This is a genomic window from Amycolatopsis sp. NPDC058278, from assembly GCF_042881395.1.
Classification (GTDB): Bacteria; Actinomycetota; Actinomycetes; order Mycobacteriales; family Pseudonocardiaceae; genus Amycolatopsis.
Genome location: NZ_JBHVXZ010000042.1, coordinates 1 through 54,452 on the forward strand (window position 1 = coordinate 1; position 54,452 = coordinate 54,452).

Below are 54,452 nucleotides of genomic sequence, written 5' to 3' on the forward strand. Positions count from 1 at the left end.
CGTTTCGACGAGCCGGCGCAGGACCGGCCGCCGCTCCGGCACCGGCAGCTCGGCCAGCCGCGCGGCCGACGAACGGCGGCCGCGGGTGAGCGTCACCTCGCCCGCGGCCCGCACGTTCGCCACCCAGGCCGCCTTCGGATAGGCCTGGACGATGTAGCGGGCACCGTCGAGGGGGATGACCGCGATGGGGAACGTGCGGGGGACGCCGGTGCGCCGCCCGGGCACGGTGAGCAGGTGCATCGGGCCGAAGGCGACGCCGAGCCGCTGCAGGCCCACGACGATCTTGTTGCCGGCGTTGACCATCCGGCGGTAGCTCTGCGCTGTTGTCATACCCCTACGGTACACGAAGTCATACGAAACTCATATAATCTGACCGTCGTAGCTACTCGCGGTCGGGGCCGGGCTTCGGTGCCGGCGGCAGCGGGTCCGGGACGGGTACCCCGCCGGGCTCCGGCAGCGGCCGGTCCGGGCCGGGCACCCCGGGCTCCGGGACGGCGGGCTCGGGCTGGACAGGCTCGGGTGACACGGGAGGTGCGGTCGACATCGGGCTTCCCTCCGCCTCGCTGCGCCGCCCGCGATTCGGACGGCGATCACCCGTGGGCTACCCGGGACGGCGGGTCGCGGAAACCCGTTGACCCTGACACCGTGTCAGGCGCTATCCCGGACCCATGACGCCTTTCCGCACCGCGATCGAGGTGGCCGCCGGGATCCGCCGCGGCGAGCTCTCGGCGCGCGACCTGACCGAACAGCTCTTCGCCCGCATCGACGCCTCGACCGTCAACGCCGTGATCGCGACCTGCCGCGGCTTCGCGCTGGAGGCCGCTTCGGAGGCGGACCGGGCCGTGGCGCACGGCGACGACGCCGGCCCGCTGCACGGCGTCCCGATGACGGTCAAGGACGCCTTCGCCGTGAAAGGCCTGCCGACGACCTGGGGCGAGCCGGCGTTCGCGGACTGCGTCGCGGACGAGGACGCGGCGGTCGTCGCCCGGCTGCGGGCCGCGGGCGCGCTCGTCGTGGGCAAGTCGAACGTGCACCACCTGCTGGCGGACTTCGGCCGGACCGAGAACCCGCTCCACGGGCGGACGCTCAACCCGCGCGACCACACCCGGACACCGGGCGGCTCGAGCGGTGGCGCCGCGGCCGCGCTCGCCGATGGCCTGACCTTCCTCGAATACGGCTCCGACCTGGCCGGGTCGATCCGCATCCCGGCCGCCTACTGCGGCGTGTACGGCCTCAAGCCCACCGCCGGCACGGTGTCCCTGCGCGGGTTCCAGCCGCCGGGACCGCCCGCCCCGCTCGCCCGGGAATTCCCTGCGGCGGTCGGTCCGCTGGCCCGGTCGGCGGCCGACCTGCGGCTCGCCCTGGAAGTCACCGGCGGCCCGCTGCGGCCCGCACGGCGGTCCCGGCTCGAGGACTTCCACGTCGGCGTCGTGCTCGACGACCCGGCCTGCCCGGTGACCGGCGAGGTCGGCGCGAAGCTGTCGGACGCCGTCGACGCACTGGCCCGCGCCGGGGTGCGGATCCGCGAAGGCTGGCCGGCGGACGTCGACCCGATCGCTCAGGCCGAGGCGTTCGGCTTCCAGGTGGAGCTGTTCTTCGCGAGCCAAGAAGGACGTGCACCGGCCGGGACCGCCGAGCAGGAGCGGCGGCGGGCGGCCTCGACCGCCGCGTGGGGCCGGTACTTCGCCGACGTCGACGGGTTTCTCTGCCCGACGGTGTTCACCACGGCGTTGGCCCACGACGACCGGCACCGCTACGAAGACCAGGTGTTCTGGATCGCGCAGGCGTCACTGCCCGGGCTGCCGGCGGTCAGCGCGCCGGTGGGCGGGGCGCGGCCGGCCGGGCTGCAGGTCGTCGGGCCCGCGCACGAAGACGACACCGCGATCACGTTCGCGGAACTCGCCGCGGACGTCCTCGGCGGGTTCGTCCCGCCTGGGGAAGGATCGAGCCGTGTTCTCGATCGGTGATTTCGCCCGCCACGGCCGGGTTTCGGTCCGGATGCTGCGCCACTACGACGCGCTCGGCCTGCTGCGCCCGGCGCGCGTCGACCCCGCGACCGGCTACCGCAGCTACACCGCGGGCCAGCTCGCGCGGCTCAACCGGATCGTCGCGCTGAAGGACCTCGGGTTCACCCTGGAGCAGGTGGCCACGCTGCTGGCGGAGGAGGTCACGGTCGAGCAGGTGCGCGGCATGCTGGCGCTGCGGCGCGCGGAGCTGGAAGCCGCGCTGGCCGAGGGCGCGGCCCGGCTGGCCCAGGTCGAAGCGCGGCTGCGGACCATCGAGGCGGAAGGCCGGCCGCCGGCCCACGACGTCGTCGTCAAGGAGCTGCCCGGCATGCGGGTGGTGGAGCTGACGGGCGTCGCGGCGGGGTTCGCGCCGGAGGCCATCGGGCCGGTCGTCCACCCGCTGTGCGCGGAGCTCGGCCGCCGCCTCCCCCAGGCGGACGTCACCCCGGCCGGACGGCTGACCTGCTACTACGAGCAGCGCGCGGAGGACGAGGTCATCGTGCACGCCGCGGTCCCGGCGTCGGTCGGCGGCGGCGACCTCAACGGCTTGACGGTGGCGGACCTGCCGCCCACCCGCGCGGCGACGCTCGTCCACCGCGGCGCGATGGACGGCGTCCTGCCCGGCTGGCAGGCGGTGGTGCGCTGGATCGACGACCACGGCCACCGGTCGGCCGGGCCGCAGCGGGAGGCGTACCTGGACTGCCCGGAGGATCCGGCGGGCTGGGTGACGGAGCTGCAGGAACCGATCAGCTAGGCCGCGGGTGGTGGGCGTGGTCGCCCGAGGGGAGTTCGCGGTCCACGTGCTCCGCGTGGTGCAGGGCCTGGGCCAGCAGGCCGCGCACGTGGTTGTCGGCCGCCGAGTAGTACACGAACGTTCCTTCGCGGCGGCCCTTCACCAGGCCCGCCAGACGCAGTTTGGCCAGGTGCTGGCTGACCGCCGTCGGGGCGGCGCCGGCCAGCTCGGCCAGGCAGGCCACCGATGATTCGCCCTGCAGCAGCGCCCAGAGCACCTTGATGCGGGTCGGGTCGGCGAGCAGCCGGAAGGACTCCGCGGCCAGGTGGACCTGCTCTTCGGTGGGCATGTCGAACTCCGGCAGCGACGCGTGCATGGCCGTAACCTTACTACTTGCGTATCTGCGTGCATGCGCAGATAGACTGGTCGCCATGACCGGACACGGACACGGCCACCGCCATTCGAGGTGGCGGCCGCACAGCCACGACAGCGCCGACCGCGTCGACCACGCCCTCGAAACCAGCCGGCGCGGGGTGCGCGCGCTCGTGTGGTCGTTCGCCGCGCTGTCCTTGACCGCCGTCGCGCAGCTGGTGCTCGTGCTGGTCACCGGATCGGTGGCGCTGCTGGGCGACACCATCCACAACTTCGCCGACGCGCTGACCGCCGTCCCGCTCGGCGTCGCGTTCCTGCTCGGCCGCCGCGCCGCGACCCGCCGCTACACCTACGGTCTCGGGCGCGCGGAAGACCTGGCCGGGGTGGTCGTCGTGCTCGTAGTGGCGGCTTCGGCCGCGATCGCCGGCTACGAATCGGTGGTGCGGCTGCTCGATCCGCAGCCGGTCGCGCACCCGTGGGCGGTCGCCGTGGCCGGAGCGATCGGCTTCGCCGGCAACGAACTCGTGGCGCGGTACCGGATCGGCGTCGGCCGCGAGATCGGCTCGGCCGCCCTGGTCGCCGACGGGCTGCACGCCCGCACAGACGGCTTCACGTCACTGGCCGTCGTCGCCGGCGCGGCCGGCGTCGCCTTCGGCTTCCCCGCGGCGGACCCGATCGTCGGGCTCGTCATCACCGTCGCGATCCTGTTCGTCCTGCGCGACGCGGCGAAGGAGGTGTTCCGGCGCCTGCTGGACGCCGTCGACCCGGCGTCGGTCGAGCTGGCCGAGCGGACGGCCCGGGACGTCGATGGCGTGCTCGGTGCCCGGGACGTGCGGATGCGCTGGATCGGGCACCACCTGCGGGCCGAGCTGGCCGTGACGGTGGCGGCGGACCTGACCGTCGAGGCCGCCCACGCGCTGGCCCACGAGGTCGAACACCGGCTGCTGCACACGATTCCGCGCCTGACGGCGGTGGTGATCCACACCGAGCCGGCCACCGGGGCCGAGCACGCGCACGAGACCGTCGCCCACCACCGCCGGCTGATCAGCTGACGGGCTGCTTCGCCGGTTCCGGCTTCGGGCTCAGCACCCCGGCGAACACCGCCGCCAGCACGCACAGCACCACCGGCACCCCGAACGTCACGTTCAACGGCATCCACCGCGTCAGCCCGCCGATCAGCGCCGGGCCGGCCAGCAGGCCGACGTACCCGAGCCCGACCACCCTGGCCATCAACGCGCCCGACGCCCGCGTGTCCAGGTTGCCCGCCGCCGTGAACAGCTGCGGGACGCCACCCGAGAGGCCCAGGCCGAACAGTGCCCAGCCCACCAGGGACACCGGTACCCATGGGGCCGCCGCGGCCGTCGTCAGGCCGACCGCCGCCATCGCCGCTCCGTACCGGACGATCGCCGCCGGCCCCGCCCAGGCCGCGACGCGGTCGGTCAGGAAGCGGCCGGTCGTCATCGCCACCGCGAACGCGCCGTACGCCAGCGCCGCCGTGGACGCCGAGGTGCCGAGCACCTTTTCCATGTGCAGCGCGGCCCAGTCGTTCGCGACGCCCTCCGAGAGCATCAGCGCGAGCGCCAGCAGGCCGAGCAGCCAGACCGTGCGGCCCGGCGTCCGACGCGGGACCTCCGGCTCGGCAGGGCCGGACGAGGCGGACGAGGCGGACGAGGCGGGGGCGGGCGCCTCGGCCGGCTCCATCAGGAACCGCGCCGACAGCACGGAAAGCAGCACGCACAGCAGGCCGGTGGCGGTGAGGGTGACGCCGGTGGGGACGCCCGCGCCGAGCGTCGCCGCGCCGATGACCGCGGCGATCGCGCCGCCGATCGACCACATCGCGTGGAAGGCCGCCATGATCGGGCGCGGGTAGGCCCGCTCGACGATGACCGCGTGGGAGTTCATCCCGACGTCGATCGCGCCGTTGCCGAAGCCGAAGAAGATCAGCGACAGGCCCAAGGCCCACCACGAGTTCGCGAACCCCGGCCCGCACACCGCGAGGCCGAGCAGGACCCCGGCGGCGGGCACGAGCCGCCGGTGCCCGAGCCGGTCGACGAGCGGGCCCGCCACCTGCATGCCGGCGAACGCGGCGCCGCCGAGCACCAGCAGCAGCGCGCCCAGCGTGCTGTGCGAGATGCCCGTCGCGCGCTCGATGTTCGGGATGTGCACCACCCACATGCCCATCGCGAACCCGTTGAGGCCGAAGAACATGAAGGTCGCGAACCGGGCGGCGCGCGGGCGGGGCGGGACGGTCATCGGCTCTCCAAAGGGACGGCGACGTGCACGAGCACGCCGCGCTCGGCCAGCGCGGCACGCTGGTCTGCGGGTGCTCCGGGGTCGGTGATCACGACGTCGGCGCGGTCGGCGGGACAGATGCAGGCGAGCGCGGCCCGGCCCCACTTGGCGCCGTCGGCGAGCACGATCGCCCGCCCCGCGACGTCGAGCGCGGCCTGCTTGACCTCGGCGTCGCCCAGGTCGAAGGCGGTGAGCCCGGAGTCGAGGCCGAACGCGCAGGGGCTGAGCACGGCGACGTCGAACCGCAGAGCCCGCAGCGACGCCAGCGTCAGCGGGCCCACCAGGGCCTGCTCCCCCGGCCGCGGTTCGCCGCCGGGCAGCAGCAGCCGGACGTCCGGGTCGTCGGCCAGCTCACGGACCGCGTGCAGGGACAGCGGCATCACGGTGATCGGGCGCCCGCGCAGCAGCCGCGCCAGCTCCAGCGCCGTCGTGCCGCTGTCGAGGACGACCGTCTCGCCGTCGCGGATCAGCTCCGCCGCCGCGGCGGCGATGGCCCGCTTCGCCGCGATCGCGGCCGTCGCGCGGGCCGCGAACGGGGGTTCGACCCCCGTTCGCGCCGCCGGGACCGCGCCGCCGTGCACCCGGCGCAGCACGCCCCGGGACGCCAGGTGGTCGAGGTCGCGGCGGACGGTCATCTCCGACGCGCCGGTCGCCGCGGCCAGCTCGGCGACGCCCACCTGGTCGGTGTCCCGCAGCCGCTCCACGATCACCCGTTGCCGTTCCGCGCTCTTCACGCCGTGATGCTCGCAAGCCGCCCGCGTTCGCACAACCGGTTTGTTCATTCGCTCACGCCGCTTGTGCGAACGATCGCTGCGGCATGATGGTCCCGTGCACGCCGCCGAGACCACCGCGACCCCGTGACCGGGGGCTACCTGAAGGGCCGGATCCGCCGTGAAGACATCATCACGGCGGCGGCCGCGGCGTACGGCGAACTCGGCTACCACGGCTCGTCGCTGCGCGAGATCGCCAAGCGCGTCGGGATTTCCCACGCCGGCCTCCTCTACTACTTCCCCACGAAGGAAGCCCTGCTCGCCGCCGTGCTCGAACGCCGCGACGCCGAGGACTCCGAGCGCGAGCAGCTGACCGTGCCGCCCGGGCTGGCGGTCCTGCGCCACTTCGTCGCGCTCGCCGAGCACAACGTCCGCCACCCCGGGATCGTCGACCTCTACTCCCGGCTCGCCGCCGAAGCGGTCGCCGCCGACCACCCGGCGCACGCGTACTTCGTGCGCCACTACCGGGCCGCGCGCGACGGCGTGCACGAGTCGTTCGAAGCCCTCGCGGCCCGCGGCGAACTGCGGGAGGGCGTCGAGCCCGCGATGGCGGCGCTGACGTTCATCGCGCTGATGGACGGCCTGCAGGTGCAGTGGCTGACCGTGCCCGGCGACGTCGATCTGGTCGGCTCGCTGCGCTTCTACCTGCAGAACCTGCTCACCGTCCCGCTCTAAAGGGTCTTCGCGTACGGGTCCCACCCCGCCGGCAGCAACGGCGGGACGTCGACGGTGCTCGCGACCTCCACGCTCTGCCCGCGCGTCATGGATTCGTCGATGGCCAGCATCGCGTCGAGCACGTGGTAGGCCAGCTCGCCGGACGCGCGTTCCGGCACACCGGCCCGGATCGCCCGGGCCAGCTCCAGCGCGCCGGTGCCGCGCGAAGCCGCGTGTCCTTGCGGCGCCAGCTCTTCCGGCTCGTCGAGGTCGAGCAAGTGCAGCCGGGTCGGCTCGTCGAACCGGTTGGGGTCCGGCAGCACGGCGGCGCCGAGCGTGCCGGTCAGCTCGAGCAGCGCGGGCCGCTTGAGCGCCGAGTCGAAGCTCAGGACCAGCTGCGCCGAGGCGCGTTCGAATTCCACGAGCGCGGTGACCGTCGTCGTCACCGACACCGGGAACTCCGTGCCCGCCCGCGGCCCGGTCCCGACGACCCGGGTGTCGCGGGCCCGCCCACCGGCCCCGGTGACACGCCGGATCGGGCCGAGCAGGTGCACCAGTGCCGTCAGGTAGTACGGGCCCATGTCGAGCAGCGGCCCGCCGCCGGGCTGGAAGTAGAACTCCGGCGCCGGGTGCCACCGCTCCGGCCCCGGCACCTGGAACAGCGCCAGCGCGGTCAGAGGGCGGCCGATCCGGCCCGCGTCGACGGCCTGCCGCGCGGTCTGCAGCGCGGCGCCGAGCACGGTGTCGGGCGCGCTCGCCAAGCGCAGGTCCTTCCCGCGGGCGCGGTCGAGGAGCTTGCGGCCGGTCTCGCGGTCGAGCGCGAGGGGCTTCTCCGTCCACACGTGCTTGCCCGCTTCGAGCGCGGCGAGCCCGACCTCCGCGTGCGCGGCCGGGACGGTCAGGTTGACGACCAGCTCGACGTCCGGGTCGGTCAGCAGCTCGGCCACGGTGCCCGAACGCGGCACGCCGTGCTCGGCCGCGCGGGCCGCCGCGCGCCCGGTGTCGAGGTCGGCGACCCGCACCACGCGGACGTCCGGGAAGGCGGTGAGGTTCTCGAGGTAGGTGCCGCTGATGACGCCGGTGCCGATGATGCCGACGCCGACCGGGCCGCCGGTCACCGGTCCGCGCCGGTCAGGAAGGCGTGAGTGGCGGCGATGGCCTCGAAGAGGTCGCCGTCAAAGGCGTCGAACTCGACCACGCGCAGCGCGTCCGGCGCGGCGGCGAGCACCTCGGCCACCGGCACCCGGCCCTGACCGGCCGGGACCTGGCCGGTGGCGTCGGTGGCGAGCCCGCCGTCCTTGACGTGGATGGCCCGCACCCGGTCGCCGAGCCGCCGCAGCAGGGCGGGCGCGTCCTCGCCGCCCGCGGTGGCCCAGTACGTGTCGACTTCCAGGGCGACCGCCGGGTCGAGCTGCTCGGCGAACACCTCGAAGGCGCTGCGGCCGTCGATCCGGGACTGCAGTTCCCACCAGTGGTTGTGGTAGCCGACACGGACGCCGTGCTCGGCCGCGAGCTTCGCGGCGGCGTTCAGCCCGTCCGCGGTGGCCGCTATGTCGGCCGGCTGCTGCCACCGCTCGGGCGGCACGTACGGGTCGATCACCAGGCCGATGCCCAGCTCGGCCGCGGCCGCGAACACGGCGTGCCGGTCGGCGCCCAGCAGCTGCGCGTGCGCGGTCGGGGCGGTCAGGCCGTTGGCGGGCAGCCCGGCCCGTAGTGCTTCGGCGTTTTCGAGGACGCCGTACGGCTCGACCTGCGTGAAGCCGATCGCGGCGAGCCGCCGCAGGGTGTCGGCGGGATCGGCCGCGAAGGCGTCGCGGACCGAATACAGCTGCACGGAAGGCACGCTCATCACCGGCTCCTCCACTTCCCCGTGGCGGCCGTCCGCCGCGACTCCTCAATTTCTACCATCTGGTCAAAATTGTGACCAGGGATTTCTTCGGACTCGGGGTGCCCGGGTTCACCCGAACGGGGTTTTGGTTACCGCCTGATGGGGCAGTAACGCCAAGAGCAGGAAGCCAGGCCGATCCGGGAGGTGCCGGCAGTGGACAGGGCAGGGAACGAAAGGGACACGGGGGCCGCCGCCGGGCACCCGGCTTCCCGGCGCGACCTGACGGACCTGTCCGAGGCCGCGCGCGACCTCGACCGGCGGATCGAGCAGCACCTCGAGCGGCTGCGCCGCGAACGCGACCGGCGCGCCGCCGACATCCCCGGCCAGCGGCTCCGCCCCGGCGGCTGAAGCCCCCGCAGCTGCCCGAGTCCACCTCCGCTTCACCGCGCGGACGCGACCTACTACTCTGGGTGGCCCAACGCCGCCCGCCGAAGTCCTGCGAGGTCGCCATGTCCGGCACGCCGTCCGCGCCGTCCCCGAGCCAGACGCCGGTGGGGGTCGACCCCGCCCGGCCGAGCATCGCGCGGATCTACGACGGGTTCCTCGGCGGCCACAACTTCTACGAAGTCGACCGCGTGGTGATGGACAAGATCCGCACCGCCGTCCCGGAAGCGGTGGACATCGCCCGCGGCAACCGCGGGTTCCACAACCGCGCGCTGCGGATGCTGGCCAACCAGACCGGAATCCACCAGTACCTCGACTGCGGGTCCGGGCTGCCGACGGCCGAGAACACCCACCAGATCGTGCAGCGCATCGACAAGGACAACACGGTCGTCTACATCGACAACGACCCGGTGGTCCTCGCCCACGGGCGCGCGCTGCTCGTCGAGAACGACTTCACGCACATGGTCGAGGCGGACATCTTCAAGCCGCAGGACGTCCTGGGCCACCGGGATGTCCTGGCGCACGTCGACTTCTCCGAGCCGGTCGCGCTGCTGCAGGTGGGCACGATGCACCACTTCGAGGGCGACGGCGTCGTCGACCTCATGCGCGAGTACATCGACGCGCTGCCGTCGGGCTCGTACGTGGTGCTGTCGCACTTCTTCGACCCCGAAGTGCCGGAGCTGACCGCGATCGCCAAGCGCATCGAGCAGATCCTGGTCTCCGGCCCGCTCGGCGCCGGCCGCTTCCGCACCCGCGCGGAGATCGAAGCCATGATGGCCGGCCTGGAACTGGTCCAGCCGAACGCGACGTCCGGCCCGGGCATGGCGGTCTGCGACGAGTGGTGGCCGGACGGCCCCCGGCTCACGCCGCTCAGCGACTCGGCCAAGTGCGTCGCCGGGATCGTCGGCTACAAGCCCTAGCGCCTCACCCTTCCGGTTCTTCGGTCGCTTCCTCGGCCGGCGACGCGCCGTCGCGCAGCCACTTCAGCTTGACCTCGAACTGGCCCTGCAGCCCGGTGCGCGCGATCACGGCCCCCGCCTGGGCGTCGAGCTTGACGCCGAACTTGAGCTCGACCTCGTCCGGGCCGAGGTCACGGAACTGGGCCAGCGCGGCGGACGCGGCCGCGCGGACCTCGCTCAGGGCGTGCTCGAAGGTCGTGGTCGCCTTGCGGAGCACCCCCGAAGGCACCGACGCCTGTTCCAGGCCCGGTTCCCCTTCGACCTCGACGACCACCGAACCGCCGTCGGCCAGCGGGAAACGCACGAACTCCTGCACCGGATCTCCTTTCACACGGGTTCAGCACGGCAGGGTGAGCCACTGGTCCGGCTCGATGCCCCGGCGCACCGCCTCCAGCTCCCCGAGCAGGGTGTCCAGCCGGTCGGGGTGGGCCAGGTACTCCAGCACCGCCTGGTAGAACGCACTGGTCATCGCCGAGGGCATCAGGTCCGACGCGTCGAAGCAGAGGCCGGTGCCGTCGGCCAGGGTCGTCGCGATCCGCCGGGTCACGTCGCTGCCGTAGACGCCTTGGCGGACGAGACGCTGGTGCACCGAGAACGTCGTCCCGCCGGACGGCCAGATCCGCTGCCCCCGCTCCCCGGCCAGGTAGACCATGAGCCGGCGCGCGGCCGGGGTGTCGTGGAACATCCCGGCGAGGTCGGCCGCCACCTCCGACCGCGCGGTTTTCCCGGTGCCCGGGAACGGGAAGAACCGGAAGTCCCGGTCGGGCACGGGCGGGCCGGCCGGCCGCGGGACCGCCAGGTAGCCGCCGATCGCGAACGAGCCGAGGTGCTCCAGCAGGCAGCGGGGCGGATCGGCGAACAGGCCCCGGCCGGCGTCGGCGAACGAGGTGAGCAGGGCCGCGGTGCTGCCACCGCGGACCGCGCCCGGCGCCAGGACCAGCGTGCCCCACCGCTGCCACGCGTCGCGCACGATCTCGTCGGTCCAGGCCAGCTCGCCGGCCGCCCACTTGGCGTACTTGTCCGGAGCCAGGTGCAGCAGGATGTCCTCGAGCCAGTCGGTGCCCGGGAACCCCGAGTTCGGCGGCGCCCCCATGCCGAGGCACCACGGCTGCTGCCCGGCGGCGGAAAGCCGCCGGGAGGTCGCCACGAGCGCGTCCCAGGTGTCCGGCGGGTCCTCCCGGAACCTGTCCGGGTCGTACCAGACGATGCTCTTCAGGTCCGCCTTCACCACGACCGTGTACATCGTGTTCCCGCCGAGCTGCTGCAATTTCCGCCACGGCGAGCTGTACGCGGCGGTCGCGTCCGCGTCGAGGACGCCGTCGAGGGGTTTCAGCTGCCCGGAATGCGCGTAACCGGCCAGCTCGGCCGGGTTGGACAGCACCGCCACGTCGGGCGGGGTGCCCTGCTGCAGGTCCCCGCGCAGCACCTGGTTCTGCGCGCGGGTGCCCTGGTAGCGCGTCTGAATCCCGGTTTCGCGGGTGAACCCGTCGAGGACCCGCAGGAACGCCGTCTGCTCGTCGCCGGTCCACGACCCCAGCACGGTCAGCGGCTCCGCGCCGGTCCCGGCGGCACACCCGGAGATCAGGAGCACGAGGGCCAGTACCGAACCGGCGCAGCGCCTCATCACGGCTCTCTCCTCCCGCGGAACCGGTATTCGTCGACCCGGGGTTGCAGGCCGCCCACCGACAGGACGCCGATTCCGGCGGCCAGCAGCGGAATCCCGTAGCCGAGCACCCCGGTCCAGCCCGGTTCGGTGAGTCCCGGGCCCAGCAGCGCCGCTTCGTCGACGGCGCCCGGCGGCGCGTCCGGGACGGCGGGCGGGACGGGTGTCCCGGCGGCGAACGCGGTCACCGTGTCACCGCACGCGGCCACTCCCTCGATCCCGCACTGGGCGGTCAGCACGTGGGCGAGGGTCCACCGGGCGTGGCCGGCGGCAGCCGAGGTGGCCGCGGACCGCGCGTCGACGGTCTGCTCCAGCGCGGCGCCGCCGTCCCGGGCGTCGGATTGGATGCCGAGCAGCAGCGCCGTTCCCGCGCCCAGCAGCACGCACGCCACCGTGGCGGCCAGCAGCGCGGTGTTCACCGTGCGCCGGAACCGCCGGGCGAGGAACCGCTGCGCCCAGACGAGCGCGGCGAGCAGCAGGACCAGCGGCACCGCCCACAGCGCCGTGATCGCGGGACCCAGCCAGTTCGCCCCGAGCTGCCGGTCGAGGGCGGCGCGCTGGGCGGCCTCGAGCGCGTCGAGGCGGGCGAGGATCCCGTTCGACGGCGCGGTCAGCAGGTCCGACGCGGACTGCAGGTTGCTCGCGGCGAGCGGGCCGCCCGAGTCCTCCCGGAAGTGGGCGTCGGCGCGCCCGATGAAGCCGTTGTACGACGGCAGCAGCCCTTCGATCAACAGCAGCGTCTGGCTGCCCGCCTCGCCCGCCGCGTTGTGCTCGGCGACCTGGGCCAGCTGCTGGCTCGTCCGGGCGATTTCGTCCTCGTACTGCTCGCTGGGGCCGGTCAGGCGCGCTTGCCGGGCCTCGAACGCGGTCACCGCGGCGCGGTGCGCGGCCACGATCGCCTCCTTGGCCAGCGACACCTCGAGCACCGCGGGCGCGGTCCGCTCCCGCACCTCGGCGATGCTGGCCCGCACGCCGAGGAACGTCGCCAGTGCCGTCCCCAGCACCAGCACGCTGCCGGCCACGAGCCCGAGCCGCAGCCACCACAGGGTCTGCCGGGTGGTGCTGGTCGCGGTCACGACGGCGTTCCCGCCTCGAACGGCGCCTCGCCGCAGTGCCCGCACCGCTTCGCCGTCGGCCGCGCTTTATGTCCACAGTGGACGCACTCGCGCGGTGGGCCGCCGGGTTCGAGCGGGGCGGCGACAGCGGCGGGTTCCGCCGGACCGGCGAAGCTGGAGATGGTCGAACCGAGCACCAGGGAGAAGCCGTCCCGGGGGCGGACGCTGTCCTTGATCGCGACCGTGCCGTCGTCGTGCACGTCGATCAGCCGGCCGAGGCGCTTGAGGATCTCCGCGTTGCCCAGCCCGGTCGCCAGCCGGACCGCGGTGCCCCATTCGCGCGCCGCCGCCACCCGGTCGTCGCGCTGGAAGGCGTCCCAGCCGGCCCGGACCGCGCGGCCCAGTTCGGCCTGCCCGGTGACGCGGGCGACGTTGTCGTCCGGCACGCTGGAGAGCGCCAGGTCGTCGGTCAGGTAGCCGACGACGGCCTGCTGTTCGCCGACCGGTTCGTCGGCCCCCGCGAAGAGCGTGACGGTGCCCAGCAACCGGTTCTCGTACCGCGTCAGCTCCCCCGCTTCGACGTCGAGGCAGAGGTGGTACTCGCGCAGCTCGTCGCCCCACGCCCCGGTGGGCAGCTCGAGCACGCGGCCTTCGGCACGGACCTGCGAGGTGAGTTCGACCTCGGTCGGGAAGACCTGCTTGACGAACCGCAGCCGGCTGTAGGGCATCGTGGTCACCCGCAGCCGCAGGTCCGGCACGGTCCGGCCCATCGCCCGCTCGACCAGGCGCCGGAAGTCCCCGGCGAGCTCCGCGTCCTCCAGGACGGCGTCCGCGCTGCCGCGCAGGGCAGCCGCGATCCGCTGCAGGTCCCGCGGATCCCAGTCGTCGCCGATTCCCCGCGCGTCGCAGGCGAACCGGCCCCGGCAGCGGTCGAGCGCGGCGTCCAGCGCCCCCCGGTGGTCGGACTCGTTCTTGCCGTCGGTGAGCAGCACCGCGTGCCGGATGACGGCCGGGGTCGTCTCGAACAGGTCCCGGGCCAGGTCCAGCCACGTGCTCATCGCCGTGCCGCCCCCGGCGATCAGCCCGGCGGCCGCGGCCTTGGCCTCGTGGCGGGTCCGCTCGCCGGCCACCGCCAGCGGCGGCTCGGCCGGGTACACGAGCCGGGCCCGGCTGGTGCATTCGACCACGCCGAACAGCACGCCGTCCCGCAGCGAGGCGATGGCCGCCCGGCAGGCGTGCCGGGCGGCTTCGATCTTCGTCGGCGGCCAGTCCATCGAGCTGGAGCAGTCCACCAGCAGCAGCTCGGCGGTCGGCGGCAGCCCGGCCGCCGGCACCCCGGCGTCGCCCACCCGCACGGTGAGCACGACGTCCATCCGGTCGTCCGAGGGCGCCAGGTACTTGTTCTGGTCGAGCTGCAGGGTGAACAACGGGCGGTCCCGGTCGGGCATCCGATCACCTTCTCGTCTTCGGCCGGACGGAGTTCGCGAGGTCGACCAGCACGCCGTGGGAGTTCCGGTCGGGCGCCCGCTCGGCGAGCCGGCGCAGGGACACCTCCAGCAGCGACCGCAGGCCGCGTTCGGTGACGCGCTCGCCGAGGAGCGCGCCGCCGTCCCAGTCTTCGAGGCCGCGGAACCCGGCCAGTACGGGCAGGCCGGCGAGCGCGGCCTCGCGGACCAGCGCCTCGAGCCGGTCCTGGGCCTCCCGGTCGAGGTAGAGCTCGGGCAGCCGGCGCGCCGCGTCGGCGAAGTCGTCGCGGCCGGGCGGCCCGGACGGCAGGCGCCCGGCCCGGATCCGCACGGCGGCGATCCGCGCGGCGTCGTAATGGCGCGAGATCGGCGGCACGGCGTCGAGCAGGGCGACCGCGGCGTCGCGGCCGTGGGCCCGCAGGTAGCAGCGGGCCAGGCCGAACGCGGCGCTGACCTGGCCGTGGTCGCGGTGCCACACCGAGCGGTAGCAGCGTTCGGCCTGCTCGGTTCCCCCGCGCAGTTCGGCGCAGAACCCGAGCGCCAGCTTCGGCGCGATCTCGCCGGGCCAGCTGCGGTGCACCCGGTCGAACGCGGCCGCCGCCTGCTCGGCGTCGTCGCGGGCCAGCGCCAGCAGCCCGTGGTGCCAGGCCGCCCGCCAGTCCCGCGCGGCCTCGGTCCCGAGCTGCTCTTCGGCGTCCGCCAGGGCCGCGGCGGCGGCACCGGAGTCCCCCACCGCGACCAGCACCCGCGTCCGGGCGAAGGCGATCTCGACCGAGCGCTTGCCGAACATCCCGAGCTTGTCCAGCCAGCGGTGCGGTCCGGGCGCCCCCGCGGCGGCGATGAACTCCGCCGCGGGATCGTCGGAGGCCACCCGCGGGATCGGCAGCCGTCCCGCACCGTCGGCGGCGCGCGGCAGGCCGAGGTCCAACCGGCCGGCGCGTTCGCCGTCGACCCAGTGCTCCAGGCCGGGCACGGCGCCGAGGCCGTCGTCGAGCAGTTCCGCGGTGTCCTCGAACAGCGCCGACGGCACCGGCCGCGGCCGTTCGTCGCGCAGGGAAAGGATTTCCCGGCGCACGCCGTCGAGCTGCTCCGCCATTTCGGACGCGGTGGCGAACCGTCGCTCGAACGGCGCGACCGCGCGCTCGAGGACCCGGCTCAGGGAGCCGACGCCATCCTGCTCGGTCTCTTCGCCCGCGGCTCCGAGCAGCACCTGCAGCGTCCGGCCCACGGTGTACAGGTCCGAACGCACGGTCAGGCCGTACCGGGCGAGCTCGTACGGCGGCGCCTGGAACCCTTTGGTGCCGACAGCCGGGCTCGCCGGGTCTTCGATCGAGCGGGCCGCACCGAGGTCGATGACCTTGACCCGCCTGTCGCCGTGGATCACGTTCTCCGGCTTCATGTCGCAGTAGAGCAGGCCTTCGCCGTGGAGGTAGTCCAGTGCGCCGAGGATCGCGCGGCCGTAGACGATCACGTGCTCCGCCCGCAGGAGCGGTCCCTGCTTCAGGAGGTCCCGCAGCGACCGGCCGCCGACGTACTCCATCACCAGGTAGGTGTCCGGCTCGCCACCGCCGGGCGGCGGGTGCTCGACGAAGTCGCTGATGCGCACGATGTTCGGGTGGTCGAGCCGGACCAGCACATCACGCTCGACCCGCGCCATGGCCCTCAGCGTGGCGTTGCCGCTGTTGATCACGCCCTTGAGGGCGACGTGCTGGCCGGCGAGCGCGATGTCGGTGGCCAGGTACACCCAGCCGAGCCCGCCCCGGGCGAAGCAGCCGATGACGTCGTAGCGGTCGCCGACCCGGTCGCCGCGCTTCAGCTTGGGCAGGAAGGAAAAGCGCTTGCCGCACTTTTCGCAGTAGCCCTCGGCGAACGCCGGTTCGCCGGCGTAGGCGCGGCCGACGGGTTCCCCGCAGTAGCCGCAGAACCGGTGCTGCTCGGGGTAGTCCGGGTCGGCGAGGACGAGCTCTTCCGGGTCCGGCACCTCGATCGGGGGCAGCAAGTGGAAATCCGCGTCGCCGGTCCGGGTCTCGGAACCGCGCTGTGTGCTCTCCGTTTCCGGGGCCGGCTCGGCCGGACGCTCCGCCGGCTCCCGGCGACGGCCGCAGACTTCGCAGTAGCCGTGCGCCGGGACCGGCTGCCCGTGGCACCGCACCGGTTCCGCCATCACACCCCCTCCAGCCTGCGGCGGACCGCGCGCACGTACCGCTCGACCAGCTCGGCCGCGGCCTCCGGATCGTCCGGCCACGTGGCCAGCATCGCCATGGCCTCGCGGTACAGCTCGCCCAGCTCCTCGTCCTCCATCAAGCCCGCGTCGGTCGCCTTCGCGTTGTAAGCGCGCAGCCGTCCGCGCAGTTCCTCGTACCGGGCGGCTCCCGCGGCGAGCTCGGCGTGCAGCCGGACGAGTTTCCACCGGGCCGCTTCCGCATCACGTTCGGCCTTCGCCAGGGCGAGCCGCGCGCGGCCCGGTTCGATCCGCTCGTCGGCCGAGCGCAGCACAGCCAGCCGCAAGCTCAGGTCCACGGACGCGCCGGGGACCGCCGCGCGCGAGCCGATCCGGGCGGCTTGCTCCTGGATGCGTTCCTCTTCGTGCTCCACCATGTCGACCAGCAGTGCCAGCCGCTCCAGACGGCGCGCGTTCCGCTCTTTCTCCCAGCGGCGGGCCAGGTGCGCGCCGGGCGAGTCCGGTCCGCTGAACTGGACCAGCACAGTGGCTCCCTGGTCCGTCAGCCGCTTCACCACTTCCGTGAGCACCTTCTCCGGGGCGCGCGAAGCTTCCACACCGGTCATCGCGATCGCGACGTTCCCGGGGTTGGTTTCCAGCACCGTGGGGGCCAGCTCACTGCTGATGCGCTTGCTGACGTGCTCGGCCACCTCGCCGGCGGTCTTGTCGGTCGCGTCCACGATCGTGGGGGCCCGCTCGTCGAGGACCCGGTTCGTCCCCGGCGAGCGGGACACCCGGTGCGCGCGCCGCATCTCCGTCTCGAAACCTTCTTGCACAGCCGAATCACGATCGCCGATGACCACGATCAGCACCCCGGGCAACGACGGCGGTGGGCCCACCCACCGGTCGACCTCCGGGACGTGCCGGACGATCTTCTCCACCGGGATCAGGTAGGCGAGCCCGGCTTGCTCGTCGGTGTACTCGGTGACCACCATGCCGAGGACCGCACCGGTTGCCTTGTCGATCACGCCCGCGCCGCTGAAGCCGCGACGGACCCGCTCCCCGGGCAGCGGGGAGTTGAGCTGGATCCACTCGCCGACCGGCCCGGCCAGCTTGGCGTCGTTCACCCAGACGCCGTAGCGGTGCGGGCGCGGAAAGCCGTAGGTGTGGACCACCCGGTCACGCACGGCGCCGAGGCGCACCAGCGGGGCGCCGGGCACGTGGGGGAACCGTTCGGCGAGGTCCAGCAGTGCGATGTCGCCCCGGCTGTCCTCCGACGGTGGCACCCAGCAGCCGGGCCGCACGGTGGCGAGCGTTTCGGGCATGCTGTCCAAGCCGACGAACCGCACGAGCACCGGCGACCCCGAAAGCGCTTCCTCCCCGGCGGCCTGCACGACGTGCGCGCAGGTGAGCACCGTGGATTCGCCCAGCAGCATCCCGGCACCCAGTGCCCGGCCCGACGAGTCCAGCAGGCAGACCCGCCACGGTTCCGAATCCCCCGTGTGCCCAGCGGTAAAACCGTTGTGCTCCCTCACCGGAAGCGACCTTACGACCCCGCACCGCCCCGCCGGGGCGGGTTCGCCCGCTTACCCCTGCAGATCACCCGATCGGCCGCTCAACTCCGTGCCACCGTGGGGAACTCACGAACCGCGACGGCGTCCGGTGGCCAGTGTCCGACGGCGCCGGGTCAGGCGATCGTCCGCAGCCGGCGGAGGGCGAAGAACACCAGCGCCGCCGTCAGGAGCACGAAGATCCCGGTCTCGATGCCCTGGAAGAGCCAGAACCGGTCCCCCGGCTGGTACTGCAGCCAGTTGACCGCGCCGGGGCCGGCCTCGGTGGCGGTGCAGCCGCCATCGCCGGGCGGGCACGGGCCGATCTGGGCGTTCGGCAGGACCAGCTCCCCGGCCGCGTTGCGGACACCGACGTCCATCACCCAGTTCCCGGACGCCGGATTCGGTGTCTGCCCGCCGGCCGGGGTGAACGTGAGACTCTGCGCCGGCAGGTACCGCGGCCGGGCGAGGACCTCGATCGCGACGCGGACCGCCGCGAACCCGACGAGGGCGATCCCCATGGCGGGCAGGACCTTCCGCAAGTACGTCCCGGCGAAGACACCCAGCGCCAGCGCGAACAGCGTGTACGCGACCGGGACGATCCCCTGCACGTCGAACGAAAGGTAGGTCAGCCGGCCGGTGCTCGCGCTCACCAGTGGCTGGAACCACCACGACACGCCCAGCGCGTACCCCACCGCCAGCACCGTGGTCATCGCGCCGATCAGGCCGAACTTGGCCAGCGCCCACTGCAGGCGGGTCACCCCCTGCGTCCACACGAGACGGTGGGTGCCCTGCTCGACCTCACGAGCGACCAGCGGCGCGCCGAAGAACACGCCGACCAGCACGGGCAGGACGACGAACAGGACGGCGATGAACACCATGCCGCCGAACTCCTGCTGGAACTGGTGGCCGAGGCTTTCGCACCGCGACGTCGCTTCGGTCTGCGTGATCAGCGACGCGCTGCCGAGCGCGGACCGGCAGGCGCCCAGGCCGAGGCTGTCATACTTCGCGTGCATCGCCAGGCCTGTGGGGACCATCAGCGCGGCGAGCGCGGCCAGTGCGCCGAGGGTGAACAGCGCCTGCTTGCGGTGCTGCCGCCAGATCAGCCAGATCATGCCGGCACCTCCCACGCGGAGGCCGGGACGCGTGGCCCGGTTTCGGCGAGGTGAGCCAGCACCACGTCTTCCAGGGTCACTTCATGCTCCGTCCACAGTGGATCTATCGGGCCGTCGCCGCGGCGGACCAGCAGCGTCGACTGGCGTTCGGTGTGGCTCGCGCGGACCACCTCCGCCACCCCGGCGATGGATTCGCTGCCGGCCCGCGGCCCGGTGAGCGTGCAGAACGTGGTGAGCAGCTCGTCGACCGGCCCCGCCAGCCGGACGTGGGACCGCTGCAGGACGATGAGGTGGTCGCAGGTGCGTTCGAGGTCGGCGAGCAGGTGCGACGACAGCAGCACGGTCGTCTCGCTCTCGGCCACCGCACCCATCAGCGTCTGCATGAACTCGCGGCGCGCGAGCGGGTCGAGGCTCGCGATGGGTTCGTCGAGCAGCAGCAGCCGCGGTCGCTTCGCCAGGGCCAGCGCCAGGGCGACCTGGGCGCGCTGGCCACCGGACAGCTTCCCCACCGGCTTGTCCGGTGGGATGCCGAGCATGGCGAGCCGGTCACGCGCCAGCGCGGTGTCCCAGCGGCGGCGGTTGAGCTTCCCGCCCATGGTGATCAGCTCCGCCGCGGTGAAATCGCGGTAGAGCGGGGTGTCCTGCGCGACGAACCCGATGTCCGGCAGTGCCGACCGCGGCTCACGCCCGAAGACGCGCACCTCGCCCGCGTCGGCTTTCAGCAGGCCGACGACCAGGTGCAGCAGCGTCGTCTTGCCCGCGCCGTTCGGGCCGACCAGCGCGGCGATCCGCCCCGCGGGCACCTCCAGCTCGCAGCCCTGCAGCGCCCAGGTGCGCCCGTAGCGCTTGCCCAGCGCCCTGGCTTCCACCGCCGGTTCCATTCCGGACTCCCTACGACAGGTCGTGCGGCACCCGGGTGCCGCGGATCGTGGTTTCGATGAGGGCGGCGATGTCGTCGGGCGACATGCCCGCGGTTTCGGCCCGCTCCAGCCAGGCCACCAGTTCGTCGCGCAGCTGCGCCTGGTGGTCCAGCGAGGGCCCGGCCAAGGTGCCGGTGACGAAGGTGCCGACCCCCGGGCGGCCTTCGGCGAGCCCTTCCAGCACCAGCTCGCGGTAGGCCTTGAGCACGGTGTTCGGGTTGATCGCCAGCGTCTCGGCCACGTCCCGCACCTTCGGCAGCTGGTCGCCGGGCCGCAGCAGGCCGACGCGCAACGCCTGCTTCACCTGGACGACGAGCTGCATGTACGTGGCAACCCGGGAACGGCCGTCGAGGACGAACTCGATCACCCTGCCCACCCTCCTATTGTCTTACGACATTAAGACAACACCTGACGGCGCACGCCTGTCAAGGCATAGTCTCGATCGACGAACACACACCGGCACCGGGAGGCAGGCATGTCGTTGTTGGACGGGCTGAGCAAGGCGATCGCGGGCGGGGCGATCGAGATCGTCGACCTCACCGCTCCCCTGAGCTCGAGCACGCCGATCCTGCAGCTGCCCGAGCCGTTCGCCAACACGATCCCGTTCCGGCTCGAGGAGATCAGCCGCTACGACGACCGCGGCCCGCGGTGGTACTGGAACGACATCCACACCGGCGAGCACACCGGCACCCACCTCGACGTCCCGGTGCACTGGGTGTCCGGAAAGGACGGTCACGACGTTTCGCAGGTCCCGCTGAAGACACTGGTGGCGCCCGCGGTCGTGCTCGACTTCTCCGCCCGGGCGGCCGAGGACCCGGACTTCCTGCTCTCGATCGACGACGTCCGGGCCTGGACGGCGGAGCACGGGCCGCTGCCCGACGGCGGCTGGCTGCTCTACCGCACCGGCTGGGATGCACGCAGCGGCGACCAGCAGGAGTTCCTCAACGCCGACGAGGCCGGCTCGCACACCCCCGGCGTCTCGGCCGGCTGCGCCCGGTGGCTCGCCGAGGAAACGCCGATCACCGGGCTCGGCGTCGAAACGGTGGGCACCGACGCGGGACAGGCGCCCGGCCTCGAGCCGATGTTCCCCTGCCACGAGCTCCTGCTGGGCGCCGGGAAGCACGGCCTGACGCAGCTGCAGAACCTCGCGTCGCTGCCCCCGACCGGCGTGCTGCTGCTGGTCTCACCGCTGCCGATCGTCGGCGGCTCCGGCAGCCCCGCCCGGGTGCTGGCCCTGGTGGAGCGGTGAACGTCGCCGAACTCGTCGGCCGCACACTGGCCGGCCTCGGCGCCGGCACGGCGTTCGGCGTGGTGGGCAGCGGCAACTTCGAGGTGACCAACGCGCTGCGTGCGGGCGGCGTCCGGTTCGTCGCGGCCCGCCACGAGGGCGGCGCGGCGAGCATGGCCGACGCGTACGCCCGGATGAGCGGCCGGGTGTCGGTGCTGTCGCTGCACCAGGGCTGCGGCCTGACCAACGCCGTCACCGGGATCACCGAAGCGGCCAAGAGCCGGACGCCGATGCTGGTGCTCACGGCCGACTCGGCGGCCGCGTCGGTGCTGTCGAACTTCCGCATCGACCAGGACGGCCTGGCGACGGCGGTCGGTGCGGTGCCCGAGCGCGTGCACTCGGCCGCGACGGCGGTGGCCGATACCGTGCGGGCGTTCCGGACGGCGCGCCAGCAGCGCCGGACGGTGGTGCTGAACCTCCCGCTCGACGTCCAGGCCCAGCCGGCGCCGTCCCCGCCTCCGCTGCCGGACATCGCGGGGCCCGCTTCCGTGCGACCGGACACCGCCACGGTCGCGGCTTTGGCGAACCTCCTGGCCGCCGCCGAGCGGCCGGTGTTCATCGCCGGCCGCGGTGCCCGCGGCCACGGGGACGTGCTGCGCGAGCTCGCTTCACGGTGCGGCGCGCTGCTGGCGACGTCCGCTGTGGCGCACGGCCTGTTCCACGACGACCCGTTCGCACTGGGCATCTCGGGCGGTTTCGCGTCCCCCGCGGCGGCCGAGCTGATCGTGGGCGCCGACCTGGTCGTCGGCTGGGGCTGCGCGCTGAACATGTGGACGACCCGCCACGGCAGGCTGCTCAGCCCGCACGCGAAGCTGGCCCAGGTCGACGTCGAGCAGGCAGCGCTGGGCGCACACCGGCCGATCGACCTGGGCGTCGTCGGCGACGTCGCGGGCACCGCCCTCGACGTGCTCGCCTTGACGCAGGAGCAGCGGGGCTACCGCATCGACGAGGTGGCGGCCCGGATCGCGGCGGGCCGCTGGAACGAGGTCGAGCACGAAGACCTCTCCGGTGGCGGCCGGATCGACCCGCGGACGCTGAGCCGGCTCCTGGACGAGCTACTCCCGGCCGAGCGGATCGTCTCGATCGACTCGGGCAATTTCATGGGGTACCCGAGCGCGTACCTGTCGGTGCCCGACGAGCAGGGGTTCTGCTTCACCCAGGCGTTCCAGAGCATCGGCCTGGGCCTGGGCACGGCGATCGGAGCGGCCCTGGCCCGCCCGGACCGGCTGCCGGTGCTCGGCACGGGCGACGGCGGGTTCCACATGGCACTGTCCGAACTGGACACCGCGGTCCGCCTGGAACTGCCGCTGGTGGTGATCGTCTACAACGACGCGGCGTACGGCGCGGAGATCCACCACTTCGGCGACGCCGACATGACGACGGTCCGCTTCCCCGACTCCGACCTGGCGGCCATCGCCCGCGGCTTCGGCTGCACGGGCGTCACGGTGCGGTCGGCCGCCGACTTGCCGGCGGTGCGCGAGTGGCTGACGGCACCCCGGTCGGCCCCGTTGGTGATCGACGCCAAGATCGCCGACGACGGCGGATCGTGGTGGCTGGCGGAGGCGTTCCGCCACTAGACCGGCCTTGACACGGCCCCCGGCCGCCATGAATGCTGGCCGAATTGTCTTATAGACGTAAGACAGTGGGGAAACTACTCCGAGGAGCTCTCGTGCGACTCTTCTTGGCCTTGCTGGCGGCCGCCGTCCTGCTCGCCGCTCCGGCGGACGCGGGCCAGCAACGTCCCGACCCGGCGGCAGCGCTGCTGGCAGCGTTCGACAGCCACGCGATCGTGGCGAAGTCCAGCCCGGACGTGGGAACGTTCGTGTTCGACCTGATCCGCGACCCCCGGTTTCCGGCACGGGTGAACGACATAGTGGTGGAGTGCGGCAACGCGCGCCTCCAGCCGCTGCTGGACGCGTACACCGCCGGGGCGCAAGTCCCGGAGATCAGCAACGTCTGGCGCGACACAACGCAGCCGAGCTGCGGGTTCTCGACGTTCTACGAACAGCTTTTCGCTCTGGTCCGGCAGGTCAACACGACCCTGCCCGCCTCACGCAAGCTCCGCGTGCTGGCGGCCGATCCGCCGGTCGACTGGAGCCGCGTTCACACGCCGGCCGACCTGGAGCCGTTCCTGGACCGGGACGCCTCGATCGTGTCGGTGGTGAAGACGCAGGTGCTGCAGAGGAACCGCAAGGCGCTGATGTTGTTCGGCTTGGGCCACTTGACGCACGACGGAGGCAGCGGCGCGGTGGCCCAACTGGAACGCGAGCACCCCGGAGCGGCGTACGTGATCGCGGACCACCGCGGGTTCACGGCGGACAACGCCCGCCTCGAGCGCCGACTGGGCCCGTGGCCGGCATTGGTGCCGTTGCAGGGTTCGTGGCTGGGCGCCCTGGAGACGACGTATTTCCCGGTGAACCGCGAATATCCGCCGGCAACGCGCGGCTACCCAGGCGTGGACGCGTACCTGTACGAGGGCCCGGCGGATCTCTTGTTGCGCGAACCGTTGTCGGCCCGAGCGCTCCTGGACGCGGGGTACATGGCAGAGCTCCGCCGCCGGGCCACGGCGATCGAAGCACCACCGGACTCGATCGAGTGGCCGGAGACGTTCTTCGAGCGCGAACGAACATCGGGAGTCTTGCTGCGCGGCTGACTCGCCGCGGGCCGGGCCGCGGGTGTTCGGGCTCGCGTGGACTGCCGGAGACGTGCCCACGCTGCTCGATTTCCACCAGCAGCGCACCAAGTTCCGCCTCAGCAGACCGCATGCATGCGACCAGCTCACCGATGCGGTCGGCCAGAGCCACCGCATCGGAGGAGAGGCGAGCCACTACCCAGCCACCCGATGCGACACCCAAACATTGGCCTCGACATAGACCGCATAGTCATCCACAGTGGACACGAAGACCGGAGCAAGAGCCCCGGGAACCACAACCACCCCGTCACGATCAAAAGGCAGCCCGGTCCACCGCCGCCAAGCGGCCAACGGAGCCTGCACCGTCGCCGAACACGGAGCGACGCACTCGATGCGTCCGCCGGCACGGACATGCGTGCGCAACCACCGATCCACCGGCAACCCGTCCGGCCGAGTCGCAGAGGCGTACGACTCCATCGACACACCGGGAACCGAAGCCTTGTCCGGTGGCCGCACGGGAATGACCAGAGACGCCAGCCCCGCCGCGGCCACCGCTTCCCGCATCGCCGTCAGGACCACCGAAGACAGGCCACGCCCCTGGTGCGAAGGATGCACAGCGATCTCCAACGCACAAGCGGTATCCGGAACCACACCGTCAAGAGCGTCCTCGGCGGCCCAGACGGCCACCTCGTCCCAGCCGCGGGCCGGGAACGGCGAACGGCCGCGGAAAGGCACCATGATCCCCCGCGCCACCGGTGACCCGTCCTCGAGCAACGCCACCACCAGGTGCGGCCACCGCCGGGCCACCCGCCGGCCGCGCACCAGCAAGCTCGTCAGGCTGCCCTCCATGAACCGGGGCGACTCCGGCGGATAGGGAATGGCGTACACCGCGTCGGCCAGCTCCGGCCGCTGCGCCAGCGTCAAGATCTCCACGGCTACCGCGACCAGGATTCCAGCGCGATCAACGTCTTCGTCCCCGTCACCTGGTGGTGCCGGCGGATCTCGTCGATCGTCTTCTGCAGGTGGGCCATGTCGCGCACGCGCAGCCACACCAGCGCGTCCGGGTCACCGGCGATCGTGAAGACCGCCTGGGCCTCCGGCATCCGCGTGGTCGTCCGGAGGATCTCGGCCACCTTCGTGTTGCCCACGAACCGCAGCTCGGTGAACGCCTCGATCCCCCAGCCCAGTTTCGCGTGGTCGACCTGGACCGTGAACCCGGTGATCACCCCGCTTTCGCGCAGCCGGTCGATGCGGCGCTTGACCGCCGCCGTGGACAGCGTCACCCGGCCGGCGATGTCGGACAGCGTGCGGCGGGCGTCCTCGCGCAGCAGGCCGAGGATCTCGTGGTCGGTGGCGTCGAGCAGCTCTTCGGGCATGCGCCAGCCTAACCGCACGCAAAAATCGGCGTCAAACAGCGCTGACGTTGAAAGAACCTTGCGCGGAAGTCGCCAAAACGACACCGCCTGTTGCGTCACTGTGGCCCACGTCGCATCGTGCCGGAAACGAGGCGAAGGGAGCCGCGCGTGGAGACGTTCACGCTGGAGGATCGCTACCTGCGGGAGGCGGGAACCGTGCACCTGACCGGGGTGCAGGCCCTGGTGCGGCTGCTGTTCGACCGCGTCCGCCACGACCGCGCCCGCGGCGGCGACCCCGCCGTCTTCGTCTCGGGCTACGAGGGCTCGCCGCTGGCCGGCTACGACCTCGAACTCGGCCGCCGCGCGACGCTGCTGGAGAAGCACGACGTCGTGCACCGGCCCGGCCTCAACGAAGAGCTGGCCGCGACGTCGGTCATGGGCAGCCAGCTCGTCGCGGGTGCCGGCGGGCAGCGGGGCGTCGCCGGCTTCTGGTACGGCAAGGCCCCCGGTCTCGACCGCGCCAGCGACGCCCTCCGCCACGCCAACCTGGCCGGCACCGACCCGCGCGGCGGCGCGGTCGCGCTCGTCGGGGACGATCCCAACGCGAAGTCGTCCACCGTGCCCTGCGCGTCCGAGCTCGCCCTCGCCGACCTGGCCATCCCGGTGCTCTTCCCGGCCGACGCCCAGGACGTCCTCGACCTCGGCATGCACGCCGTCGAGCTGTCGCGGGCCAGCGGGCTGTGGACGTCGCTGAAGATCGTCGCCAACGTCGCCGACGCGTCCGGCACCGCCACCGTCGGTCCGGAGTGGAGTGCGCCGGGAATGGAGCGGGCATACCGGCACACGCCGACGTCACGACTGCTCGGCACCAGCCTCGCCGAACTGGAGCGCAGCCTCTTCACCGTCCGGCAGCCGCTCGCCCTCGACTACCTGCGCGCGAGCGGGATCAACCGGATCACCGCACGCGGGCCGGCCGACCGGATCGGCATCGTTTCCGCCGGCAAGTCCTACCTGGACCTCCGGCAGGCGCTGCGCACGCTCGGCCTGGACCGGGAAGACCACGGCATCCGCCTCCTCAAGCTCGGCGCGATCCACCCCCTCGAGCCTGCGATCGTCCGCGAGTTCGCCGACGGCCTCGACGAGATCATCGTCGTCGAGGAAAAGCGTGCCTTCGTCGAAACCGCGCTGAAAGAGATCCTGTACGGCGTTCCCCGCGCGCCGAGGATCGTCGGCAAGAAGGACCACGACGGCCGGACGCTGTTCACCGAACTGGGCGAGCTGGACCCGGACGGCATCGCCGCCGGCCTGGCCAGGATCCTGCCGGAGGGTATTCCCCCGGTCGAGGCCTACCGGGGGCGACGCCGTCGCGAGCGCATCGCCGTCCCGCTGCTCGCGCGCACGCCGTACTTCTGCTCGGGATGCCCGCACAACTCGTCGACGAAGGTCCCGGAAGGCACCCTCGTCGGCGGCGGCATCGGCTGCCACACCATGGCTCTGTTCATGGAGCCCGACCAGGTCGGCACCGTCCTGGGCGTGACGCAGATGGGCGGCGAAGGGACCCAGTGGATCGGCATGGCGCCGTTCGTCGAGGCCGACCACTTCGTCCAGAACATCGGCGACGGCACGTTCACCCACTCCGGCAGCCTCGCCGTGCGCGCGGCGGTCGCCGCCGGGGTGAACATCACCTACAAGCTGCTCTACAACTCCGCCGTCGCGATGACCGGCGGCCAGGACGCGGTCGGCGTCCTGCCGGTCGAAAAGGTCGCGGAACTCCTGCTCATCGAGGGCGCGAAGCGGGTGGTGATCACCAGCGACGCACCGGCGAAACACCGGAAGCCGCCGGCCGGCGTCGAGGTCCGCGACCGCAGCGAACTCCTGCGCACGCAGGTGGAACTGGCCGCGGTCAAGGGCGTCACCGTGCTGATCCACGAGCAGGAGTGCGCGGCCGAGAAGCGCCGGAAACGCCGCCGGGGCAAGCAAACCGCGCCCGCGACGCGCGTGGTGATCAACGAGCGCGTCTGCGAGGGCTGCGGCGACTGCGGCACCAAGTCGAACTGCCTGTCCGTGCAGCCGGTGGACACCGAATTCGGCCGCAAGACCGCGATCCACCAGTCGTCGTGCAACGTCGACTACTCCTGCCTGGCCGGGGACTGCCCGTCGTTCGTCACCGTGGTGCCGACCGGCCGGAAGCGGCACCGGAAGGCCGCCGACCTGGCCGCCGACGCCGTCCCCGCGCCGGAGACCCCGGCGAAGGACTTCACCGTCCGGATCACCGGCATCGGCGGTACCGGCGTGGTCACCGTGACGCAGATCCTCGCCACCGCCGCGGTGCTCGACGGCCGGCACGTCCGCACGCTCGACCAGACCGGGCTCGCGCAGAAGGGCGGCGCCGTCGTCTCCGACCTCAAGGTGACGGCGGAGCCGGTCGAACAGGCCCCCAAGCTCGCCGCCGGCGAATGCGACCTCTACCTGGCCTGCGACGCGCTGGTCGGCGCGGACGCGGCGAACCTCGGGGTCGCCGACCCGGCCCGCACCACCGCCGTCGTCTCCACGACCGAGGTCCCGACCGGCCGGATGGTCGTCGACACGACGGTGTCCTTCCCGGACCCCGCCAGCGTGCTCGCGCCCATCGACACCGCCGCGGCGCGCACGGTGTCGCTGGACGCGCGCGGCCTGGCCGAGGAGTACTTCGACGACGACCAGTTCGCCAACGTGCTGCAGCTCGGCGTGGCCTACCAGACCGGCGCGATCCCGCTGCCCGCGTCGGCGATCGAACGCGCCATCGAGCTGAACGGCACCCAGGTCGCCGCGAACGTGCAGGCGTTCCGGCGTGGCCGCCTGCTCGTCGCCGAGCCCCCGGCGGAAGCTCCGGAGCCGGTGATCGCCGCGAAGCCCGGTGCGGTGCGAGCCTTGGTGCACGCCGAGCCCGGCTCCGAACTCGCGCGGCTGCTCGACATCCGCGTCCCCGACCTGATCGCCTACCAGGACAAGGCCTACGCCCGCGCGTACGCGGAGTTCGTCGAGCGGGTGCGGGTGCTGGAGGACGGCCCGACGGAGATCACCGAGGCCGTCGCGAAGCACCTGTACAAGCTGATGGCGTACAAGGACGAGTACGAGGTCGCCCGGCTGTCGCTGGACCCGGCGTTCACCGACGGCCTCGAGGACCGGTTCGGCGCGGGCACGAAGTACGCCTACCGGCTGCACCCGCCGGTGCTGCGGGCGCTCGGCGTGCGGCGCAAGATCAGCCTCGGCCCGTGGTTCCGCCCGGCCTTCCGGCTGCTCCGCGCGCTGCGGCGGCTGCGCGGCACCCGCTTCGACCCGTTCGGCCGCGCCGAGGTGCGCAAGGTCGAGCGCGAGCTGATCGAGGACTACCGCAGCGTGGTCCTGCGGGCGTTCGGCACCCAGGACCGGGCGCGGGTGCTGGCCCTGGCCGAGCTGCCCGACCTCGTCCGCGGCTACGAAGACGTCAAGCTGGCCAACGTGGCCCGGTACCGCGAACGGCAGGCCGAAGTCCTCACGCCCGCAGGTAGCTGAGCATCGCCTGGGCGCCGTCGGGGACGCGCAGCTTCGCGCTGACGTCCCCGGCGTGCTGCCGCGCCGCGGCGGTGCCGATGCCGAGCAGCCGCCCGATCGTCGGCACCGAATGGCCCTCGGCCAGCAACGCCACGACCTCGCGCTCGCGGGCGGTGAGGGTCGCCACCGGGTCGCCGGGCCGGGGCCGGGCGAGCTGGACCGCCACGACGTCCCGGTCCAGGACCGTGCCGCCGGCGGCGACGCGCCGCAGGGCGTCGAGGAACTCGTCGGGCTTGCCGACGCGCTCCTTGAGCAGGTACCCGGCTCCGCCGCCGCCAGCCGCCAGGAGGTCGCCCGCGTAGCCGTCTTCGACGAACGCCGAAAGCGCGAGGATCGCCAGTCCGGGCACGCGGCGCCGGGCTTCGAGGGCGGCGCGGAGCCCTTCGTCGGTGAAGGTCGGCGGCATCCGGACGTCGACGACGGCCAGGTCCGGTTCCACGGCCTCGACCGTCGTCACCAGGTCGCCGGGGTGGTCGACGGCCGCGGCGACCTCGAACCCCTCACTGCGCAGGAGCAGCACCAGCCCTTCCCGCAGCAGGGCGTCGTCCTCCGCGATCACGATCCGCACGACGGCTGCCTCCTCGCGTCCACGTCACCCCCTGCCTGGATGCACGGACGCGCGCGGGAAAGCGTTCAGCTCTGGCCGGACCAGCCGCTCAGCCGGGTCAGCAGGCGCTCCAGGACCTCCGGGTCCGCGGCCACGGGATCGCCGGAGACGGGCTCGTCGACCAGCGTCCGGCGGTCCTGACGCCGGGGCAGGCGCACCTGCCGCGCGGTCATCCCGCCTGGCAGCGCCAGTTCGCACCAGGTGGTGCGGCCGCCGCCCTCGGCGGGCTCGACGCCCAGCCGCTCGCCGGGCCGGGCCTGCGGGTCCGGCCGCCCGGGGACGTCGTCGTCGACCTCGATCGAGAGCACCTCGGCGCGCAGCCGCAGCCGCAACGTGACGAAGGCGGGGGCCTTGGGGTCACTGGCGTCGACGACGGCCTCGACCAGCCGCCTCGCGGTGGCGGTCACCTGCTCCAGCATCGGCAGCAGGGACCAGTCGGTGAGAATCAGGCGGACGAACAGCTCGGTGACCGGTAGCGCGCTGGGCTGCGCGACGAGCCGGATGTCGTCCATCTGGGAGGTGTGCGCGCTCAAACCCGACCTTCCTCGCCCGGGTGCGGCCCGTGCCACACAACGTCAGTCCGCCCGCCGCGGCACGCTACCGCCCGGGCGGGGCGTTGCTGCCGTCGGGGGCAGCCGGCGGGGTCTTCGAGCGGCTCCCGGACCTGGGCCGGGCGTCGCGGAGCCGCGACACCCGGCCCCCGGCGGTCAGACGTGCGCCGGGACCCACAGCTCGTCGATGACGCGCTCGGCCGTGGCCAGGCTCGCGTCGGCCAGCGGGATGAGCTCCGCCATCGCCGGGTTCACGTGGGCCAGCGTGAGTTCCGCCGTGATGAACCGCGGCTCCAGGCCGGTCAGCGAGACGCCGTGCGGGAGCCACTGCTCGGCGTGGTCCCAGCCTTCGCGGGGCGTGCCCTCGCCGTACCCGCCGCCCCGGGACGCCAGCACGATGAACTCGCGGCCGCCGAGGAGGCCGGTCCGGGTTTCGTGGTCGACCGAGAGGCCCGGCGCGATGAGGTGGTCGACCCAGGTCTTCACGCTGCTCGGCGCGCCGAAGTTGTAGAGCGGCAGGCCCAGGAGCACGGTGTCGGCCGCCTTGATCTCGGCGACCAGCTCGGTGGTCCGCGCCCACGCGGCCGCCTGCTCGGGCGTGTGCTGGTCCGGCGGCACCATCCCGGCCAGGCCGCTCGCCGCGTCGATGTGGGGCAGCGGCTGCGCGCCGAGGTCGCGGTAGGTGACCGTGCCGTCCGGGTGCGCGGCGCGCCACGCCGCGGCGGCCCGCGCGCTGAGCCGGCGGCTCACCGAGCGCTCGCCCTGGATGCTCGAGTCGATGTGGAGGAGATGCGCCATGTCGTTAGCCGTCCATAGATCGTTGGTGTAGGACAAACTATTGATAGCACATGGACCATCAGTCTGCCCATATACTGGGCGCATGACCTCGCTCCCGGTCGTCCACCAGCCCCCGCACCGCTGCGGCGCGCTGGTCGACCACCTCGCGCGCCGGCTGCGGCTGCGCAGCGAGTCGGTGCTGGCCCCGCTCGGCCTGCGGCCGCGCCACCTGATCGCCCTCACCGTCCTGCGCGACGGGGGCGGCAGCTCGCAGCAGGACCTGGCGAAGATCCTGGAAATGGACAGCACGAACGTGGTCACCCTGCTCAACGAGCTGGAGACGGAAAACCTGATCGAGCGCCGCCGGTCCCCCGCCGACCGCCGCCGTCACCTGGTCGAGCTGACCGACGTCGGCGCGAAGCTGCTGGCCCGTGCCGAGTTCGCCCTGACGGCGGTCGAGGACGAGGTGTTCAGCGCACTGGACGGCGAGCAGCGCGAGACCCTCTACACGCTGCTGCAGCAGGCGACGAGCAAAACGGGCGTCGAAGCCTGCCGGGAAACGCCGCCGCCCTGCTGAGCGGTCAGGCGCCGGCGATCTCCCGCGCCAGCTGCTGCGCTTCGGGCAGCGTGAGCCGGCCCGTGATCTGCGTGGTACCGCCGGTGATGGCGGACTGGATCATCGGCGCGGTGAGCACCCGGCTCTTCAGGACGATGGCGACCTGCTTGCCGAGGTTGTGCCCGGTCCACTCCGCCCACGTCCCCGCCCCGGCGGCGGTGAAGTTCATGGTGACGGCGGCGTTTCCGGTCTCCGGATCGACACGTGCCGCCACCCAGCTCACGTCCGCGCCGCTGAGGAAACCCGGGCCGAGGAGGTACCGGGTGCCCTGCGCGCGGTCGCAGCTGACCAGCGGAAGCGCCGGGTCGTCCCGGCCGTCGAGGGCATCCGGTTCGCCCGGCCCGCAGGAGAGCGCCCGCGCGGCGGCTTCCTGCGTGGCGGGGTCCGTGCTCTGCCGCTGCCCTGGTGAGCCGACCGCCGGGCCGGCGGGCACCTCGCTCAGGACGGGGCGGAACCGCAGCTGCGTCCCGTCCTTGACGACGAAGCCGTCGTGGAGGGGACGGGCGTGGCCTGCCACCTCGGCCTGGCATCCGGCGACAGCGACGAGGACGGCGACAGCCGCGAGCATGATCCGCACAAGCGGTCATTCTGGTGCGCGGACCCCGGCTGAGTCGAGAGTTTCCGGCGGGAACAGGCGCGGCATGAAGCCCAGCATCAGCGCCGACCAGACCACGTGCGTCAGCAGCGGTGCCTGCACCCCGCCCGACCGGCCGCGCTGCCACGCGAACAGCGTGCCCATCGCCGCCGACGCCAGCACCAGCGCGGGATTTCGCGTCGCCGTCGTGGAAAGCACGTACACCGCGGTGGACACCCGGGCGCCCGCCGCGTCGTAGAGCGCGCCGCGGAAGAACACCTCTTCCGCCGCTCCGGTGAGCAACGTCGTCGCCGCCACCGAGGCCTTCGATCCGCGGTGGGCGTGGTCCAGGACTCCGGTGATCGCCCGGCGCAGCAGCGGGATGCGGCGGGCCACCAGCGCGCACCCGTAGAACACGCCGAACGCGGCCGCTCCCGCCACCACCGGCTGGAGGACCTCCCGGCGGCCGCGGGGCACCGGTCCGGCCGCCTGCGCCCCGGCGAGCCACGTCGCCGCGACCGAGGCCGTGAGCACCTGGAAACGGCGGGAGCCGGGACGGCTGGCCAGTGACGCACCGAGCAGCCCGGACCCGGCGGCGGTGACCGCGGCGAGGACCGGCTTCACGCCGTCCGCCGGCTCTTCGCCCGCTCGCCCAGGGCCTGCAGGACGGCTTCGTCGTAGCCCATCGGCTCGAACTCGACGATCCGGCGGATCGCGTCGTCGCGGACGACGACCTCGTTGGTCATCGAGTCGATCAGCGCCCGCCCGGTGGTGACGTCGATGTCCGTGACGAGCGAAAGCCAGTACGACGACAGGCGCGGGGAAAGCAGCGGGACCGGCAGGATCAGCAGCGGCCGGCCCTCGATCGCCGCCACCCGCTGCAGCATGTCGCGGTAGGCCAGCACTTCGGGGCCGCCGATGTCGAACGTCCGGCCCGCGGCCTCCGGGTGGTCGAGGACGCCGACCAGGTAGCGGACGACGTCGGCGACCGCGATCGGCTGGGTGCGCGTGCCGACCCAGCGCGGGGTGACCATCGCCGGCAGGTGCTCGACCAGCTGCCGCGTCAGCTCCCACGACGTGCCGCCGTGCCCGACCACGATGCCGGCGCGCAGCACCGTCACCGGCACGCCGGTCTCCCCCAGCAGCCGCTCGACCTCGCGGCGGCTGGCGAGGTGGTCCGACAGCGCATCGGCGTCGTTCCCGAGCCCGCCGAGGTAGACGATCCGGCGCAGGCCCACGCCGGCCGCGGCGCGGGCGAACGCGCGCGCGGCGTCGGCGTCGCGGCGCTTGAAGTCCGCACTGTCGAGTGAATGCACGAGGTAGTAGGCGGCTTCGACGCCCTTGAGCGCGTCCCGCAGCGAGCCGACGTCGGCGACGTCGCCGCGGACGGCTTTCCCGGCGCCGCGGTACTTCGCGGGGTGACGGGTCATCGCGAGCACCTCGTGCCCGGCCGTCTCCAGCTCCGGGCACAACCGGCTGCCGACGAACCCCGAAGCCCCCGCCACCAGCACCCGCATGCCCGCGACGTTAGCCGGGGCGGCCTTCGCGCGCAGAACGTCCGCTCCCGGCGAAGCAGACCGCGGCGACGACGCCCGCGCACCCGATCAGCTGGGCCCATCCGGGTGTCTCCCCGAGCAGGCCGACGCCGAGCAGCACCGCGCCGACCGGCTGCAGCAGCATCAGCGTCGCCCCGGTGGTGGCGGACATCCGGGGCAGCGCGGCGGAGATGAGCAGCCAGCCCGCCAGCTGGCCGACGCCGGCGAGCGCGACCAGCCAGCCGAACGCGGACCAGCCCGGCGCCAGGTCGAGCGTGCCGGTCGGGACGCCGAGCACGACGGCGACCACACCGGCGGAGACCGTGGCCAGCACCAGCGAGCCCGCCTGCGTGCCCGTTCCGCCGCTGAGCCGGATCAGGAAGAGGTACCCGGCGTACCCGGCGCCGGCGAGCAGCGCCGCGACGGCGCCGGTGACCGGGTCCGAGCCGAACGAGCCGGTGCCGGCGAACCCGCCGGCCAGCACGATCCCGCCGAGCAGCACCGGCACCGCGGCGAGGAACCGCTTCGACGGCCGCTCGGCCAGGAACGCGAACGCCAGCAGCGGCACGATCACCACCTGCACGGCGAGGAGCACGGTGGCGATACCGGCGCCGACCCGCGGGATCGCTTCGCCCCACAGCACGAAGTCCAGGCCGAGCCCGGTCCCGGCCAGCATCGGGAAGAGCACGCGGCGGTGCGGCGCGGGGCCGGCCCTCCGCCGTTCGCGTCCGGCCAGCAGGAGCAGCACCGGACACGCGAGCAGGCAGCGCCAGAACGCGCTCGTGCTGCCGCTGACGTGCGAAACCTTGATGAAGACCGACGACAGCGAGATGCAGAAGCTGCCGAGCGCGGCGAGCAGCCGCGGGTCGAAGCGGCTGGTGAACGGCGGAGCGGGCCGGAACGCGGTCGTGGTCACGTCTCCAGCGTGCGGCCGGCCACTGTCAAGGACAAGCGAATGTTTCTGCGTGGAATTCGGTAGTATTTCTACCGTGTATGGACTCGAGCGACTGCGGGCACTGCACGCGGTCGCGACCCACGGCTCGGTCGCCGCGGCGGCCGAGTCCCTGCACGTCACGCCGTCCGGGGTGTCGCAGCAGCTGGCGAAGCTGGAACGGGAGGCGGGCCAGCCGCTGCTGGCGCCGCGCGGCCGCGGCGTCCGGCTGACGAAGGCGGGCCAGGTGCTGGCCGGGCACGCGGAGCGGATCCTCGCGCAGGTCGCCGCGGCGAAGGCGGACCTGGAGCTGCTGCGCGAGGACGTCATCGGGCCGCTGCGGATCGGCGCGATCCCGACGACCGTCCACGCGCTGCTGCCGCCCGCGCTGGCCACCCTCGCCGACCGGCACCCGCGGCTGGCCGTGACGCTGCACGAGGGCGAGGCCGAGCAGACGCTGCCCCGCGTGCTGGCCGGCGACCTCGACGTCGGCGTGCTGGAGAGCTGGAACGACCGCCCGACGGTGCTTCCGCCGTCCACGACGCGCATCGCGCTGTTCTCCGACGTCGCCGACCTCGCCCTGCCCGCCGGGCACCGGCTGGCCCACCGCAAGGCGGTCGACCTGTCCGAAGTGGACGACCTGCCGTGGATCGGCTGGAGCGCCGGGTCGGGGTGCTACGAGTGGCTGGTGCAGGTGCTGCGCAAGCAGCGGCTGGAGCCGCGGATCAGCTGCGCGGTCGGCGGTTACCCGACCCAGCTGGCCCTGGTGGCGGGCAACGTCGGCGCGGCACTGGTCCCCCGGCTGGCCCGCGACCGGCTGCCCGACGGGGTGCGGATCCTGGCCACCCGCCCGGCACTGACCCGCACGATCTACGCGGTCTGCCGGGCCGGGGAGGAGGACCGCGGCGCGGTGCGGGCGTGCCTGGACGCGCTGCGGGCGGCGTCGGCGCGCTTCGAGAGCGCGGGCCGGCCGGCCGGCTGAGCCGTCTACTGTGGACGGCTCAACCGGGCCACCATCTCGGTCACCAGCGGGCCCGGACGCCGGTGGTGCACCAGGAAGATGTCCCGGGCCGGCTGGGCGTCCGCCGCGTCGCGCACCTCGACGCGGGCCGGGCCCACCCGCTCCAGCACGCTCTCCGGCACGAACGCGATGCCCAGCCCGGCCTCCACCAGCGCCAGGATCACCTGGTAGTCCCGGGTTTCGTACGCCACCCGCAGCCGGACGCCCGCGGCGTCGGCGAGCTGCTCGAGACAGGCCCGGTTGGGCACGCCCGGGCTGCCGGAGATCCAGTCCTCCGCGGCCAGCGCCCGCAGGGTGAGCCGGCGGGCGCCGGCCTTCGCGTGCCCTTTCGGCAGGATCAGCCGGAACCGCTCCGAGCGCAGCAGCGTCCGCTGCAGGCCGCGCGGGTCGGGCAGCGGCGCGCCGGGGTAGCGGTGGGTGATCAGCAGGTCGAGCTCGCGGGAGCTGACCAGGCCGTACCCGTCCGGTGGCTCCAGGTCCAGCAGCCGCAGCGCCACGCCGGGGTGGTCGCGGCGGAATGCGGCGAGCGCGGCGGGCACCAGCGTCATGCCCGCGCTGGCGAACGTGCCGACGGTGAGCTCCTCGTCGAGCAGCGCGCGGACGGTCCGCTCGGCCGTGCGCAGCTCTCCGACGATCGCCTCGGCGTGGACGAGCAGCGCCTCCCCGACCGGCGTGAGCGTGACGCCGCGGGCGTGCCGGTCCAGCAGGCGGGCCCCGGCGTCGCGCTCCAGCTTGGCCAGCTGCTGCGAGACGGCGGACGGGGTGAACGAAAGCCGCTTGGCGGCCGCGGCGATCGAGCCGGCGTGCGCGACCTCGGCCAGCACGGCCAGCCGGTGGGCGTCGAGCACGGGAGCCTCCAGCCGTAAGTTCTGCTAACTCCAGCATAGGAGACGTCGCTGGTGCTTACGTCGGCCCGCGCGCATGCTGAAGCCATGATCAGCACAGCGGATGTCGAACGGGCGGCGGCACGCATCGAGGGCCGGATCCGCCGGACGCCGGTGCTCGCCGCGGACGAAGGCGTGTGGTTCAAGCTGGAACAGCTGCAGCACACCGGGTCGTTCAAGGCCCGCGGCGCCTTCAACCGGATCCTCGCCGCCGGTGAGCGAACCGGGGTGGTGGCCGCGTCGGGCGGCAACGCCGGGCTCGCCGTCGCCTACGCGGCCCGTGAATTCGGACTCCCGGCGCGGGTTTACGTCCCGGCGACCGCGCCCGCGGTGAAGGTCGCGAAACTCCGGCAGCTCGGCGCGGCGGTGGAGCTCGTCGGCGAGAAGTACGCCGACGCCTACGACGCGGCCGTCAAGCACGCGGCGGACACCGGCGAGCTGTTCTGCCACGCCTACGACCAGCCGGACATCTGCGCCGGCCAGGGCACCCTCGGCCTCGAACTGCTGGAGCAGGCGGGCGACCTGGACACGATCCTCGTCGCGGTCGGCGGCGGCGGGCTGCTGGCCGGCGTGGCCGCCGCGGTCGAAGGCCGGGCGCGCGTGGTCGGCGTCGAGCCGCGCACGATCCCGACGCTGCACTCGGCGTTGGCCGCCGGCGAGCCGCTCACGGTCGGCGTCGCCGGTGTCACCGCCGACTCGCTGGGCGCGTCCCGGCTCGGCGACATCGCGTTCGCGGTCGCCACCCGCACGAACGCCGGCTCGGTGCTGGTGGACGACGCCGCGATCGTCGAAGCACGGGCGGCGCTGTGGGACCGCTACCGCCTCGCCGTCGAACCCGGCGGGGCGACCGCGTTCGCCGCCCTGCTCTCCGGCGCCTACCGGCCTGCGCCGGGCGAACGGGTCGCCGTCCTGCTGTGCGGCGCCAATACCGACCCCGCCACGCTCACTTCCCCGACAGCCGCGCCACCACCGGGGCGAACTCCTCGAGGAACGCGCCGTTGACGCTGAAATAGGACACGCCCTGTTCCTCGCGGCGGCGTTCGAGCTCAGCCACCATGTCGTCGACGCCGCCGCGGAGCAGGCCGAGGGAGTCGTGCTCGATGAGCGTCTCGGCGTCGACGCCGATGAAGCCGCGGATCCACGGCGGGACCGTGTCGCCGACGACCCAGATGTTCATCGCGAACTCGAGGTCGCGGTCACCGGCCGCCGACCGGACTTCCTCGATGTGCCCGGTCATTTCCTCCCGGGTGGTCAGCACGTCGCCGGCCATCGTGACGATGTCGGCCTTCAGCCCGGCGAGCCGGCGGACCTTCGGGCCGCCCGCGGCGATCATCACCGGCGTGTGCGCGTCGCCGTCCAGCCGGCGGACGTGGTCGATCGTCTCGGAAATCGAGTCGAGCCGCTCCTGCCCCGAGCCGTACGGCAGCCCGAGTTCTTCGGCCTGCTGCCGCATTTCCGGCCGCCCGCTGCCGAGCCCGAGCTCGAACCGGCCGTTCGTGACGACGGTCAGGCTGCGCGCCTCCCAGGCCGCGGCCCGGGCGGTGCGCAGCGGACTGGCCAGCACGAACGAGCCGACACGCAGCTCGGTCGTCGCCGCCGCGGCCGCCGCGAGGGCCGCGGTCGGCGTCGGCATGTTCAGGTTGTCCGGGCACAGCAGCGTCGAATAGCCGAGTTCTTCGGCACGGCGAGCGGTGGCCAGCCAGCCAGCTGCGTCATTGGCGCCTGCGACCACGCCGAACCGGAACACCTTCTGCGGCATCGGAACACCCCCACGTCGTTGGTCCCCCGATCAAACCACCGGTGGGCCCGGCCGTGCCACCACGGCCGGGCGCCCCCCGGCATCAGCCGCGCTGGTACTCCTCCCAGGTGACCTTCGCGACCTGCGGGCCGTCGTCGGCGCCGCGGCCGGCCAGGCCGTTCATGCCCAGGTAGTAGTCGCCGGTCTGGTGCTGCGCACCCGACGACAGGTCCGGGTCGGAGACGGCCATCGCGTGGATGTGGTAGTCGAAGCCCTGCGCCGGCGTGCGGTACCAGGCCGCGAACCCGACGTTGCGCAGCGCCTTCAGCAGGTTGGTGCGGTTGGTCGACGACATGCCGGACACCGAGATGTCCATCGCGCCGCCGCCGTCGTGGGTCCCGGCCGAGGCGTCGACGCCGCCGGCGTTGTAGGAACCCTGCGTCAGCGTGACCTGGAAGCCCGCCTTTCCTTCCGCCGCAACGAGCATCGCCTTCGTGCGGGTGTTGAGGGTCTTGCCGTGGTAGGTCACCTGGCTGCCCGCGGAAACCGCGTTCGTGACCGTGTACCGGCCTTCGCCCAGCTTCTCCAGCGAGGTCTTGCCCGGCAGGCCGGAAGCGTCGAGACCGGTGTAGCCCAACGACTTCTGGTACTGCGAGTACGCCGTGATCGTCGTGGTGCCGAAGTAGCCGTCGACGTACTGGCTGTCGAGCAGGCCCTTCGCCTGCAGCGCCTGCTCGACGAGCAGCACGCTGTCGTGCGCGCCCGGCGTGAGGGTGTCGTCGGCGCGGCGCGGGTCGATCTGGGCCGCCTTCAGCACGGCCTCCATGTTCGCACCGGGCAGCACCGTCGTGGCCGCAGTCTCGGCCTGAGCCGGTGCGGCCACGGCGAACGCGGCGGCGGTGAGCGCCGTGAGTACGGCGGCCTTCGTGAACATCCTGGTCCTCCATGGGTCGGAATCGCTTCGGTCAGGAGAATCACGCAACCGGATACAAGGGACGTACAAACCGGATCCACCCCCGGCACGCGAACCTCGCGGACGCGGCTCGTGTCCGGGACCACTCAGCTGCGGTAACGGCGTGTAATCTCAGCCACAATACGTTCGGGTTCCTCCTGGTCCAGCCGTGTCATCGCGCGTCACGGAGAGTTTCCGGCGCCCCGGCCTGGACGTGTCCGTGCTCGTTTCGTAACCTGTTCGAGATCTCGCGGCCCCCGGTCGTCCCCCGACGGCGACGCGAGATCGCCGCCGATACCCCCCTGCCGGGTACCGGACCCCAAGCGGGCTCTTCCTGTTGCGGTCGAGCGCGCCCTGGGCACGGGCGAGACCCCCGCTCGCCCTCCCGGTCCCGCCGGCGGCCGATCAGCAAAGGAGACCCGCGCGAGAATGCGTTCGCATCCCGTCAAGCGCGTGGTGTCAGGTGCCCTCGCCGCGGCCTCGGTGATCACCGTCGTCACCATGGCCCAGCCGGCCACCGCCGCCCCCGTCCCCGTCCTGCAGGCGCCCCCCGCCGGCTCGGACGCCCTCGCCAAGTACCGCGATCTCGCGGCACAGGCGGAAAAACTCAACGAAGACCTGCTCCGGGCCCAGGACGACCTGACCGCGAAGCAGGGTCAGCTCGACAAGGCCAACGCCGACGTCGACGCCGCGAAGAACGCCGGCGCCCAAGCCGTCGAGGCGAAGCAGAAGTACCAGTCCGAAGTGGACAAGTTCGCCGGAGCTTCGTTCACCAGCGGTGTCCAGATGAACAAGCTGTCGGCGCTGCTGGCCGGAGCGTCCACTCAGGACTTCCTGGACCGTTCGGCGGCGCTCGATGTCATCGCCACCGACAAGAACGCCGCGATGGGCAACCTCAGCGGCGCGGCGGCCAAGGCCGCGGCGGCCGAGAAGTCGGCCGCCGACGCGGCGAAGCGGGCCCAAGACGCCCGGGACGCGGCGGCGAAGCTGGCGTCGGACATCGAGGCCAAGAAGAAGGACCTGCAGGGCCAGATCGACCAGATCGAGGCGCAGAGCCGGAACCTCAGCAGCGCGGACAAGGCCGCCCAGAAGGACACCGGCGGTGCGGCCCCGAGTGTCAAGGCACCCAGCGCGGCGGCGCAGAAGGCGGTCGACGCGGCGCTCAGCAAGCTCGGCAGCGCCTACGTCTGGGGCGCCACCGGGCCGAGCACGTTCGACTGCTCGGGCCTGATGCAGTGGGCGTACAAGCAGGCCGGCATCACCCTGCCGCGGACGTCGTCGGCGCAGGCGGGCTTCGGCACCTCGGTGTCGCGCGCCCAGCTGCAGCCCGGCGACCTGGTCGCCTACTACTCCCCCGTGTCCCACATCGGGATGTACATCGGCGACGGCAAGATGGTGCACGCGCCGACGAGCGGCGACGTCGTCAAGATCTCGCCGCTGATGAGCGAGTACGCGGGAGGCACGCGCCCCACGGCCTGACGTCCGGCCGGTGCCCCGTTCCGCGAAGTGTAGAAATCGCGGAACGGGGCACTTTTCGCGCATGGACGTGAACCCTGACGCCGCCACCGTCGAAGCCGTCGGCAAGGTGACCGAGGCCCTGGAGACGATCGAGCGCGCTCGCGGGCACCTCTACTCCTTCCACCAGCTGACCGGCAGTGCGGACCTGGCCCTCGGCGAGGCCGTGAAGCAGCTCGAGAAGGCCGGCCACACCGACTGGGCGCGGCGGATCTCCGAAGAGCTCATCGGGCTCAACGTATTACCCGATCGGTGGACTTTCCAGGTCGTCGAGGAGTACGACGACGGCTACTACAAGGCGTGCCGCGACCTTGAGCGTGAGCTGCTCACCTCGCTCACCGGAGGGCGCCGCCACCTGCACGAACAGCAGATGAAGGACGAGCGCCGGACACACGGCCGACCGGGTCACGAGGCCGGCGGCCCGAGCACACCCCCGGCCGGCACGTGAGCGGCGATCGTCGGAGCCCTGCGCTACAGTCGGACGCAGGCGAACAGATGTTCGATTGGAGCTGTGATGACTGATCAGGTGGAACCGAACCCGGAGAAGGACCCGAGCGACTGGACCACCGGCGACGAGCCGATGACCGGGCCGCAGAAGTCGTACCTGCAGACGCTGGCGCAGGAAGCCGGCGAAGAGGTGCCGGACAACCTCACGAAGGCGGAGGCGTCCGAGCGGATCGACGCGCTGCAGAAGGCGACCGGCCGCGGCACGTGAGGGGTGCCGGCCCGCGGCCGGTGTGCCCGACGCCACGGCTTGCCGGTCACCCGTGCGGGTAGTCATCCGGGAGATGCCCTACTCCCCCAAGGAGGACATCCCGTGTACCTGACCGTGCTGCTCGTCACCCTTGCCGGACTGCTCGTGCTCGGCGGAGTCGCCGTCCGGGAGCTGCCGAAGCCGTATCCGCTCACCGCGAAACGGACCCTGGTCGCCGCCTGGGTGGTGGCCGCCGCCGGGGTCGGGTGGTGGATCTTCGCTCCCGGGGCCGCGCCGCTCGTCGTCACGGTGGTCGGGTTCGGGTTTCTCGTCGCGACCCTGAACCGCGGGCCCGAACGGCCGTCCTACCCGCGGTCGACCCCCTACCAGCCACCTCGATGAGTGAAGGCTCGCGGACCGGGTACTTCTCGGGAATGTCTCATCCGAACGAACAGCAACCCGAGATCGCCCGGCCCGAGACCGAGGATCCCGGCCGTGCCGAAGACCGGCTCTACCGGCCCGGCGAGGGCGAACCGGCGGACAGTCCCGAGGAAGCCCGCGGTGTCGGTGCGAAAGTGATCGGCGAACTGCGGGAGCGGCGCGAAAGCTGAGCGCTCAGGCGGCTTCCGGCAGCGCCGCGCCCGTCACGCGGAACAGGAACTCGGCGTTGGAGCCGGTCTTGCGGAGCTGCTCCAGCAGCTGCTCGATCGCGTGCGGGCCCGGCAACGCCCGCCGGACTTCGCGCATGGCCGCGAGTTCGCCCGGGGTGACCAGCAGTTCTTCGCGCCGGGTGCCGGAGGCGGCAACGTCGACCGCGGGGAAGACGCGCCGCTCGGCCGTCTTGCGGTCGAGCTTGAGTTCGGCGTTGCCGGTGCTCTTCAGCTCCTCGAAGAACACCGTGTCGGCCAGTGAACCGGTTTCCACCAGCGCCGACGCGACGATCGTGAGCGAACCGCCGCCCTCGACGTTCCGTGCGGCGCCGAGGATCCGCTTCATCGGCTGCAACGCGGCCGCGTCGACACCGCCGGACAGCGTGCGGCCGGATGGGCGTGCGGAAAGGTTGTACGCGCGGCCGAGCCGGGTGAGCGAATCGAGCAGCAGGACGACGTCTTCGCCGTGCTCCACCAAGCGTTTCGCGCGCTCGACGGCGAGTTCCGCGACAGCCACGTGCTCAGCCGGCGGACGGTCGAAAGTGGACGCGATCACCTCGCCGCGCACGGTCCGGCTCAGCTCGGTGACCTCTTCGGGACGTTCGTCGGCGAGCAGGACCAATAGCCGGCAGTCGGGGTGGTTGACCGCCAGCCCGTGGCCGATTTCCCGCAGCACGGTGGTTTTCCCGGCTTTCGGCGGCGAAACGACCAAGGCGCGTTGTCCCCGGCCGAGCGGGGTGACGAGGTCGAGGACGCGGGGCAGCAGCCGCGTCGGCGTGGTTTCGAGCAGCAGCCGACGGTCCGGGTGCACCGGCACGAGGTCGGCGAAGCGCGGGCGCGGCTCGTCCGGGTCGCGGCCGTTGACGCTGGTGATCTTCTCGGCGGTGCCGGTGATTTCGTCGCCGGGCCGCAGGTTGTGCTTGCGGACCAGGGAAAGCGGGACGGCGGCGTCGCCGGGCGCGGACCGGTAGCCGGGCCGGGCGAACGGGGTTTTGCCGGACAGGTCGAGGATTCCGTGAAAAGACATGGGTGTCTCCTGAAGTGGTGCTGGGCCCGCACACAGACGGCGAGGCCGGGAAAGGGAAAGAGGCCGAGTGGCCTGGATCCGGGGAGCTGCCTCCGGGCGGCCGAGGGGCCGACATCCGCGAGAAGCGTCTCCACTGTAGCGACACATCTCACGAAGCACAACGGGTAAGACTCCGTGGCGTGGGGTAGTCCATCAGAGAAGCCCGCTGAAACGGGGGAAACCGCGGCTGACCGATGGGAGCGGATCGTGTATCGACATACCCCGGAAACTGGCGTCGATACGGGCGAGAGCACCGACGCCGACCAAGCCGGGACCACGGCCCCGGAGCACTTCACCGCCGGAGCCGTGGTCGTCTCGACATTCGAAGAACTGGCGCCGGCGCTGCCGAACGAGATGGCCGGCCTGCGCCGCAAGCTGATCCAGTGGCTGAGCGAGTTCCCGCTCGACGCGGACAGCACGCACGACATCACGCTGGCGACGTACGAGGCCCTGGCCAACGTAGCGGCCCACGCCTACCCGGACGGCCACGGCTGGGCCCGCTTGCAGGCTCGCCGGGAGGGTGACGCGATCACGGTGACGGTGACGGACACCGGCTGCGGCATCCCGGCGACGCGCCCACGCGCGGCGGCCCTGCGCACCTCGGGTGGCCGCGGCCTGCTGCTGATCGACCAGGTGACGGACCAGTCCGACATAGACTCGAGCACCACGGGGACGACGGTCCGCATGACGTGGCGCCCGCCTGCCCTCCGGGACGCGGGCTAGCCACTCGCCCGCGGCGCGGCCCGGCCGAGCCCCGGGGATGCCGGCCGGCCCCAGCCGAGCCGAGGGAAACCGCCGGCCGGCCCAGCCGAGCCGAAGGAGACCGCCGGCCGGTCCAGCGCCAGTCGACCCCACACCGCCGGCTCGCCTACCAGCGAGCCGGCGGGTTCACGTCCGGCGGCCCGGCAAACTCCCCCGGCGACCTCCCTCAAGCCGCCTCGGCCAGGCGGATCAGCCTGTTCCTCGGGTACGAAACCAGTTCTCGCTCGTCATCGGTGGTGAAGATCTCGACGGAGTCTTCCCGCAACTCCGCCGAATTCACCTGCAGCTGCCACGCGGGCAGCCCCGGCGCCGGCTCGTGCCAGAACCACTGGCCCTTGGTGAGCTGGTGCGCCGGGACTGTCGCGTCGTCCGTTTTCATGTGCTGAGGCTATCCGTCACCACCGACAGTTTTCGCAGCACCTGGACCCTGTGATGACGACCACTGTGGACTAGCCCGTCGCGCAGGTCACCGTCGGGTCGGTCAGGTTGCCGCCGTGCTGGACCGTGAAGCCGATGACGTTGCCGCTCCCGTTGGACCTCGCCGTCAGCACGTAGCCCGTGCTGTCCCACGTTCCCGTGTAGTTCCAGCTGCCGATCACCTTCTGGGGTGCGTGGAACGTCACCGTGAGCACCCAGTTGTTCGTCCCCGACACCGTCACCTGGCCGTTGAAGCCGACGTTCCACTCCGCCGTCTTGACGTAGGCGGCCGAACAGCCACCGGGTGCCGGGGTGGTGGGCGTGGTCGGGGTGGTGGTGGGCGTGGTCGTGCCGCCGTCCGGGGGTACGCCGCCGTTCAACGCCTCGAGCACCGCCGTGTAAGCCGCCTTCTTCTGGCCGTTGCCGTCGAACAGCAGCGGCGTTGCCGACGCCCGCCACGAGTCCGTGTCGCGGATGCCCCACACCGTCATCCCGGTGCAGCGCGCGACCGCGAGGCACGCCTGCGTGACCGTGCGGAAGTTGTTCGCCTGCGCGGTCCCCGAGCCCTCGACGTCCAGCTCGGTGATCTGGACGTCCACCCCGAGGTCGGCGAAGTTCTGCAGCGTCGTCCGGTAGTTCGACGGCACCGGGCTGTTGGGGTTGAAGTGCGACTGGAAGCCGACGCAGTCGATCGGCACGCCGCGGGACTTGAAGTCCTGGACCATGCGGTACACGGCCTGGGTCTTCGCCTGGTTCCAGTCGTCGGTGTTGTAGTCGTTGTAACACAGCTTCGCGTCCGGGTCGGCCGGCCGCGCCGCGCGGAACGCCACCTCGATCCAGTCGTCGCCCGTGCGCTGCAGGTTCGAATCACGCCGGGCGCCCGAGCCGCCGTCGGCGAACGCCTCGTTCACCACGTCCCACGCGTAGATCTTGCCGCGGTAGTGGGACGCGACCTGGGTGACGTGGTTGAGTATCGCCTGCCGCAGCGCCGAGCCTTCCATGCCCTGCATCCAGCCGGGCTGCTGCGAGTACCAGGCCAGCGTGTGCCCGCGCATCCGGGCGCCCTGGCCGGCCGCCTGGTTCACGATCCGGTCCGCGTTGGCGTACGAGAACTGGCCCTGGGAAGGCTCGGTCGCGTCGATCTTCATCTCGTTCTCCGGCGTGATCATGGAGAACTCGCGGCTCAGGATGCCGGTGTACCCGCTGTCCGACAGCTTGCTCGCCGAGACCGCCGTGCCGAAGTAGCGCCCGGTCCGGGCCGCCGCGCTGCCGAGCGTGCTGCCGGCGGGCGGTGTCGACGACGTCGTAGTGGCCGGTGTGGTGGGCGTGGTCGTGGTCGAACCGCTGTTCAAGCCCAGGAACGCGATGGCGTACTGGATCATCCCGTTCTGCGGCAGCGAGTGCCCGGCACCCTGGACGCTGATGCCCTCGACCGGCGCCTGCGTGCCGGTGCCGCCGTACCGGGTGCGCGTCCAGCCCGACTGCGGGGCATCACTCGACGACGGCGTCTGGCCGATCCCCTGCAGGTTCGTCCACTGCTTGATCTCCTCCCCGAAGTTCGGGTAGCGCAGGGTGTCGTCGGCCGTGCCGTGCCACAGCTGCATCCGCGGGAACGGGCCGGTGCGCCCGCCGCTCATCTGCCGGGCCTGGTCACCCCACTGCTGCGGGGTCTTGCTGAGCTGCCCGTTGGCGCACTGGCTGTTCCAGCTCGACCCGTCGGTGGTCGCGAAGCAGCCGGCGGGCACGCCCATGAACGCCGAGCCGGCGGCGAACACGTCCGGGTACTCCGCGGCGAGCACGTTCGTCATCATCGCGCCCGAGGAGAAGCCGGTGACGTACACGCGGGAGGAGTCGACGTTGTAGCGCTGCTTGGCCCAGTTGACCATCGACAGGATGCCGACGGGGTCGCTGCCACCGCCGCGGGTGAGGGCCTGCGGCGAGGAGACGTCGAAGCACTGGCCGCTGCGGGTGGCTTCCGGGAACACGATGACGTACCCGTACTGGTCGGCCGCGGTGACGTAGTCGCGGGCGTAGCCGTTGAAGATCGCCGACGCCGAGCCGGTGCAGTAGTGGACGGCCACCAGCAGCGCCGGGCGGGCCGCCACGCGGTCCGGGACGTAGGTGTACATGTTGAGGTTGCTGGGATTGCTGCCGAAGTCGGTGACCCGGGTCAACGTGGCCGCGGACGCCGGCTGCGCCGCCACGACCAGCACGATCGCCGCGGCGATCGCCAGCACGGCGGCGGAAAGGGCGGTGAGGAGTCTTCGCACTCGAGGAAATCCTTTCCGGGGGCGGGAACGCAGCTGCGACGATGGTTCGTCCCCGCGCCCGGCCGGTCAACGATTATCGAAACCTTTCGGGAACTTTCGAGAGAGTCACCGATCGGCCGTCCCGGTGGAGTTCTGACAGGATTCCGGGATGACCGAGCTGCTGCTGGGCCCGCTGCTGCGGCACGTCGACGCCACTTCGGCGACGATCTGGGTCGAGACGGACGGCCCGTGCGAAGTCGGTGTCGGCGACGCCGCCGACCGGACGTTCGAGGTCGCCGGCCACCACTACGCGCTGGTCGTGCTCACCGGGCTCGAACCCGGGCGGAGCACGCCGTACGAGGTGCGGCTCGACGGCGACGTCGTCTGGCCCGAGCCGGACGGTGACCTGCCGCCGAGCCGCATCCGGACGCTGAAACCCGGCGATCCGCGGTTCCGGCTGGTGTTCGGGTCCTGCCGCAAACCGCGGGAGCAGGACGCGCTGGGCCCGGACGCGCTCGCCGCCTACGCCCACCGGATGGCCGCCCTCGACGAGGCGGAGTGGCCGGAATCGCTGCTGCTGCTCGGCGACCAGGTCTACGCCGACGAAACGACCGACGCGACGCAGGACTGGCTCGCCACCCGGCGTGACACCGAGAAGCCGCCCGGCAACGAGGTCGCCGACTTCGAGGAGTACTGCCACCTGTACTTCGAAGCCTGGTGCGACCCGGCGGTCCGCTGGCTGCTCTCGACCGTGCCGACGTCGATGATCTTCGACGACCACGACGTCCGCGACGACTGGAACACCTCGCAGGCCTGGCGCGCGAAGATGGCCCGGACGTCCTGGTGGCCGGAGCGCATCCGCGGCGCGCTGGTCTCGTACTGGGTCTACCAGCACCTCGGCAACCTCGGGCCGCAGGAGCTGGCCGAAGACGACCTCTACCAGCGGGTGCGCAAGTCGGGCGAAGACAACGCCGAGCTGCTGCGCGAGTTCGCCGACCGGGCCGACCGGGAGGCCGACGGCGCCAAGGGCACCCGGTGGTCCTACCGGCGCGACTTCGGCCCGGTCCGGCTGCTGGTGATCGACTCGCGGGCCGGGCGGATCCTCGAGGGCGGGGAGCGGTCGATGATCGGCGACGAGGAGTTCCGCTGGATCGAGGAGCAGGCGGACGGCGAGTTCGACCACCTGCTGATCGGCACGTCGCTGCCGTGGCTGCTGCCCACCGCGCTGTCGGGCGCCCAGTCGGTCAACGAGCGGCTCTGCGCCCGACCCGGGCTGGTGGGGCGGGTCAGCGAGTTCGTCCGGCAGCTGGTGGACCTCGAGCACTGGCCGGCGTTCCGCGCGTCGTTCGAGCGGCTGGCGAAGCTCATCGCCCGCGTCGCCGACGACGGACCGGCGTCGGTCAGCGTGCTGTCGGGCGACGTGCACCACGCCTACGTGGCCCGGGCCGAGTTCCCCGGCGGCACCGCGGCGCCGGTCCACCAGCTGACCTGCTCGCCGGTGCACAACACGGTGCCGTGGTACATGAACCGGCTGTTCCGGGCCGGCTGGTCGCGGACGCTGACCAAGGTGAGCGAGGGGCTCGCGCGCCGCACCGGGGTCCGGCCCGCGCCACTGTCGTGGCACTGCGTGTCCGGACCGCACTTCGGGAACGCGGTGATGACCGTGGACGTCGACGGGCGCACGGCCACGGCGACGCTGCTGCGGGCCGACCCGGCCGACGACGCGGAGCCGATCCGGCTGGTCTGAGGGTGGGTGCGGCACGGCCACCCTGGTGAAGCGATTCCGGGTTAGCCTCGGAGCATGGTCAAGGACAACGCCCTCGGGGAGTTCCTCCGGGCCCGCCGTGAACAGGTGGGGCCCGCGGAACTCGGCCTGCCTCCGGGTGGGTCACGCCGGGTGGCGGGCCTGCGCCGCGAGGAGGTGGCGCTGCTGGCCGGGGTCAGCACCGACTACTACGTTCGGCTCGAGCAGGGCCGGGAGCGGAACCCGTCGGCGCAGGTCGTCGACGCGCTCGCCCGCGGGCTGGCGCTGGACGAGGACGCCTCGGCCCATCTGCACCGGCTCGCCCGGCCGGCGCCCGGACGCCGGCGGCGTGCCCGGCGGCCCGAGCGGGTCAGCCCGAACCTGCTGCGCCTGATGGACGGCTGGCCGGACACGCCCGCGCTCGTGCTCGGCCGCTGTCTCGACGTGCTCGCGCACAACGCGCTGGGCCAGGCGTTGTTCGCCGGGCACACCCACAGCGGCGACCTGATCCGGCTGGTGTTCCTCGACCCGGACGCCCGCGAGTTCTACCCGGAGTGGGAGCGCGTGGCCGTGAACACGGTCGGCGGCCTGCGGGCGGCCGCCGGGCTCGACCCCGACGACCCGCAGCTCATCGACACCGTCGGCGAGCTGTCGGTCAAGAGCGCGGACTTCCGCCGGCTGTGGGCGCGCCACGACATCCGGCAGAAGACCCACGAAACCAAGCGGTTCCGGCACCGGCTGGTCGGCGAGCTGGAACTGAGCTACGAGGCGCTGACCGTCAACAGCGCCCCGGGCCAGCAGCTGATCGTCTACCAAGCCGAGCCGGGCAGCCCGTCGGAAGCGGCGCTGGCCCTGCTGGGCAGTCTCGCCGCCTCCTGAACCACCTTTCCCCCGCCATCCACAAGGGACGGAGTACTTCGTCGTGCCCGAAAACCTGCCCGAAAACCCTGTCTTCTTCATCACCGGCTGCTCCACCGGCCTCGGCCGGGCACTGGCCGAGGCCGTGCTCGACCGCGGCTGGTCGGCAGTCGTGACCGCCCGCGATCCGGCGCGGGTCGCCGACGTCGCCGGCCGCCACGGCGACCGCGCGCTGGCCCTGCCGCTCGACGTCACCGACCACGCCCAGGTCGTCGACGCCGTGAAGCGGGCCGAAACGACGTTCGGCCGGATCGACGTCCTGGTCGGCAACGCCGGCTACGGCTACCTGGCCGCGGTCGAGGAAGGCGAGGACGAGGAGATCCGCAACCTGTTCGACACCAACGTCTTCGGCCTCGCCGACGTCACCCGCGCGGTCCTGCCGGGCATGCGGGCGCGCCGCCGCGGCCACATCGTCACCGTGTCGTCCCTCGGCGGCCTGGCCGCGTTCGGTGCCACCGGCTACTACCACGCGACGAAGTTCGCCGTGGAAGGGCTTTCGGAGTCCCTGGCCGCGGAGGTGGCGCCGCTGGGCATCAAGGTGACCATCGTGGAGCCCGCCGCGTTCCGCACCAACTGGTCCGGTCCCTCGATGCGGCAGTCGGCGATCCGCATCGACGACTACGCCGAGACCGCGGGCGCCCGCCGGGAGGCGACGCTCGCGACGTACGGGCGGCAGCCGGGCGATCCGGCCCGTGCGGCCGAAGCGATCCTCACCGCGGTCGGCAGCGACGAACCGCCGCTGCGCCTGCTCCTCGGCCGGGCGGCCTACGACATCGCCACCGCCCGCCTCGACACCCTCCGCGCCACTTTCGACACCTGGCGCGAGACCACCCTCGCCGCCGACTTCCCGGAAGGAACCCCGTGAAAACCGTCCTGATCACCGGCGCCAGCAGCGGCATCGGCCGCGCGACCGCCCTGCGCCTCGCCCGCGAAGGTCACCACGTCGTGCTCGGCGCCCGCCGGGAAGACCGGCTGGCCGAGCTGGCGAAGGAAATCCACGACACCGGCGGCACCGCCGACGTGCACCGCCTCGACGTCACCGACCGCGCGGAGGTCGCCGCGTTCGCCGACGCCGCCGTCGAAGCGTACGGACGGCTGGACGTCTTCGTCGCCAACGCGGGTGTGATGCCGTTGTCGCGCTTGGCTTCCCGGCACGTCGACGAGTGGGACCGGATGATCGACGTCAACGTCCGCGGCCTGCTGCACGGGATCGCGGCGGCCCTGCCGCACTTCCGGCGCCAAGGCGGCGGGCACTTCGTGACGATCGCCTCCACCGGCGCGCACGAGGTGGTGCCGACGGCGGCGGTCTACTGCGGCACCAAGTACGCGGCCCGGGCGATCACCGAGGGCCTGCGCCTGGAGGCCGACCCCGGCATCCGCGTGACGACGGTCTCCCCCGGCGTCACCGAGTCCGAGCTGGCCGACACCATCACCGAGCCCGGCGCCCAGGAGGCGATGCGCGCCTACCGCGCGGTGACCCTCCCGGCGGACGCGATCGCCGGGGCCGTCTCCTACGCGATCGGGCAGCCGGAGGGCGTGGACGTCAACGAGATCATCGTGCGGCCCACCACCCAACGCTGAACCGCCGTGTCGTCCCCTCGATCACGCGTGTCGACCCTTCGATCACGCGTGTCGTCCCTTCCCGCACAGCCTCCGCGGCGCCCGGCGTGATTGCGGGGCCGACACGCGTGATCAGGAGGTCGACACGCGTGATCGGCGGGTCGACACGGCTCAGCGCTCCAGTTCGGCGATGACCCGCGGGATCTCGGCCACCAGTTCCCGCGCCAGCAGGCCGGTGCTGCCGGTGTCCGGGATCAGCCGCTGGCCGGCCACGGCGTGGACGTGCGTCGCCCAGCAGGCGGCCTGGTCCACGGCCGCGCCGCGGGCGAGGAAGCCGCCGGTCAGCCCGGCCAGGACGTCGCCGCTGCCGGATGTGGCCAGGCCGACGTGACCGCTGCCGTCGCGCCAAACCCGGCCGTCCGGCGCGGCGACCACACCCATGAGCAGCACCACGCCGCCGTAGCGCCCGGCGATCCGCACCGCCGTTTCCAGGTCGTCGACGTCCTTTTCCTCGCAGCCGTCGAGGAAAGCGGCTTCGACCCGGTTCGGGGTGAGGAGGAGCCGGCCCGCCAGGGGTTCGGCGAGCGAGGGGTCCCGGCTCAGCGCGCCGAGCGCGAACGCGTCGAGGACCACCCGCGCGTCCGGGGCGATGGCGGGCACCAGGCTCCGAAGCAGCTCTTCGGTCTCCGAAGCGCCGGTGAGGCCGGGGCCGACGACGACGGTGCCGGCGTCGGGGAGCACCTCCGCCAGCCGGTCGGCGGCGTCGGCGGCGATCGCGCCGGTGCCGGTCTCCCGCAGCCCGAACACCGACGACTCGGGCACCGAGACCCCGATCGCCGTCGCGTGCCGTTCGGCGACCGCCAGCTGCAGCGTGCCGGCCCCGGCGCGCAACGCGGCGGTGCCGGACAGCGCCGGTGCCCCCGGCACGGTCCGGGCGCCGCCGACGACGAGCACGGTCCCGCGGTCGTCCGCGCCGATCCGCCAGTCCCGCAGCAGGACCGGGCTGATCGGCGCCGGGTCAGGAGAGCTGCTGTGCGGCATCGTCGTCTTCCGTCGGTGGGGTGCCGGTGGCGTGCAGGTGGCCGACTTCCTGGGCCAGCACCATCGTGAACCCGCCGTCGGAGTCGCGTTCCCAGGCCGTCACCGAGCCGTTCGGGACCTCGGTGGCGTCGGCGGCGCGCAGCAGATCGGGCTCGGGCAGCCCTTCGAGCAGGTAGCGCAGGGCGAAGACGGTCATCTCGTGGGCGGCCAGCAGAACGCGCTTTCCGGCGTGTTCCACGCTCAGCTCGGTGAGCAGGGACCGCAGCCGCAGCACGACGTCCGCCCAGGACTCGCCGCCCGGCGGCCGGTAGTAGAACTTGCCGAGCCGGCGCTTGCGCCGGAGCTCGTCGGGCCACCGCTCGCCGACGCCGTGCGAGGTCAGCAGGTCCAGTACGCCGAGCTCGCGGTCGCGCAGCCGTTCGTCCGGGATGATCGTCACCCCTTCGGGCGCGGCGAGCCGGGCGGTGTCCCAGGCGCGGCGGTAGGTGGAGGTGATGACGACGTCCGGTGGTCGCTCCGCGAGGAACTTCCCCGCCGCCGAAGCCTGCTCCCGCCCCAGATCCGTCAGCGGTACGTCGGCGTCGCGTTCGGCGATGTCGATCACGTCCGCGCCGGCCGACTCCGCCTCTTCCCTGGCCACGTTCCCGGCGCTCTGACCGTGCCGCAGCACACCCACCCAGTCCAAGTCGACGTTCACGCCGGACTGTTACCCCGGGAGACCCGCCGTCGAAACCCGGGATGGTTAGGCCCGCAAAGGAGTTGAGGCTAGGGTCGTGCCATGTCGCGAAGTCTCGACGCCCAGAACCGGCTGCAGCAGCTGGAGGCGATCATCGGTGCGCCGGCCGAGCACCTCGGCCTGACCGAGCTGCTCACCGAGACCTTGCGGCGCCTGCGCGATGCCATGGCGGTCGACACCGCGACCGTGCTGCGGTACCAGGCCAACGGCCGTCAGCTCGTGGCCACCGCGGCGGCCGGCATCGAAGAGGAGGTCCACCAGGGCGTGCGCGTGCCGGTGGGCAGCGGGTTCGCCGGCCGGGTGGCGCTCGAGCGGGCCCCTGTCATCCTCGACCACGTCGACGAATCCACCGTCGTGAACTCCCTGCTGTGGGAACGCGGCCTGCGCTCCATGCTCGGCGTGCCCATGGTCGCCGGGAACGAGCTCGTCGGCGTGCTGCACGTCGGCTCCGTGGCGCCCCGGCAGTTCGGCGAGTCCGAAGTGGCTACGCTGCAGCTGCTCGCCGACCGCCTCGCGATGGCGGTCCAGGTGGAGGCGCTGGAGGAGAACCGCACCGCCACCATGGCGCTGCAGCGCAGCCTGCTGCCCAGCAGCCTGCCCGAAGTGCCCGGCCTGGCCTTCGGCGCCCGGTACGTGCCGGGCGCGGAGACCGGGCTCGGCGGGGACTGGTACGACCTGTTCTCCCTGCCGGGTGACCGGCTCGGCGTGGTGATGGGCGACGTCTCCGGGCACGGCCTCGACGCGGCCGTGATCATGGGCCGGCTGCGCAGTGCCCTGCGCGCCTACGCCCTCGACTGCGAAAGCCCCGCCGAGGTGCTCGCCAAGCTCGACCGCAAGGCCAACCACTTCGAACACGGAGCGATGGCGACGGTGGCCTACGGGATCATCGGCCCGGCCCGCGAGGCGCTGACGCTGTCGCTCGCCGGCCACCTGCCCCCGGTGCTCGCCCTTCCCGGCGAAGCGGGCCGGCTGGTGGAGGCTCCCCCCGATCCCCCGATCGGGCTGACCATCGGGACACCCGAACGGCGCACCACCGTGATCGACCTCCCACCGGAGAGCGTGCTGGTGTTCTACACCGACGGGCTGGTCGAGCGGCGGGACCGCCCGGTGGACGTCGGGATGGGGCAACTGGCGGAAGCCGTGCGCGCCGGGGAGCCCGAGCGGGTCTGCGCGCAGGTCATGGCCAGGATGATCGGCCACCGGCCTGCCCAGGACGACGTTGCCCTGCTGGCCCTCCGGCGCCGGAGCGTCCCGGCCGGCAGCTGACGCGGCCGGGACGGCACGGTCACGACGCGCCCAGCGCCGCCTCGCGGGTCGGGAACAGCGAGAGGCTCTCCTCGAGCCCGGTCAGCTGGATCGGGCGCAGGGTGGCCCGGCCGGACGCGACGATCCGCACCGCGGTGGCGGTGCCGGCGTTGCGGTGGATCGTCAGCAACGCGGTCAGGCCCGGCGAAGCGAGGAACTCGACGCGGCTCAGGTCGACCACCAGCACCGGCGGCTGCTCCGCCAGCGCTTCGTCGGCGGCCTGCACGAGCGCCGGCGCGGTGGTCGTGTCCACGTCCCCGGCGACTTCGACGACAACCGCGTCTCCTTGCTCCGTTCGGGCGATCCGGAACTCCCCGAACGGCACAGCGGTGGCCGAGCTTTCAAGGTGGGTGTGCTCGGTCATGGCGTTTCTCCTCGCCTCCGGCAGCTCACCGGGATGCGGTGGGCATGCGTGATCACGAAGGCTGTCTGCTCAACCGCTGTCAATCATGCCTGCCCCGGCGACACGCCGCCGTCTCAGTGCCCCCTCGGCTTTCTGCCGCGTCCCCGAGCAGGCAAGATGAACGCCATGGGCGAACGGGACGTGACCGGGGACTCACTCGGCGACGCGGCGAGCTCGGCGGGGTCGGTGGCATTGGAGAACCGGGACGGCACGGCCGTCCTGCGCGTCGACGGTGCCCTGGACCTCGCGCTCGCACCGAAATTGCGCCAGCTGGCCGAACGCGCCGCGCGGCTGCGGCCGGCGCTGGTCGTCATCGACCTCACCGGCGTCACCTTCCTGGCTTCGGCGGGCATGGCCGAACTTGTCCGGG

The 54,452-nt window shown here is 72.8% G+C and carries 59 protein-coding genes (1 of these 59 running past the window's edge); 25 read left to right on the forward strand and 34 right to left on the reverse strand.

Annotated features, from left to right (window positions below):
- Both ACFVYA_RS22400 and ACFVYA_RS22405 read right to left on the reverse strand, forming a co-directional pair.
- On the reverse strand, positions 1-330 hold a 330-nt coding region (locus ACFVYA_RS22400), incomplete at its 3' end, for a nitroreductase family deazaflavin-dependent oxidoreductase (protein WP_387047583.1).
- Positions 331-382: 52 nt separating this feature from the next.
- Positions 383-544: a hypothetical protein gene (locus tag ACFVYA_RS22405; RefSeq protein WP_387047584.1), complete on the reverse strand. Its 162-nt coding sequence runs from the start codon at positions 542-544 to the stop codon at positions 383-385.
- 124 nt (positions 545-668) lie between these two features.
- Between ACFVYA_RS22405 and ACFVYA_RS22410 the strand changes: the two genes are divergently transcribed.
- Both ACFVYA_RS22410 and ACFVYA_RS22415 read left to right on the forward strand, forming a co-directional pair.
- Positions 669-1,967, forward strand: coding sequence for an amidase family protein (locus tag ACFVYA_RS22410; protein ID WP_387047586.1), 1,299 nt, complete (start codon positions 669-671; stop codon positions 1,965-1,967).
- Complete coding sequence (locus tag ACFVYA_RS22415; protein WP_387047588.1) at positions 1,951-2,760, forward strand: MerR family transcriptional regulator; 810 nt, start codon at positions 1,951-1,953, stop codon at positions 2,758-2,760. Before ACFVYA_RS22410 ends, ACFVYA_RS22415 begins: the two co-directional genes overlap by 17 nt.
- Here ACFVYA_RS22415 and ACFVYA_RS22420 read toward each other — a convergent pair.
- Positions 2,753-3,115 carry a metalloregulator ArsR/SmtB family transcription factor gene (locus ACFVYA_RS22420; RefSeq protein ID WP_285993076.1) on the reverse strand — a complete coding sequence of 121 codons (363 nt, stop codon included), beginning with the start codon at positions 3,113-3,115 and terminating at the stop codon, positions 2,753-2,755. The two genes, ACFVYA_RS22415 and ACFVYA_RS22420, sit on opposite strands and share 8 nt — an antisense overlap.
- Positions 3,116-3,170: 55 nt before the next feature.
- Between ACFVYA_RS22420 and ACFVYA_RS22425 the strand changes: the two genes are divergently transcribed.
- Positions 3,171-4,163, forward strand: coding sequence for a cation diffusion facilitator family transporter (locus ACFVYA_RS22425; protein WP_387047589.1), 993 nt, complete (start codon positions 3,171-3,173; stop codon positions 4,161-4,163).
- On the opposite strand, the gene ACFVYA_RS22430 is transcribed toward ACFVYA_RS22425, so the two are convergent.
- On the reverse strand, positions 4,156-5,364 hold the full coding sequence (locus tag ACFVYA_RS22430; protein WP_387047590.1) for an MFS transporter: 1,209 nt from the start codon (positions 5,362-5,364) through the stop codon (positions 4,156-4,158). The two genes, ACFVYA_RS22425 and ACFVYA_RS22430, sit on opposite strands and share 8 nt — an antisense overlap.
- Positions 5,361-6,137 carry a DeoR/GlpR family DNA-binding transcription regulator gene (locus ACFVYA_RS22435; RefSeq protein WP_387047592.1) on the reverse strand — a complete coding sequence of 259 codons (777 nt, stop codon included), beginning with the start codon at positions 6,135-6,137 and terminating at the stop codon, positions 5,361-5,363. Before ACFVYA_RS22435 ends, ACFVYA_RS22430 begins: the two co-directional genes overlap by 4 nt.
- 123 nt (positions 6,138-6,260) lie before the next feature.
- On the opposite strand from ACFVYA_RS22435, the gene ACFVYA_RS22440 reads away from it, so the two are divergent.
- Complete coding sequence (locus ACFVYA_RS22440) at positions 6,261-6,848, forward strand: TetR/AcrR family transcriptional regulator (RefSeq protein WP_387047594.1); 588 nt, start codon at positions 6,261-6,263, stop codon at positions 6,846-6,848.
- On the opposite strand, the gene ACFVYA_RS22445 is transcribed toward ACFVYA_RS22440, so the two are convergent.
- A complete protein-coding gene (locus tag ACFVYA_RS22445; protein ID WP_387047595.1) occupies positions 6,845-7,945 on the reverse strand; it encodes a Gfo/Idh/MocA family protein in 1,101 nt (366 codons plus the stop codon). The genes ACFVYA_RS22440 and ACFVYA_RS22445 overlap by 4 nt on opposite strands.
- Positions 7,942-8,676 carry a sugar phosphate isomerase/epimerase family protein gene (locus tag ACFVYA_RS22450; protein WP_387047597.1) on the reverse strand — a complete coding sequence of 245 codons (735 nt, stop codon included), beginning with the start codon at positions 8,674-8,676 and terminating at the stop codon, positions 7,942-7,944. Before ACFVYA_RS22450 ends, ACFVYA_RS22445 begins: the two co-directional genes overlap by 4 nt.
- A 192-nt stretch (positions 8,677-8,868) precedes the next feature.
- On the opposite strand from ACFVYA_RS22450, the gene ACFVYA_RS22455 reads away from it, so the two are divergent.
- Positions 8,869-9,063, forward strand: coding sequence for a hypothetical protein (locus ACFVYA_RS22455; RefSeq protein WP_387047599.1), 195 nt, complete (start codon positions 8,869-8,871; stop codon positions 9,061-9,063).
- 101 nt (positions 9,064-9,164) lie between these two features.
- Positions 9,165-10,019: an SAM-dependent methyltransferase gene (locus tag ACFVYA_RS22460; protein WP_387047679.1), complete on the forward strand. Its 855-nt coding sequence runs from the start codon at positions 9,165-9,167 to the stop codon at positions 10,017-10,019.
- 4 nt (positions 10,020-10,023) lie between these two features.
- Here the strand turns inward: ACFVYA_RS22460 and ACFVYA_RS22465 are convergent, their stop codons facing one another.
- From ACFVYA_RS22465 to ACFVYA_RS22505, 9 genes are all read right to left on the reverse strand, one after another.
- Positions 10,024-10,374, reverse strand: coding sequence for a CU044_2847 family protein (locus ACFVYA_RS22465; RefSeq protein WP_387047601.1), 351 nt, complete (start codon positions 10,372-10,374; stop codon positions 10,024-10,026).
- Positions 10,375-10,395: 21 nt separating this feature from the next.
- Positions 10,396-11,682 carry an ABC transporter substrate-binding protein gene (locus tag ACFVYA_RS22470; RefSeq protein ID WP_387047681.1) on the reverse strand — a complete coding sequence of 429 codons (1,287 nt, stop codon included), beginning with the start codon at positions 11,680-11,682 and terminating at the stop codon, positions 10,396-10,398.
- Entirely contained in the window at positions 11,682-12,797 is a 1,116-nt protein-coding gene (locus ACFVYA_RS22475; protein WP_387047603.1) for a hypothetical protein, read from the reverse strand. The genes ACFVYA_RS22470 and ACFVYA_RS22475 overlap by 1 nt, the downstream gene beginning before the upstream one ends.
- Positions 12,794-14,224 (reverse strand): VWA domain-containing protein, encoded by a 1,431-nt coding sequence (locus tag ACFVYA_RS22480; RefSeq protein WP_387047604.1) that lies wholly within the window; start codon positions 14,222-14,224, stop codon positions 12,794-12,796. The genes ACFVYA_RS22475 and ACFVYA_RS22480 overlap by 4 nt, the downstream gene beginning before the upstream one ends.
- Before the next feature lie 4 nt (positions 14,225-14,228).
- Entirely contained in the window at positions 14,229-16,406 is a 2,178-nt protein-coding gene (locus tag ACFVYA_RS22485) for a tetratricopeptide repeat protein (protein ID WP_387047606.1), read from the reverse strand.
- Positions 16,406-17,938: a trypsin-like peptidase domain-containing protein gene (locus tag ACFVYA_RS22490; RefSeq protein ID WP_387047607.1), complete on the reverse strand. Its 1,533-nt coding sequence runs from the start codon at positions 17,936-17,938 to the stop codon at positions 16,406-16,408. Before ACFVYA_RS22490 ends, ACFVYA_RS22485 begins: the two co-directional genes overlap by 1 nt.
- Positions 17,939-18,090: 152 nt before the next feature.
- Positions 18,091-19,068, reverse strand: a complete 978-nt coding sequence (locus ACFVYA_RS22495; protein WP_387047609.1) for an ABC transporter permease — start codon at positions 19,066-19,068, stop codon at positions 18,091-18,093.
- Positions 19,065-19,949, reverse strand: coding sequence for an ABC transporter ATP-binding protein (locus ACFVYA_RS22500; RefSeq protein WP_387047611.1), 885 nt, complete (start codon positions 19,947-19,949; stop codon positions 19,065-19,067). Before ACFVYA_RS22500 ends, ACFVYA_RS22495 begins: the two co-directional genes overlap by 4 nt.
- A gap of 10 nt (positions 19,950-19,959) precedes the next feature.
- Positions 19,960-20,355 carry a GntR family transcriptional regulator gene (locus ACFVYA_RS22505; protein WP_387047682.1) on the reverse strand — a complete coding sequence of 132 codons (396 nt, stop codon included), beginning with the start codon at positions 20,353-20,355 and terminating at the stop codon, positions 19,960-19,962.
- Between the two features lie 108 nt (positions 20,356-20,463).
- On the opposite strand from ACFVYA_RS22505, the gene ACFVYA_RS22510 reads away from it, so the two are divergent.
- From ACFVYA_RS22510 to ACFVYA_RS22520, 3 genes are all read left to right on the forward strand, one after another.
- The gene (locus ACFVYA_RS22510) at positions 20,464-21,237 is read left to right on the forward strand and encodes a cyclase family protein (RefSeq protein WP_387047612.1); all 774 of its coding nucleotides are present in this window, start codon (positions 20,464-20,466) and stop codon (positions 21,235-21,237) included.
- Complete coding sequence (locus ACFVYA_RS22515) at positions 21,234-22,853, forward strand: thiamine pyrophosphate-binding protein (protein WP_387047613.1); 1,620 nt, start codon at positions 21,234-21,236, stop codon at positions 22,851-22,853. Before ACFVYA_RS22510 ends, ACFVYA_RS22515 begins: the two co-directional genes overlap by 4 nt.
- Positions 22,854-22,945: 92 nt before the next feature.
- Complete coding sequence (locus ACFVYA_RS22520) at positions 22,946-23,929, forward strand: hypothetical protein (RefSeq protein ID WP_387047614.1); 984 nt, start codon at positions 22,946-22,948, stop codon at positions 23,927-23,929.
- A gap of 174 nt (positions 23,930-24,103) precedes the next feature.
- Here ACFVYA_RS22520 and ACFVYA_RS22525 read toward each other — a convergent pair whose 3' ends face one another.
- The gene (locus tag ACFVYA_RS22525; protein ID WP_387047615.1) at positions 24,104-24,841 is read right to left on the reverse strand and encodes a GNAT family N-acetyltransferase; all 738 of its coding nucleotides are present in this window, start codon (positions 24,839-24,841) and stop codon (positions 24,104-24,106) included.
- A gap of 2 nt (positions 24,842-24,843) precedes the next feature.
- Positions 24,844-25,284, reverse strand: coding sequence for an Lrp/AsnC family transcriptional regulator (locus ACFVYA_RS22530; RefSeq protein WP_013227655.1), 441 nt, complete (start codon positions 25,282-25,284; stop codon positions 24,844-24,846).
- Between the two features lie 147 nt (positions 25,285-25,431).
- Here ACFVYA_RS22530 and ACFVYA_RS22535 point away from each other — a divergent pair, with 147 nt between their 5' ends.
- A complete protein-coding gene (locus ACFVYA_RS22535; protein ID WP_387047617.1) occupies positions 25,432-28,797 on the forward strand; it encodes an indolepyruvate ferredoxin oxidoreductase family protein in 3,366 nt (1,121 codons plus the stop codon).
- Here ACFVYA_RS22535 and ACFVYA_RS22540 read toward each other — a convergent pair.
- From ACFVYA_RS22540 to ACFVYA_RS22550, 3 genes are all read right to left on the reverse strand, one after another.
- Entirely contained in the window at positions 28,778-29,404 is a 627-nt protein-coding gene (locus tag ACFVYA_RS22540) for a response regulator (RefSeq protein ID WP_285993097.1), read from the reverse strand. The genes ACFVYA_RS22535 and ACFVYA_RS22540 overlap by 20 nt on opposite strands.
- 65 nt (positions 29,405-29,469) lie before the next feature.
- A complete protein-coding gene (locus ACFVYA_RS22545) occupies positions 29,470-29,976 on the reverse strand; it encodes an ATP-binding protein (protein WP_285993098.1) in 507 nt (168 codons plus the stop codon).
- Positions 29,977-30,150: 174 nt separating this feature from the next.
- A complete protein-coding gene (locus ACFVYA_RS22550; RefSeq protein ID WP_387047620.1) occupies positions 30,151-30,792 on the reverse strand; it encodes an FMN-dependent NADH-azoreductase in 642 nt (213 codons plus the stop codon).
- Positions 30,793-30,874: 82 nt separating this feature from the next.
- Here ACFVYA_RS22550 and ACFVYA_RS22555 point away from each other — a divergent pair, with 82 nt between their 5' ends.
- Positions 30,875-31,348, forward strand: a complete 474-nt coding sequence (locus tag ACFVYA_RS22555; RefSeq protein ID WP_387047622.1) for a MarR family winged helix-turn-helix transcriptional regulator — start codon at positions 30,875-30,877, stop codon at positions 31,346-31,348.
- Positions 31,349-31,352: 4 nt separating this feature from the next.
- Here ACFVYA_RS22555 and ACFVYA_RS22560 read toward each other — a convergent pair whose 3' ends face one another.
- The 4 genes from ACFVYA_RS22560 to ACFVYA_RS22575 are packed head-to-tail and all read right to left on the reverse strand — an operon-like array spanning position 31,353 to position 34,412.
- Positions 31,353-31,955, reverse strand: coding sequence for a precorrin-3B C(17)-methyltransferase (locus tag ACFVYA_RS22560; protein WP_387047684.1), 603 nt, complete (start codon positions 31,953-31,955; stop codon positions 31,353-31,355).
- Positions 31,956-31,970: 15 nt separating this feature from the next.
- Complete coding sequence (locus ACFVYA_RS22565) at positions 31,971-32,585, reverse strand: CPBP family intramembrane glutamic endopeptidase (RefSeq protein WP_387047624.1); 615 nt, start codon at positions 32,583-32,585, stop codon at positions 31,971-31,973.
- Entirely contained in the window at positions 32,582-33,478 is an 897-nt protein-coding gene (locus tag ACFVYA_RS22570; RefSeq protein ID WP_387047625.1) for an NAD(P)H-binding protein, read from the reverse strand. The genes ACFVYA_RS22565 and ACFVYA_RS22570 overlap by 4 nt, the downstream gene beginning before the upstream one ends.
- Before the next feature lie 10 nt (positions 33,479-33,488).
- Positions 33,489-34,412, reverse strand: a complete 924-nt coding sequence (locus ACFVYA_RS22575) for a DMT family transporter (protein ID WP_387047627.1) — start codon at positions 34,410-34,412, stop codon at positions 33,489-33,491.
- A 73-nt stretch (positions 34,413-34,485) separates the two neighbouring features.
- Here ACFVYA_RS22575 and ACFVYA_RS22580 point away from each other — a divergent pair, with 73 nt between their 5' ends.
- Positions 34,486-35,409 carry a LysR substrate-binding domain-containing protein gene (locus ACFVYA_RS22580; protein WP_387047629.1) on the forward strand — a complete coding sequence of 308 codons (924 nt, stop codon included), beginning with the start codon at positions 34,486-34,488 and terminating at the stop codon, positions 35,407-35,409.
- Positions 35,410-35,414: 5 nt separating this feature from the next.
- Here ACFVYA_RS22580 and ACFVYA_RS22585 read toward each other — a convergent pair whose 3' ends face one another.
- A complete protein-coding gene (locus ACFVYA_RS22585; protein ID WP_387047630.1) occupies positions 35,415-36,296 on the reverse strand; it encodes a LysR substrate-binding domain-containing protein in 882 nt (293 codons plus the stop codon).
- A gap of 84 nt (positions 36,297-36,380) precedes the next feature.
- Between ACFVYA_RS22585 and ACFVYA_RS22590 the strand changes: the two genes are divergently transcribed.
- Positions 36,381-37,334, forward strand: coding sequence for a threonine/serine dehydratase (locus tag ACFVYA_RS22590; RefSeq protein ID WP_387047632.1), 954 nt, complete (start codon positions 36,381-36,383; stop codon positions 37,332-37,334).
- Here ACFVYA_RS22590 and ACFVYA_RS22595 read toward each other — a convergent pair.
- Both ACFVYA_RS22595 and ACFVYA_RS22600 read right to left on the reverse strand, forming a co-directional pair.
- On the reverse strand, positions 37,276-38,091 hold the full coding sequence (locus ACFVYA_RS22595; protein ID WP_387047634.1) for an LLM class flavin-dependent oxidoreductase: 816 nt from the start codon (positions 38,089-38,091) through the stop codon (positions 37,276-37,278). The genes ACFVYA_RS22590 and ACFVYA_RS22595 overlap by 59 nt on opposite strands.
- 82 nt (positions 38,092-38,173) lie before the next feature.
- Positions 38,174-39,004, reverse strand: a complete 831-nt coding sequence (locus tag ACFVYA_RS22600; RefSeq protein ID WP_285993108.1) for a peptidoglycan-binding protein — start codon at positions 39,002-39,004, stop codon at positions 38,174-38,176.
- A gap of 447 nt (positions 39,005-39,451) precedes the next feature.
- Here ACFVYA_RS22600 and ACFVYA_RS22605 point away from each other — a divergent pair, with 447 nt between their 5' ends.
- The 5 genes from ACFVYA_RS22605 (at position 39,452) to ACFVYA_RS22625 (ending at position 41,842) form a co-directional block, all read left to right on the forward strand.
- Complete coding sequence (locus tag ACFVYA_RS22605) at positions 39,452-40,501, forward strand: C40 family peptidase (protein WP_387047636.1); 1,050 nt, start codon at positions 39,452-39,454, stop codon at positions 40,499-40,501.
- Positions 40,502-40,562: 61 nt separating this feature from the next.
- Entirely contained in the window at positions 40,563-40,985 is a 423-nt protein-coding gene (locus tag ACFVYA_RS22610) for a hypothetical protein (RefSeq protein WP_387047638.1), read from the forward strand.
- A gap of 66 nt (positions 40,986-41,051) precedes the next feature.
- Positions 41,052-41,252 (forward strand): DUF3072 domain-containing protein, encoded by a 201-nt coding sequence (locus tag ACFVYA_RS22615; RefSeq protein WP_387047639.1) that lies wholly within the window; start codon positions 41,052-41,054, stop codon positions 41,250-41,252.
- Positions 41,253-41,354: 102 nt separating this feature from the next.
- Positions 41,355-41,633 carry a hypothetical protein gene (locus tag ACFVYA_RS22620; RefSeq protein WP_285993111.1) on the forward strand — a complete coding sequence of 93 codons (279 nt, stop codon included), beginning with the start codon at positions 41,355-41,357 and terminating at the stop codon, positions 41,631-41,633.
- 32 nt (positions 41,634-41,665) lie between these two features.
- Positions 41,666-41,842: a hypothetical protein gene (locus ACFVYA_RS22625; protein WP_387047640.1), complete on the forward strand. Its 177-nt coding sequence runs from the start codon at positions 41,666-41,668 to the stop codon at positions 41,840-41,842.
- 4 nt (positions 41,843-41,846) lie between these two features.
- On the opposite strand, the gene rho is transcribed toward ACFVYA_RS22625, so the two are convergent.
- On the reverse strand, positions 41,847-42,908 hold the full coding sequence (rho, locus tag ACFVYA_RS22630; RefSeq protein ID WP_387047642.1) for a transcription termination factor Rho: 1,062 nt from the start codon (positions 42,906-42,908) through the stop codon (positions 41,847-41,849).
- A 246-nt stretch (positions 42,909-43,154) separates the two neighbouring features.
- Here rho and ACFVYA_RS22635 point away from each other — a divergent pair, with 246 nt between their 5' ends.
- On the forward strand, positions 43,155-43,670 hold the full coding sequence (locus tag ACFVYA_RS22635; RefSeq protein ID WP_285993114.1) for an ATP-binding protein: 516 nt from the start codon (positions 43,155-43,157) through the stop codon (positions 43,668-43,670).
- 205 nt (positions 43,671-43,875) lie between these two features.
- On the opposite strand, the gene ACFVYA_RS22640 is transcribed toward ACFVYA_RS22635, so the two are convergent.
- Together ACFVYA_RS22640 and ACFVYA_RS22645 are read right to left on the reverse strand one after the other, a co-directional pair.
- Complete coding sequence (locus ACFVYA_RS22640) at positions 43,876-44,088, reverse strand: hypothetical protein (RefSeq protein ID WP_285993115.1); 213 nt, start codon at positions 44,086-44,088, stop codon at positions 43,876-43,878.
- Positions 44,089-44,158: 70 nt separating this feature from the next.
- On the reverse strand, positions 44,159-46,396 hold the full coding sequence (locus ACFVYA_RS22645; RefSeq protein ID WP_387047644.1) for a PHB depolymerase family esterase: 2,238 nt from the start codon (positions 46,394-46,396) through the stop codon (positions 44,159-44,161).
- 148 nt (positions 46,397-46,544) lie between these two features.
- Here ACFVYA_RS22645 and ACFVYA_RS22650 point away from each other — a divergent pair, with 148 nt between their 5' ends.
- The 4 genes from ACFVYA_RS22650 to ACFVYA_RS22665 are packed head-to-tail and all read left to right on the forward strand — an operon-like array spanning position 46,545 to position 50,618.
- Entirely contained in the window at positions 46,545-48,122 is a 1,578-nt protein-coding gene (locus ACFVYA_RS22650; RefSeq protein WP_387047646.1) for an alkaline phosphatase D family protein, read from the forward strand.
- A gap of 54 nt (positions 48,123-48,176) precedes the next feature.
- Positions 48,177-48,998 (forward strand): helix-turn-helix transcriptional regulator, encoded by an 822-nt coding sequence (locus ACFVYA_RS22655; RefSeq protein WP_387047647.1) that lies wholly within the window; start codon positions 48,177-48,179, stop codon positions 48,996-48,998.
- A 43-nt stretch (positions 48,999-49,041) separates the two neighbouring features.
- Complete coding sequence (locus tag ACFVYA_RS22660; protein ID WP_387047648.1) at positions 49,042-49,902, forward strand: oxidoreductase; 861 nt, start codon at positions 49,042-49,044, stop codon at positions 49,900-49,902.
- Entirely contained in the window at positions 49,899-50,618 is a 720-nt protein-coding gene (locus ACFVYA_RS22665; protein WP_387047650.1) for an SDR family oxidoreductase, read from the forward strand. The genes ACFVYA_RS22660 and ACFVYA_RS22665 overlap by 4 nt, the downstream gene beginning before the upstream one ends.
- A 150-nt stretch (positions 50,619-50,768) precedes the next feature.
- Here ACFVYA_RS22665 and ACFVYA_RS22670 read toward each other — a convergent pair whose 3' ends face one another.
- Together ACFVYA_RS22670 and ACFVYA_RS22675 are read right to left on the reverse strand one after the other, a co-directional pair.
- The gene (locus ACFVYA_RS22670; protein ID WP_387047651.1) at positions 50,769-51,638 is read right to left on the reverse strand and encodes an NAD(P)H-hydrate dehydratase; all 870 of its coding nucleotides are present in this window, start codon (positions 51,636-51,638) and stop codon (positions 50,769-50,771) included.
- On the reverse strand, positions 51,616-52,335 hold the full coding sequence (locus tag ACFVYA_RS22675; RefSeq protein ID WP_285993122.1) for a histidine phosphatase family protein: 720 nt from the start codon (positions 52,333-52,335) through the stop codon (positions 51,616-51,618). The genes ACFVYA_RS22670 and ACFVYA_RS22675 overlap by 23 nt, the downstream gene beginning before the upstream one ends.
- An 81-nt stretch (positions 52,336-52,416) precedes the next feature.
- Here ACFVYA_RS22675 and ACFVYA_RS22680 point away from each other — a divergent pair, with 81 nt between their 5' ends.
- Positions 52,417-53,640: a PP2C family protein-serine/threonine phosphatase gene (locus ACFVYA_RS22680; protein ID WP_387047653.1), complete on the forward strand. Its 1,224-nt coding sequence runs from the start codon at positions 52,417-52,419 to the stop codon at positions 53,638-53,640.
- Between the two features lie 19 nt (positions 53,641-53,659).
- Here the strand turns inward: ACFVYA_RS22680 and ACFVYA_RS22685 are convergent, their stop codons facing one another.
- On the reverse strand, positions 53,660-54,043 hold the full coding sequence (locus ACFVYA_RS22685) for an STAS domain-containing protein (protein ID WP_387047655.1): 384 nt from the start codon (positions 54,041-54,043) through the stop codon (positions 53,660-53,662).
- 165 nt (positions 54,044-54,208) lie between these two features.
- Here ACFVYA_RS22685 and ACFVYA_RS22690 point away from each other — a divergent pair, with 165 nt between their 5' ends.
- Positions 54,209-54,452: the 5' portion of an STAS domain-containing protein gene (locus ACFVYA_RS22690; protein ID WP_387047685.1), read on the forward strand. The gene runs 137 nt beyond the window's last position; only the first 244 of its 381 coding nucleotides appear in the window; the start codon lies at positions 54,209-54,211; its stop codon lies off the right edge, out of view.

Excerpts from the sequence above, each read along its gene's own strand:
- ACFVYA_RS22410 (WP_387047586.1), top strand. The coding sequence starts at position 669 with ATGACGCCTTTCCGCACCGCGATCGAGGTGGCCGCCGGGATCCGCCGC.
- ACFVYA_RS22480 (WP_387047604.1), bottom strand. The coding sequence starts at position 14,224 with ATGCCCGACCGGGACCGCCCGTTGTTCACCCTGCAGCTCGACCAGAAC.
- ACFVYA_RS22430 (WP_387047590.1), bottom strand. The coding sequence starts at position 5,364 with ATGACCGTCCCGCCCCGCCCGCGCGCCGCCCGGTTCGCGACCTTCATG.
- ACFVYA_RS22530 (WP_013227655.1), bottom strand. The coding sequence starts at position 25,284 with ATGCCCGAAGAGCTGCTCGACGCCACCGACCACGAGATCCTCGGCCTG.
- ACFVYA_RS22555 (WP_387047622.1), top strand. The coding sequence starts at position 30,875 with ATGACCTCGCTCCCGGTCGTCCACCAGCCCCCGCACCGCTGCGGCGCG.
- ACFVYA_RS22595 (WP_387047634.1), bottom strand. The coding sequence starts at position 38,091 with ATGCCGCAGAAGGTGTTCCGGTTCGGCGTGGTCGCAGGCGCCAATGAC.
- ACFVYA_RS22670 (WP_387047651.1), bottom strand. The coding sequence starts at position 51,638 with ATGCCGCACAGCAGCTCTCCTGACCCGGCGCCGATCAGCCCGGTCCTG.
- ACFVYA_RS22590 (WP_387047632.1), top strand. The coding sequence starts at position 36,381 with ATGATCAGCACAGCGGATGTCGAACGGGCGGCGGCACGCATCGAGGGC.
- ACFVYA_RS22500 (WP_387047611.1), bottom strand. The coding sequence starts at position 19,949 with ATGGAACCGGCGGTGGAAGCCAGGGCGCTGGGCAAGCGCTACGGGCGC.
- ACFVYA_RS22650 (WP_387047646.1), top strand. The coding sequence starts at position 46,545 with ATGACCGAGCTGCTGCTGGGCCCGCTGCTGCGGCACGTCGACGCCACT.
- ACFVYA_RS22615 (WP_387047639.1), top strand. The coding sequence starts at position 41,052 with ATGACTGATCAGGTGGAACCGAACCCGGAGAAGGACCCGAGCGACTGG.
- ACFVYA_RS22425 (WP_387047589.1), top strand. The coding sequence starts at position 3,171 with ATGACCGGACACGGACACGGCCACCGCCATTCGAGGTGGCGGCCGCAC.
- rho (WP_387047642.1), bottom strand. The coding sequence starts at position 42,908 with ATGTCTTTTCACGGAATCCTCGACCTGTCCGGCAAAACCCCGTTCGCC.
- ACFVYA_RS22655 (WP_387047647.1), top strand. The coding sequence starts at position 48,177 with ATGGTCAAGGACAACGCCCTCGGGGAGTTCCTCCGGGCCCGCCGTGAA.
- ACFVYA_RS22560 (WP_387047684.1), bottom strand. The coding sequence starts at position 31,955 with ATGCTCGCGGCTGTCGCCGTCCTCGTCGCTGTCGCCGGATGCCAGGCC.
- ACFVYA_RS22420 (WP_285993076.1), bottom strand. The coding sequence starts at position 3,115 with ATGCACGCGTCGCTGCCGGAGTTCGACATGCCCACCGAAGAGCAGGTC.
- ACFVYA_RS22510 (WP_387047612.1), top strand. The coding sequence starts at position 20,464 with ATGTCGTTGTTGGACGGGCTGAGCAAGGCGATCGCGGGCGGGGCGATC.
- ACFVYA_RS22680 (WP_387047653.1), top strand. The coding sequence starts at position 52,417 with ATGTCGCGAAGTCTCGACGCCCAGAACCGGCTGCAGCAGCTGGAGGCG.
- ACFVYA_RS22570 (WP_387047625.1), bottom strand. The coding sequence starts at position 33,478 with ATGCGGGTGCTGGTGGCGGGGGCTTCGGGGTTCGTCGGCAGCCGGTTG.
- ACFVYA_RS22495 (WP_387047609.1), bottom strand. The coding sequence starts at position 19,068 with ATGATCTGGCTGATCTGGCGGCAGCACCGCAAGCAGGCGCTGTTCACC.
- ACFVYA_RS22605 (WP_387047636.1), top strand. The coding sequence starts at position 39,452 with ATGCGTTCGCATCCCGTCAAGCGCGTGGTGTCAGGTGCCCTCGCCGCG.
- ACFVYA_RS22610 (WP_387047638.1), top strand. The coding sequence starts at position 40,563 with ATGGACGTGAACCCTGACGCCGCCACCGTCGAAGCCGTCGGCAAGGTG.
- ACFVYA_RS22640 (WP_285993115.1), bottom strand. The coding sequence starts at position 44,088 with ATGAAAACGGACGACGCGACAGTCCCGGCGCACCAGCTCACCAAGGGC.
- ACFVYA_RS22625 (WP_387047640.1), top strand. The coding sequence starts at position 41,666 with ATGTCTCATCCGAACGAACAGCAACCCGAGATCGCCCGGCCCGAGACC.
- ACFVYA_RS22470 (WP_387047681.1), bottom strand. The coding sequence starts at position 11,682 with ATGAGGCGCTGCGCCGGTTCGGTACTGGCCCTCGTGCTCCTGATCTCC.
- ACFVYA_RS22550 (WP_387047620.1), bottom strand. The coding sequence starts at position 30,792 with ATGGCGCATCTCCTCCACATCGACTCGAGCATCCAGGGCGAGCGCTCG.
- ACFVYA_RS22460 (WP_387047679.1), top strand. The coding sequence starts at position 9,165 with ATGTCCGGCACGCCGTCCGCGCCGTCCCCGAGCCAGACGCCGGTGGGG.
- ACFVYA_RS22600 (WP_285993108.1), bottom strand. The coding sequence starts at position 39,004 with ATGTTCACGAAGGCCGCCGTACTCACGGCGCTCACCGCCGCCGCGTTC.
- ACFVYA_RS22450 (WP_387047597.1), bottom strand. The coding sequence starts at position 8,676 with ATGAGCGTGCCTTCCGTGCAGCTGTATTCGGTCCGCGACGCCTTCGCG.
- ACFVYA_RS22405 (WP_387047584.1), bottom strand. The coding sequence starts at position 544 with ATGTCGACCGCACCTCCCGTGTCACCCGAGCCTGTCCAGCCCGAGCCC.
- ACFVYA_RS22485 (WP_387047606.1), bottom strand. The coding sequence starts at position 16,406 with ATGGCGGAACCGGTGCGGTGCCACGGGCAGCCGGTCCCGGCGCACGGC.
- ACFVYA_RS22685 (WP_387047655.1), bottom strand. The coding sequence starts at position 54,043 with ATGACCGAGCACACCCACCTTGAAAGCTCGGCCACCGCTGTGCCGTTC.